General features: G+C 55.4%; 63 protein-coding genes and 2 pseudogenes (1 of these 65 cut by a window edge). 43 read left to right on the top strand and 22 right to left on the bottom strand.

What is annotated here, in order from left to right; all coding sequences use genetic code 11:
* The 5 genes in view from fliR to ACK5JN_RS10640 are tightly spaced (at most 6 nt apart) and all read right to left on the bottom strand, a layout consistent with a single transcriptional unit that may run on beyond the window.
* On the bottom strand, positions 1-276 hold the start of the coding sequence (gene fliR, locus ACK5JN_RS10660; protein WP_416870155.1) for a flagellar biosynthetic protein FliR. It extends 498 nt beyond the left edge of the window; 276 of the gene's 774 nt are visible here — the first part of the coding sequence; its start codon is at positions 274-276; its stop codon lies beyond the left edge, outside the window.
* A 6-nt stretch (positions 277-282) separates the two neighbouring features.
* A complete protein-coding gene (gene fliQ / locus ACK5JN_RS10655) occupies positions 283-555 on the bottom strand; it encodes a flagellar biosynthesis protein FliQ (protein ID WP_167574731.1) in 273 nt (90 codons plus the stop codon).
* A 2-nt stretch (positions 556-557) separates the two neighbouring features.
* Positions 558-1,313, bottom strand: a complete 756-nt coding sequence (fliP, locus tag ACK5JN_RS10650) for a flagellar type III secretion system pore protein FliP (RefSeq protein ID WP_416870154.1) — start codon at positions 1,311-1,313, stop codon at positions 558-560.
* Positions 1,310-1,708, bottom strand: a complete 399-nt coding sequence (gene fliN, locus ACK5JN_RS10645; RefSeq protein ID WP_416870153.1) for a flagellar motor switch protein FliN — start codon at positions 1,706-1,708, stop codon at positions 1,310-1,312. The genes fliP and fliN overlap by 4 nt, the downstream gene beginning before the upstream one ends.
* Positions 1,701-2,585, bottom strand: coding sequence for a FliM/FliN family flagellar motor switch protein (locus ACK5JN_RS10640; RefSeq protein ID WP_416870152.1), 885 nt, complete (start codon positions 2,583-2,585; stop codon positions 1,701-1,703). The genes fliN and ACK5JN_RS10640 overlap by 8 nt, the downstream gene beginning before the upstream one ends.
* 517 nt (positions 2,586-3,102) lie before the next feature.
* On the opposite strand from ACK5JN_RS10640, the gene ACK5JN_RS10635 reads away from it, so the two are divergent.
* The 10 genes from ACK5JN_RS10635 to ACK5JN_RS10590 are packed head-to-tail and all read left to right on the top strand — an operon-like array spanning position 3,103 to position 12,537.
* Positions 3,103-4,134 carry a sigma-54 interaction domain-containing protein gene (locus ACK5JN_RS10635; protein ID WP_416870151.1) on the top strand — a complete coding sequence of 344 codons (1,032 nt, stop codon included), beginning with the start codon at positions 3,103-3,105 and terminating at the stop codon, positions 4,132-4,134.
* A 19-nt stretch (positions 4,135-4,153) separates the two neighbouring features.
* Positions 4,154-4,522 carry a flagellar hook-basal body complex protein FliE gene (gene fliE / locus ACK5JN_RS10630; RefSeq protein WP_416870150.1) on the top strand — a complete coding sequence of 123 codons (369 nt, stop codon included), beginning with the start codon at positions 4,154-4,156 and terminating at the stop codon, positions 4,520-4,522.
* 10 nt (positions 4,523-4,532) lie between these two features.
* Positions 4,533-6,212: a flagellar basal-body MS-ring/collar protein FliF gene (gene fliF, locus ACK5JN_RS10625; protein WP_416870149.1), complete on the top strand. Its 1,680-nt coding sequence runs from the start codon at positions 4,533-4,535 to the stop codon at positions 6,210-6,212.
* The gene (locus tag ACK5JN_RS10620) at positions 6,184-7,209 is read left to right on the top strand and encodes a flagellar motor switch protein FliG (RefSeq protein ID WP_416870148.1); all 1,026 of its coding nucleotides are present in this window, start codon (positions 6,184-6,186) and stop codon (positions 7,207-7,209) included. The genes fliF and ACK5JN_RS10620 overlap by 29 nt, the downstream gene beginning before the upstream one ends.
* 3 nt (positions 7,210-7,212) lie before the next feature.
* Entirely contained in the window at positions 7,213-7,962 is a 750-nt protein-coding gene (fliH, locus tag ACK5JN_RS10615) for a flagellar assembly protein FliH (RefSeq protein WP_416870147.1), read from the top strand.
* Positions 7,949-9,268, top strand: a complete 1,320-nt coding sequence (gene fliI, locus ACK5JN_RS10610) for a flagellar protein export ATPase FliI (protein WP_416870146.1) — start codon at positions 7,949-7,951, stop codon at positions 9,266-9,268. The genes fliH and fliI overlap by 14 nt, the downstream gene beginning before the upstream one ends.
* Positions 9,269-9,274: 6 nt before the next feature.
* Positions 9,275-9,721, top strand: a complete 447-nt coding sequence (gene fliJ, locus ACK5JN_RS10605; protein ID WP_416870145.1) for a flagellar export protein FliJ — start codon at positions 9,275-9,277, stop codon at positions 9,719-9,721.
* A gap of 5 nt (positions 9,722-9,726) precedes the next feature.
* On the top strand, positions 9,727-11,178 hold the full coding sequence (locus ACK5JN_RS10600) for a glycosyltransferase family 2 protein (RefSeq protein WP_416870144.1): 1,452 nt from the start codon (positions 9,727-9,729) through the stop codon (positions 11,176-11,178).
* Positions 11,165-12,106, top strand: a complete 942-nt coding sequence (locus ACK5JN_RS10595; RefSeq protein WP_416870143.1) for a hypothetical protein — start codon at positions 11,165-11,167, stop codon at positions 12,104-12,106. Before ACK5JN_RS10600 ends, ACK5JN_RS10595 begins: the two co-directional genes overlap by 14 nt.
* Before the next feature lie 38 nt (positions 12,107-12,144).
* Positions 12,145-12,537, top strand: coding sequence for an adenylyltransferase/cytidyltransferase family protein (locus ACK5JN_RS10590; protein ID WP_416870142.1), 393 nt, complete (start codon positions 12,145-12,147; stop codon positions 12,535-12,537).
* A gap of 35 nt (positions 12,538-12,572) precedes the next feature.
* Here ACK5JN_RS10590 and ACK5JN_RS10585 read toward each other — a convergent pair whose 3' ends face one another.
* The 5 genes from ACK5JN_RS10585 to flgA all read right to left on the bottom strand — a co-directional run bounded on the left by ACK5JN_RS10585 (position 12,573) and on the right by flgA (position 16,139).
* The gene (locus ACK5JN_RS10585; RefSeq protein ID WP_416870141.1) at positions 12,573-13,598 is read right to left on the bottom strand and encodes a CDP-glycerol glycerophosphotransferase family protein; all 1,026 of its coding nucleotides are present in this window, start codon (positions 13,596-13,598) and stop codon (positions 12,573-12,575) included.
* 52 nt (positions 13,599-13,650) lie between these two features.
* Complete coding sequence (locus tag ACK5JN_RS10580) at positions 13,651-14,481, bottom strand: hypothetical protein (RefSeq protein ID WP_416870140.1); 831 nt, start codon at positions 14,479-14,481, stop codon at positions 13,651-13,653.
* Positions 14,482-14,505: 24 nt separating this feature from the next.
* Complete coding sequence (locus ACK5JN_RS10575) at positions 14,506-14,943, bottom strand: flagellar protein FlgN (RefSeq protein ID WP_416870139.1); 438 nt, start codon at positions 14,941-14,943, stop codon at positions 14,506-14,508.
* A gap of 3 nt (positions 14,944-14,946) precedes the next feature.
* Positions 14,947-15,219 carry a flagellar biosynthesis anti-sigma factor FlgM gene (gene flgM, locus ACK5JN_RS10570; protein WP_167574748.1) on the bottom strand — a complete coding sequence of 91 codons (273 nt, stop codon included), beginning with the start codon at positions 15,217-15,219 and terminating at the stop codon, positions 14,947-14,949.
* Between the two features lie 131 nt (positions 15,220-15,350).
* Positions 15,351-16,139 (bottom strand): flagellar basal body P-ring formation chaperone FlgA, encoded by a 789-nt coding sequence (flgA, locus tag ACK5JN_RS10565; RefSeq protein WP_416870138.1) that lies wholly within the window; start codon positions 16,137-16,139, stop codon positions 15,351-15,353.
* Between the two features lie 78 nt (positions 16,140-16,217).
* On the opposite strand from flgA, the gene flgB reads away from it, so the two are divergent.
* From flgB to ACK5JN_RS10505, 12 genes are read left to right on the top strand one after another with little or no spacing between them, the layout of a single operon-like run.
* A complete protein-coding gene (flgB, locus tag ACK5JN_RS10560; RefSeq protein WP_416870137.1) occupies positions 16,218-16,568 on the top strand; it encodes a flagellar basal body rod protein FlgB in 351 nt (116 codons plus the stop codon).
* Positions 16,569-16,591: 23 nt separating this feature from the next.
* Entirely contained in the window at positions 16,592-17,017 is a 426-nt protein-coding gene (flgC, locus tag ACK5JN_RS10555) for a flagellar basal body rod protein FlgC (protein ID WP_416870136.1), read from the top strand.
* A 2-nt stretch (positions 17,018-17,019) separates the two neighbouring features.
* Positions 17,020-17,709, top strand: coding sequence for a flagellar hook assembly protein FlgD (gene flgD / locus ACK5JN_RS10550; protein WP_416870135.1), 690 nt, complete (start codon positions 17,020-17,022; stop codon positions 17,707-17,709).
* A gap of 34 nt (positions 17,710-17,743) precedes the next feature.
* Complete coding sequence (gene flgE / locus ACK5JN_RS10545) at positions 17,744-18,946, top strand: flagellar hook protein FlgE (RefSeq protein ID WP_416870134.1); 1,203 nt, start codon at positions 17,744-17,746, stop codon at positions 18,944-18,946.
* 3 nt (positions 18,947-18,949) lie between these two features.
* Complete coding sequence (locus tag ACK5JN_RS10540) at positions 18,950-19,681, top strand: flagellar basal body rod protein FlgF (RefSeq protein WP_416870133.1); 732 nt, start codon at positions 18,950-18,952, stop codon at positions 19,679-19,681.
* A gap of 21 nt (positions 19,682-19,702) precedes the next feature.
* A complete protein-coding gene (flgG, locus tag ACK5JN_RS10535) occupies positions 19,703-20,488 on the top strand; it encodes a flagellar basal-body rod protein FlgG (protein ID WP_416870132.1) in 786 nt (261 codons plus the stop codon).
* A gap of 24 nt (positions 20,489-20,512) precedes the next feature.
* On the top strand, positions 20,513-21,178 hold the full coding sequence (gene flgH / locus ACK5JN_RS10530) for a flagellar basal body L-ring protein FlgH (RefSeq protein ID WP_416870131.1): 666 nt from the start codon (positions 20,513-20,515) through the stop codon (positions 21,176-21,178).
* Positions 21,179-21,189: 11 nt separating this feature from the next.
* Positions 21,190-22,281, top strand: a complete 1,092-nt coding sequence (locus ACK5JN_RS10525; protein WP_416870130.1) for a flagellar basal body P-ring protein FlgI — start codon at positions 21,190-21,192, stop codon at positions 22,279-22,281.
* Positions 22,281-22,688, top strand: coding sequence for a rod-binding protein (locus ACK5JN_RS10520; protein ID WP_416870129.1), 408 nt, complete (start codon positions 22,281-22,283; stop codon positions 22,686-22,688). The genes ACK5JN_RS10525 and ACK5JN_RS10520 overlap by 1 nt, the downstream gene beginning before the upstream one ends.
* Positions 22,675-24,042 carry a flagellar hook-associated protein FlgK gene (gene flgK / locus ACK5JN_RS10515; RefSeq protein ID WP_416870128.1) on the top strand — a complete coding sequence of 456 codons (1,368 nt, stop codon included), beginning with the start codon at positions 22,675-22,677 and terminating at the stop codon, positions 24,040-24,042. Before ACK5JN_RS10520 ends, flgK begins: the two co-directional genes overlap by 14 nt.
* A 22-nt stretch (positions 24,043-24,064) precedes the next feature.
* On the top strand, positions 24,065-24,976 hold the full coding sequence (flgL, locus tag ACK5JN_RS10510) for a flagellar hook-associated protein FlgL (protein ID WP_416870127.1): 912 nt from the start codon (positions 24,065-24,067) through the stop codon (positions 24,974-24,976).
* A gap of 6 nt (positions 24,977-24,982) precedes the next feature.
* Entirely contained in the window at positions 24,983-25,993 is a 1,011-nt protein-coding gene (locus tag ACK5JN_RS10505) for a hypothetical protein (RefSeq protein WP_416870126.1), read from the top strand.
* A 25-nt stretch (positions 25,994-26,018) separates the two neighbouring features.
* Here ACK5JN_RS10505 and ACK5JN_RS10500 read toward each other — a convergent pair whose 3' ends face one another.
* Together ACK5JN_RS10500 and ACK5JN_RS10495 are read right to left on the bottom strand one after the other, a co-directional pair.
* Positions 26,019-26,495 (bottom strand): hypothetical protein, encoded by a 477-nt coding sequence (locus tag ACK5JN_RS10500; protein ID WP_416870125.1) that lies wholly within the window; start codon positions 26,493-26,495, stop codon positions 26,019-26,021.
* Positions 26,467-27,405, bottom strand: coding sequence for a winged helix-turn-helix domain-containing protein (locus tag ACK5JN_RS10495; RefSeq protein WP_416870124.1), 939 nt, complete (start codon positions 27,403-27,405; stop codon positions 26,467-26,469). The genes ACK5JN_RS10500 and ACK5JN_RS10495 overlap by 29 nt, the downstream gene beginning before the upstream one ends.
* 867 nt (positions 27,406-28,272) lie before the next feature.
* On the opposite strand from ACK5JN_RS10495, the gene ACK5JN_RS10490 reads away from it, so the two are divergent.
* From ACK5JN_RS10490 to ACK5JN_RS10400, 19 genes are all read left to right on the top strand, one after another.
* Positions 28,273-29,106 carry a flagellin gene (locus tag ACK5JN_RS10490; protein WP_416870123.1) on the top strand — a complete coding sequence of 278 codons (834 nt, stop codon included), beginning with the start codon at positions 28,273-28,275 and terminating at the stop codon, positions 29,104-29,106.
* Positions 29,107-29,310: 204 nt separating this feature from the next.
* Entirely contained in the window at positions 29,311-30,639 is a 1,329-nt protein-coding gene (gene fliD, locus ACK5JN_RS10485; protein WP_416870122.1) for a flagellar filament capping protein FliD, read from the top strand.
* A 23-nt stretch (positions 30,640-30,662) separates the two neighbouring features.
* Complete coding sequence (gene fliS, locus ACK5JN_RS10480; protein ID WP_416870121.1) at positions 30,663-31,055, top strand: flagellar export chaperone FliS; 393 nt, start codon at positions 30,663-30,665, stop codon at positions 31,053-31,055.
* On the top strand, positions 31,052-31,357 hold the full coding sequence (locus tag ACK5JN_RS10475) for a hypothetical protein (RefSeq protein WP_416870120.1): 306 nt from the start codon (positions 31,052-31,054) through the stop codon (positions 31,355-31,357). Before fliS ends, ACK5JN_RS10475 begins: the two co-directional genes overlap by 4 nt.
* Positions 31,357-32,400, top strand: coding sequence for a flagellar hook-length control protein FliK (locus ACK5JN_RS10470; RefSeq protein WP_416870119.1), 1,044 nt, complete (start codon positions 31,357-31,359; stop codon positions 32,398-32,400). The genes ACK5JN_RS10475 and ACK5JN_RS10470 overlap by 1 nt, the downstream gene beginning before the upstream one ends.
* A gap of 13 nt (positions 32,401-32,413) precedes the next feature.
* Positions 32,414-32,677: a hypothetical protein gene (locus ACK5JN_RS10465; RefSeq protein WP_416870118.1), complete on the top strand. Its 264-nt coding sequence runs from the start codon at positions 32,414-32,416 to the stop codon at positions 32,675-32,677.
* The gene (locus ACK5JN_RS10460; RefSeq protein WP_416870174.1) at positions 32,628-32,873 is read left to right on the top strand and encodes a flagellar basal body-associated FliL family protein; all 246 of its coding nucleotides are present in this window, start codon (positions 32,628-32,630) and stop codon (positions 32,871-32,873) included. Before ACK5JN_RS10465 ends, ACK5JN_RS10460 begins: the two co-directional genes overlap by 50 nt.
* Before the next feature lie 12 nt (positions 32,874-32,885).
* Complete coding sequence (locus tag ACK5JN_RS10455) at positions 32,886-33,587, top strand: FliA/WhiG family RNA polymerase sigma factor (RefSeq protein ID WP_416870117.1); 702 nt, start codon at positions 32,886-32,888, stop codon at positions 33,585-33,587.
* Positions 33,588-33,594: 7 nt separating this feature from the next.
* Entirely contained in the window at positions 33,595-34,458 is an 864-nt protein-coding gene (motA, locus tag ACK5JN_RS10450) for a flagellar motor stator protein MotA (RefSeq protein WP_416870116.1), read from the top strand.
* Positions 34,458-35,387, top strand: a complete 930-nt coding sequence (lafU, locus tag ACK5JN_RS10445) for a putative lateral flagellar export/assembly protein LafU (RefSeq protein ID WP_416870115.1) — start codon at positions 34,458-34,460, stop codon at positions 35,385-35,387. Before motA ends, lafU begins: the two co-directional genes overlap by 1 nt.
* Positions 35,388-35,401: 14 nt before the next feature.
* Positions 35,402-36,199: a C40 family peptidase gene (locus ACK5JN_RS10440; RefSeq protein WP_416870114.1), complete on the top strand. Its 798-nt coding sequence runs from the start codon at positions 35,402-35,404 to the stop codon at positions 36,197-36,199.
* A 55-nt stretch (positions 36,200-36,254) separates the two neighbouring features.
* The gene (gene parM / locus ACK5JN_RS10435) at positions 36,255-37,289 is read left to right on the top strand and encodes a plasmid segregation protein ParM domain-containing protein (protein WP_416870173.1); all 1,035 of its coding nucleotides are present in this window, start codon (positions 36,255-36,257) and stop codon (positions 37,287-37,289) included.
* A complete protein-coding gene (locus ACK5JN_RS10430; RefSeq protein WP_416870113.1) occupies positions 37,282-37,947 on the top strand; it encodes a hypothetical protein in 666 nt (221 codons plus the stop codon). The genes parM and ACK5JN_RS10430 overlap by 8 nt, the downstream gene beginning before the upstream one ends.
* 84 nt (positions 37,948-38,031) lie before the next feature.
* Complete coding sequence (locus ACK5JN_RS10425; RefSeq protein WP_416870112.1) at positions 38,032-39,570, top strand: sensor domain-containing diguanylate cyclase; 1,539 nt, start codon at positions 38,032-38,034, stop codon at positions 39,568-39,570.
* 96 nt (positions 39,571-39,666) lie between these two features.
* Positions 39,667-40,458, top strand: coding sequence for an EAL domain-containing protein (locus ACK5JN_RS10420; RefSeq protein ID WP_416870111.1), 792 nt, complete (start codon positions 39,667-39,669; stop codon positions 40,456-40,458).
* Positions 40,459-40,489: 31 nt separating this feature from the next.
* A complete protein-coding gene (locus ACK5JN_RS10415) occupies positions 40,490-42,073 on the top strand; it encodes an EAL domain-containing protein (protein WP_416870110.1) in 1,584 nt (527 codons plus the stop codon).
* A 43-nt stretch (positions 42,074-42,116) separates the two neighbouring features.
* Entirely contained in the window at positions 42,117-42,635 is a 519-nt protein-coding gene (locus ACK5JN_RS10410) for a protein disulfide oxidoreductase (RefSeq protein WP_416870109.1), read from the top strand.
* A 132-nt stretch (positions 42,636-42,767) separates the two neighbouring features.
* Positions 42,768-42,980: a DUF1471 domain-containing protein gene (locus tag ACK5JN_RS10405; protein ID WP_416870108.1), complete on the top strand. Its 213-nt coding sequence runs from the start codon at positions 42,768-42,770 to the stop codon at positions 42,978-42,980.
* Between the two features lie 15 nt (positions 42,981-42,995).
* Positions 42,996-44,096 (top strand): alkene reductase, encoded by a 1,101-nt coding sequence (locus ACK5JN_RS10400; protein WP_416870107.1) that lies wholly within the window; start codon positions 42,996-42,998, stop codon positions 44,094-44,096.
* A 4-nt stretch (positions 44,097-44,100) separates the two neighbouring features.
* Here the strand turns inward: ACK5JN_RS10400 and ACK5JN_RS10395 are convergent, their stop codons facing one another.
* The 5 genes from ACK5JN_RS10395 to ACK5JN_RS10375 all read right to left on the bottom strand — a co-directional run bounded on the left by ACK5JN_RS10395 (position 44,101) and on the right by ACK5JN_RS10375 (position 49,375).
* A complete protein-coding gene (locus tag ACK5JN_RS10395) occupies positions 44,101-45,048 on the bottom strand; it encodes a spore coat U domain-containing protein (RefSeq protein WP_416870106.1) in 948 nt (315 codons plus the stop codon).
* 11 nt (positions 45,049-45,059) lie between these two features.
* A complete protein-coding gene (locus tag ACK5JN_RS10390) occupies positions 45,060-47,333 on the bottom strand; it encodes a fimbria/pilus outer membrane usher protein (RefSeq protein ID WP_416870105.1) in 2,274 nt (757 codons plus the stop codon).
* A 70-nt stretch (positions 47,334-47,403) separates the two neighbouring features.
* Positions 47,404-48,090 carry a molecular chaperone gene (locus tag ACK5JN_RS10385; protein ID WP_416870104.1) on the bottom strand — a complete coding sequence of 229 codons (687 nt, stop codon included), beginning with the start codon at positions 48,088-48,090 and terminating at the stop codon, positions 47,404-47,406.
* Between the two features lie 14 nt (positions 48,091-48,104).
* Positions 48,105-48,602 carry a spore coat U domain-containing protein gene (locus tag ACK5JN_RS10380; RefSeq protein ID WP_416870103.1) on the bottom strand — a complete coding sequence of 166 codons (498 nt, stop codon included), beginning with the start codon at positions 48,600-48,602 and terminating at the stop codon, positions 48,105-48,107.
* A gap of 482 nt (positions 48,603-49,084) precedes the next feature.
* Positions 49,085-49,375, bottom strand: coding sequence for a SymE family type I addiction module toxin (locus ACK5JN_RS10375; RefSeq protein ID WP_416870102.1), 291 nt, complete (start codon positions 49,373-49,375; stop codon positions 49,085-49,087).
* Between the two features lie 136 nt (positions 49,376-49,511).
* On the opposite strand from ACK5JN_RS10375, the gene ACK5JN_RS10370 reads away from it, so the two are divergent.
* Together ACK5JN_RS10370 and ACK5JN_RS10365 are read left to right on the top strand one after the other, a co-directional pair.
* Complete coding sequence (locus ACK5JN_RS10370; protein WP_416870101.1) at positions 49,512-49,691, top strand: toxin-antitoxin system HicB family antitoxin; 180 nt, start codon at positions 49,512-49,514, stop codon at positions 49,689-49,691.
* A gap of 16 nt (positions 49,692-49,707) precedes the next feature.
* Positions 49,708-51,699: an AAA family ATPase gene (locus tag ACK5JN_RS10365; protein WP_416870100.1), complete on the top strand. Its 1,992-nt coding sequence runs from the start codon at positions 49,708-49,710 to the stop codon at positions 51,697-51,699.
* A gap of 325 nt (positions 51,700-52,024) precedes the next feature.
* Here the strand turns inward: ACK5JN_RS10365 and ACK5JN_RS10360 are convergent, their stop codons facing one another.
* The 5 genes and pseudogenes from ACK5JN_RS10360 to ACK5JN_RS10340 form a co-directional block, all read right to left on the bottom strand.
* Positions 52,025-54,358: a primase-helicase zinc-binding domain-containing protein gene (locus ACK5JN_RS10360; protein ID WP_416870099.1), complete on the bottom strand. Its 2,334-nt coding sequence runs from the start codon at positions 54,356-54,358 to the stop codon at positions 52,025-52,027.
* Positions 54,359-54,372: 14 nt separating this feature from the next.
* Complete coding sequence (locus ACK5JN_RS10355; RefSeq protein ID WP_000743149.1) at positions 54,373-54,693, bottom strand: DUF5375 domain-containing protein; 321 nt, start codon at positions 54,691-54,693, stop codon at positions 54,373-54,375.
* Entirely contained in the window at positions 54,690-54,917 is a 228-nt protein-coding gene (locus ACK5JN_RS10350) for a hypothetical protein (RefSeq protein ID WP_001216597.1), read from the bottom strand. Before ACK5JN_RS10350 ends, ACK5JN_RS10355 begins: the two co-directional genes overlap by 4 nt.
* Positions 54,914-55,108 (bottom strand): annotated as a pseudogene (locus ACK5JN_RS10345) (host cell division inhibitor Icd-like protein). Before ACK5JN_RS10345 ends, ACK5JN_RS10350 begins: the two are co-directional and overlap by 4 nt.
* Before the next feature lie 30 nt (positions 55,109-55,138).
* Positions 55,139-55,372: pseudogene (locus ACK5JN_RS10340) on the bottom strand (ash family protein); the annotation flags it as partial.
* Between the last annotated feature and the right edge of the window lie 21 nt (positions 55,373-55,393).

Raw genomic sequence — 55,393 nt, 5'->3', positions numbered from 1 at the left:
CACCAGCTGTAACGCCATGCCGAAGAAGAATCCCCACAGCAGCTGCTCACCAATCAGCAGAATGGCGCGCAGCGAGAACAGCTCGTTGATCACCACGTTATTGGGCAGCATCGGAGTAATGATGATGGTCAGCGCCAGCGCGGTGCCGATTTTGATCCGGCGCGAAAACACGCGGTTATCGAGCACCGGGGCAAACTGCAAAAAAGCGAAGATGCGAAAGAAGGGCAGCACCAGGGCTATCATTGGCGTCCACAGCGCCTGAATATCGATTCCCATGTTGGCTTAACCGACCAGCGCCGCCGCCTGATGAAATATCTGGACGGTAAAATCAACCAGCTGCGTCAGCATCCACTTTCCGGCGAAAATCAGCACCCCCAGCGTCACCACCAGACGCGGCAGGAAGCTCAGCGTCTGTTCGTTGATCTGGGTGGTGGCCTGGAAAATACTCACGCACAGGCCGACCAGCAGGCTGGGGACAATCGCCACGGCGGAAATCAGCAGGACGAGGTGAATGCCGGAGGCCATGATATCGCCGGCGGTGTCCATGTTCATCATCGCTACATTCCTTGTACGCTGGCGGTCAGGGTGCCGACAATCAGCGTCCAGCCGTCGCACAGTACGAACAGCATCAGCTTAAACGGCAGCGAGACGATCAGCGGCGACAGCATCATCATCCCCATCGCCATCAGAACGCTGGCCACAATCAGGTCGATAACCAGGAACGGGATGTAAATCATAAAGCCGATCTGGAAGGCGGTTTTCAGCTCGCTCAGCAGGTAGGCCGGGGTCACGATGGTCAGATCCTGCTCGCGGGCGTCGCCTTCAATACCGGCGATGGTCATGATTTGCGCCATCGCTTTATTGTTGGTCTGCGCCAGCATGTACTTCTTCAGCGGCGCTTCGGCGTTGACCAGCGCTTGCTTGAGGGTGATCTGGTCATTCTGGAACGGCTCAATCGCGTCGGCATAAATGGTGGTCCACACCGGGCGCATCACCAGCAGCGTCAGCGCCAGCGCGATGCCGGTGAGGATCTTGTTGGGCGGACTCTGCTGTAACCCGAGCGCCTGGCGCAGAATCGCCAGCACGATAATAAAGCGGGTGAAAGAGGTCATCATCAGCACCATGATCGGCAGCAGGCCGAGCAGGGTCATCAGGATCAGGATTTCAATTTTAACGCTGTAATCCTGGCCCGCACCGTTAGCGGTGGCGCTAAACAGCGTGATATCGCCGTTCGCCGCCAGCGCGGGCTGGGCAAACAGCAGGCCGATGAGCAGCAGCAGCGGGATGCCGCCGCGGTATAACGCGCGGTTCATCGGGTTAGCTCACCCAGCTCTTTGGCGTTGAATTCGATGATGCGCAGGCCGTATTTATCGTTCAGCACGACCACTTCCGCTTTACCGAACGCAATGCCGTTGACCTTGATATCCAGCGGCTCGCCGGCCATTTTATCCAGCTCAATCACGGAATCGCTGTTCACCGCCATCAGTTCGGCCAGCGAGATATTCACCGAGGAGACTTCCAGCGTTAGCGTTACCGGAATGCGGCTGAACAGCGCCATGCGGCGCACGTCGGTCAGCGGCGCGTTGCGCGTTTCCAGCTGTAAATCGAGACGGATGTTGCCTTCAACGGTCTCTTCCTGGGTCATGTCGCTGAGGTTCAGGTCGTCCAGATCCAGGGACTGGCTCAGCTCTTGTTGTAAATCACTCATAAGGCTTCTCGGTTGTCTTGTCGTGGATATCGCATAAAAAAAGCTTGCTGCGATCTTCGGCAATAGTGGCTTCAAAAATCTGTTCTTTACCGATAAACACCGGTAAAGGGTCATTAATGGCGATAGGGATGATGTCGCCCGGCTTGATGTCGGCGATCTGCGCGACGGTCAGGTTCAGGCTGGCGAGGCGGCCATCCAGCTTCAGCGGCAGGCTATCGAACAGGCGTTCGATCTGCGCCGGACTCAGGCTGACGCTTTTCTCCACGCCGCGGTTTTTTTGATCGGGAGCACGCATCTGCGCCAGCATCTGGTCAACGTGCGGGTTGTCGAGCAGCACGGTAAAGCTGCCGTTGCTATAGCCTTCAAGCTTGAAGGTTATGCACCAGGCCCACTGATTAATCACCGTGGAATAATCGACTTTAATCTCCAGATCTTCGCCGAAGGTTTCTTTGCAAATGACCAGCGAGGTTAATTCCTGGCCCAGTTTGCTTTTCAGGCGCTCTTCCGTTTTGGTGATCGGCAGTGATTCATCCGGTTCAATATGGCTGCTGTCTTTGCTCAGGCCATAATAATCATGGAGGATGTTTAGTAATAATATACGATCAATCACAAAGGCCATATTCCCATACGGCGTTGAGAATATTTGCGCATTTTTGTAATTCTGGTCGATCGCGAAGGTCATGGATTCTAACGCAGCGTTAACACGTAGCTTCTTCAGAAAATAAATACTCAGGCGCGCGTCAAGAATGTCAAAGCTATCGTTCATTAACTTAGGTAGCTTATGCCATGGACGACCGAGTTTGCTGACATCCAGTTTTACCAGCTCAGGAAGATTATCCTGCTGATGGATTCTGATTCGCTGTGAAGCAGGGTACATGATTATTCCGGTTTGATAACGTGTCCTGGTGAGACAATAAGGCGCCGTTAACGGTTATCGATAACGGTCGCGAAAAATTTTCATCGACGCATTTGAGTTTTGAAAATGGTGTGACGCTTTAGGTCAACATCGAAGGTTCGCCGTGAGGCGATGACTCAACTGCCTTTTATTCAGAGTGCGAATTAGACCTTTCTGCTCCATTTATTGCAAGTGGCTAGCGGTTATTAATCCATTATTTTTCCGCATTCTCATTGATTAATAACTTCTGTAACGTCATGAAAAATATGTATTAATGTTTTAATATCCATTAAAAATGAGACAATTCCTAGTCGATGCGTATACTAGGCAACATATTTTCACGGAAGGAGTTTTTCCCCGTGATAATACCGCAGTCTTTAATCTTTATTAACATTATAAAAACGCTTTTAATCTTCTATGTAGCAAGGTGATTGCAGCGCGCGTTTAATAAAGGTTTAGCGCATTATCCTTATTTGTTCTTTTTTACTGGTACTCCAAAATGAGCATTATCATTGAACGTGAAGACCGTCATGGGGAAGGCTTTGTGGCCGTTTCTCCTGCCAGCGTGGGCGTAATCTCATTAGCTCGACGCGTTGCTAAATATAATGTGTCGGTCCTGGTGACAGGTGAGACAGGAACGGGCAAGGAATGTGTCGCTAAATATATTCACGAGCATGCCTGCGGCAGTGAAGCCCCGTACGTCGGGGTTAACTGCGCCGCTATTCCGGAAAGTATGCTGGAAGCGGTTTTATTTGGTTATGAGAAAGGCGCATTCACCGGCGCGGTTGCTAGCGTGGCCGGTAAATTCGAACAGGCGAACGGCGGTACGCTGCTGTTGGATGAAATTGGCGATATGCCTCTGCCATTACAAGCGAAGCTATTGCGGGTATTACAGGAGCAGGAAGTTGAGCGCCTGGGTAGCCATAAACGTATTCCGCTGGATATTCGTCTGATTGCTTCTACGAATAAAGACTTACAGCTGGAAATTGCCGAAGGGCGTTTCCGTCAGGATCTATTTTACCGTATTTCCGTGGTGCCTATTCACATCACGCCGCTGCGCGAGCGCAAGCAGGACATCCTGCCGCTGGTGCAGCGTTTTATCGCCAAATACCGCGCGTTCCATAAGGGCGACGTCCGCCTGAGCGACGATGCGCGCAACGCGCTGCTGGGCTACGACTGGCCGGGCAACGTGCGCGAGCTGGAGAACGTGATCCAGCGCGGCATGATTCTGGGTAACGGCGATGAAATTAAAGCCGCCGACTTTGGCCTTGTGGCGCGCGTGCCGCTGCCGGAAACCCCGTCGGTGGGCGTGATGCCTGCCTACCGCGAGCAGGATAACGGCAGCTCCGCCATCCGCGATGTCAAGCTGCACGGGCGCCTGGCGGAGTACCAGTACATCATCGATCTGCTCAAACGCCATAAAGGCAATAAATCCAAAACCGCGGAGTTTTTAGGCATTACGCCGCGCGCTCTGCGTTACCGCCTTGCGTCAATGCGTGACGAAGGCATTGATATTGAATGTTATTCCTGAGGCCAGGAAGGAAGAAATAATGGACAAGATTGCCGCCGCAGGTATTAACACCGCGCACCAGGCGCTGCTGGACCGCATGCAGCAAACGGCCATGCTGGCTTCCGCTGGCTCGGTCAACGCCGCACAGACGATTGCCCCGGCGAACGGCGCGTTTGCCAGCACCGACTCGGTTTCCTTCTCGCGCGCGTTAAACAACGCCATCGACAACGTCGATGCGCTGCAGCACAGCGCTAGCGCCAAACAGACCGCAATTGATATGGGTCAGAGCGACGACTTAGCCGGCGCGATGATTGAGAGCCAGAAAGCCAGCGTGGCCTTCTCGGCGATGATGCAGGTGCGCAACAAGCTCAACAGCGCGCTCGACGAAGTGATGAATATTTCGCTGTAAGGTCTGTACCGTGTTAAACAAAATCAAAGATCGCCTCCCTGCCATCTCCCTGCCTGCGGGCGTCAACAATCCTAAGCTGCTGGTGATTGCCGGCGGCGTGGTGCTGGCGCTCGCCATCGTTGCGTCGCTTTGGAACCGTAACCAGGGCTACGTGGCGCTGTACGGTGCGCAGGAGCAGGTCCCGGTCGCCCAGGTGGTGGAAGTGCTGGGGGCGGAAAACATTGCCTACCGCATTAACCCGGATAACGGCCAGGTGCTGGTCACCGAAAATAAACTGTCGCAGGCGCGCATGGCGCTGGCGGCTAAAGGCATCAGCGCGGCAACGCCGGACGGCTACGAGCTGATGGATAAAGAAGAGATGCTCGGTAGCAGCCAGTTTATCCAGAACGTGCGCTACAAGCGCAGTCTGGAAGGCGAGCTGGCGAAAAGCATTATGGCGCTGGACCCGGTAGAAACCGCGCGCGTTCATCTTGGGCTGAGCGAATCCAGTTCATTCGTCCTCACCAATAAGCCCAACAGCAGCGCGTCCGTGGTGGTGCAGTTGCGCTACGGCCGACAGCTGGATGAACAGCAGGTCGCTTCGATCGTCCAGCTGGTGTCTGGTTCCGTACCGGGAATGCCGGCGGAAAGCGTTCGCGTGGTCGATCAGGCCGGCAACCTGCTGTCTGACGGCGTGGCCGGGCCGGACGGCAGCATGGCCGGTAAACGCCTCGGCGACGATGTCATGCAGCGTATTCGCGAAGATACCACCAAAAATATCTCCAGCCTGCTGACCTCCCTGGTTGGTGCGGGCAACTACCGTATCAGCGTTGCGCCGACCGTGGACTTAAGCCGCGTGGAAGAAACCCAGGAGCGGCTGGGCAAAGATCCGCGCGTCAGCGATGAACAGCTGAGCCAGGAGAACACCACCAACGAAATGGCGTTTGGTATTCCCGGCTCGCTGAGCAACCGCCCGGTGAACCAGAATCCGCAGGCCGCCGCCGCGCAGGCCGCGGGTGACGAGGCACCGGCTGCGGCCGCCAACAATACCAGCGACCCGCGTGCCCTCAGCAGTCGTAGCCAGCAGCAGCGTAAATACGCCTTCGATCGCGATATCCGCCATATCCGTCATCCGGGCTATAAGCTGGAGAAGTTGAGCGTGGCCGTGGCGCTAAACCAGACCGCTCCGGCGCTGGCCAACATGGCGCCTGAACAGCTGACGTCGATTACCCGTCTGGTGGAGAGCGCCGCCGGTATTGATAAAGAGCGTGGCGATGCGCTGACGCTGGACGTGCTGGCCTTCACCGCGCCGGCGACCGACACCCTGCTGAGCGACAAGTGGTGGAAAGATCCGGATATGCAGTACTGGGGGCAAAACGGTGGTATTGGTCTGCTGGCCCTGCTTACGCTGCTGTTCGGCGTTCGTCCGCTGGCTCAGCGTCTGGGACGCCGCGAACGTCTGGTGAACGAGGTTGAACAAGGTGGGCAGGAACTGCTGACCGACGAATCGGAAACCTCGCAGGACAGCCTGACCGCGCTGCCGAGCACCGCCTTCAATAACAACGACGATCTGCTGCCGCCGCAAAGCTCCGGCCTGGAAACCAAAGTGGAGTACCTCCAGGTTCTGGCCCAGAGCGAAACGGAGCGCGTAGCGGAAGTTCTGAAACAATGGATTAACAGCAATGACCGAAGCAACAGCAAGTCGGAATAATAGTTCGGGCAACCGTAGCCGCCTCGAGCAGGCGGCCATCCTGCTGATGAGCGTGGGTGAAGAGGCGGCGGCGCAGGTGATGCAGAAGCTGAACCGTGAAGAGGTCATGCTGCTGAGTGAAACCATGGCGCGTCTGCATGACGTGAAGGTAAACCAGGCACGCCAGGCGATGAATAACTTCTTCTCCGACTATCGCGAGCAGAGCGGCATCAACGGCGCATCGCGCTATTACCTGCGCAGTATTCTGGAAAAAGCGCTGGGCGGCGAAATTGCCCGCAGCGTGATTAACGGCATTTACGGCGATGAAATTCGCTATCGCATGGCGCGCCTGCAGTGGGTTGATATCCCGCAGCTGGCAGCGCTGATTGAGCAGGAGCACCTGCAGTTACAGGCGGTGTTCCTCGCCTTCCTGCCGCCGGACATCGCCGCCAGCGTGCTCAGCGTGCTGCCGAGCGAGCGCCAGGATGAAATCATCTACCGCGTGGCGCGTCTCGATGACGTGAATCGTGACGTGATTGACGAACTGGACCGCCTGATCGATCGCGGCATCGCGGTTCTCTCCGAGCATGGTTCGAAGGTGGCGGGCATCAAGCACGCTGCCAACATCGTCAACCGTATTCCAAGCAATCAGCAGGAGCTGCTGGAGCAGCTGCGCGAGCGCGATGAGAGCGTGGTCGACGATCTGCAGGATGAAATGTACGAATTCTTCATCCTCAGCCGCCAGACGCCGATGACCCTGCAACGTCTGATGGACGAAGTGCCGATCGACGAATGGGCCGTGGCGCTGAAAGGCACCGAGCCGGTACTGCGTCAGGCCATCTTCAACGTGATGCCGAAGCGCCAGGTCACGCTGCTGCAAAGCACCACCACGCGTCTGGGGCCGGTACCGGTCAGCCGTATCGAGCAGGTGCGCAAAGAGATTATGCAGACCCTGCGCCAGCTGGTGGAAGAGGGCGAGATTCAGGTCCAGCTGTTTGCCGAACAGACGGTGGAATAAGCCATGTTCAAAAAACGCAGCTTACCGCTGACCGCCAGCCGCCCGCCCACCGCGAAACCGCGGTTGCACCAGTTCCCGCCGCTGCGTAAACGCTGGGCGACGCCCAACGTGCCGATGGAAGATGACTCCGTCGCCGCGCCGGACCCGGCGGCGTATCAGCAGCAGCTGGAAGAAGGCTTCCGTGAAGGCGTCAACCAGGGCTTTGCGCAGGGGCTGGAAGAGGGCAAAGAGGAAGGCTATCAGGAAGGCGCGCGTCTGGGTTTTGAGGACGGAATGCGTAAAGGGCTGGCCGAAGGCAAACAGCAGGCCCGCCAGCAGTTTCTGGAAGCCGCCGCGCCGTTTGAGCACGTCACCGCCAACGTTCAGCGTTTCCTTGACGGCTATGAACAGCGCCGCCGCGAAGAGCTGCTACAGCTGGTGGAGAAAGTCACCCGTCAGGTGATTCGCTGCGAGCTGGCGCTGCACCCGACGCAGCTGCTGGCGTTGGTGGAAGAAGCGGTGACCAGCCTGCCGCAGCCGCCGGAGCAGATCCGCGTGCTGCTGAACGCCGAAGAGTTTCGTCGTATCAGCGAAGCCGAACCTGAAAAGGCCCGTGAATGGGGCCTGGCCGCCGACCCGACGCTGGAGCTGGGCGAATGCCGCGTCGTCACCGACACCACCGAGATGGACGTTGGCTGCCAGCACCGCCTCGACCAGTGCGTCTCGGTGCTGAAAGACACCCTGCTGCCGGAAGCCGCGCATGAGCAGCCTTGATTTCGAACAGGCGTTGCGCTCGATTGAACAGATCGATCTGGCGCGCGTCGCCGGGCGTCTGGTGCGGGTCAACGGCATTCTGCTGGAGTGCGTGGGCTGCCGTCTGGCGATTGGCCAGCTATGCCACGTGGAAAGCATCGAACACGAGATGATGGAAGCGCAGGTGGTGGGCTTTGACCGTGAAGTCACCTACCTGATGCCGTTCAAGCAGCCTTCCGGCCTGATTGCCGGCGCGCGCGTGTTTCCCGCCGGGAAAAGCGAAGGCGTGATGATTGGCGATCAGTGGCTGGGGCGCGTGGTTAACGGCCTTGGCGAACCGCTGGACGACAAAGGCAAGCTCGGCGGCGACACGCTGCTGCCGCAGCAGCTCCCTCAGGTTCACCCCCTCAAACGCCAGCCGGTGGAAGCGCCGCTGGACGTCGGCGTGCGGGCGATTAACGGCCTGCTGACCATCGGCAAGGGCCAGCGCGTGGGGCTGATGGCGGGCAGCGGCGTCGGCAAAAGCGTACTGCTGGGCATGATCACCCGCTATACCCAGGCTGAAGTGGTGGTAGTGGGCCTGATCGGCGAACGCGGCCGTGAAGTGAAAGAGTTTATCGAGAACTCGCTGCAGGCCGAAGGGCTGGCGAAGTCGGTGATCGTCGCCGCGCCGGCGGACGAGTCGCCGCTGATGCGTATCAAGGCCACCGAGCTGTGCCACACCATTGCCAGCTACTACCGCGATAAAGGCAAAGATGTGCTGCTGCTGGTCGACTCGTTGACCCGCTACGCCATGGCGCAGCGTGAGATCGCGCTGTCGCTCGGTGAACCGCCCGCCACCAAAGGCTATCCGCCGTCGGCGTTCAGCATGATCCCTCGTCTGGTGGAGAGCGCGGGCAACAGCGAGAGCTGCGGATCGATGACCGCGATCTACACCGTGCTGGCCGAGGGCGACGATCAGCAGGATCCGATTGTCGACTGCGCGCGCGCGGTGCTCGACGGCCACATCGTGCTGTCGCGGCATCTGGCGGAAGCGGGGCACTATCCGGCCATCGATATCGGCCAGTCAATCAGCCGCTGTATGAGCCAGGTGACCGCCCGCGAGCACCAGCTCGCCGCGCGCACGCTCAAGCAGCTGTATGCCGAATACCAGAGTATTAAGCCGTTGATTCCGCTGGGAGGCTACGTGGCCGGGGCCGACCCGCTGGCCGACAAAGCCGTCCGCCTGTCACCGGCTATCACCCAGTTCTTACAACAGGAAGTTCAGGACGCGGCGTTAATTGATGCCACCATTAACGATCTGCGTACGCTGGCGCAAGCAGGGTAATGCACGATGAGCAAACTGATTTCAACGCTGGAACAGCTTCACCTGATGCGCACGCGCGCCGTCGACGATCTCAGCGCGAAGCTGGCCTCACAAAAGCAGGTCTGCCAGCGCTTTGAGAAGAATATTGATGCGCTGAGCTCGCTGGCCTCCGGGCTGGCGACGCAGAGCGCCAACAGCGCCGCGATGATGATCAATCAGTCGAAATATAAGCACAATATTCAACGTGTTATCGACTGGCAGAAGCAGGAGCAGGCGCTGGCAAACCTCGAAGCGAAAAAACTTCAGGGCAACCTGCTGGCCGAGGCCAAGCGTGAGAAAAGCCTCGAGCTGGTGCTGGATGCCAAACGTAGCGACCGGCGGATGGAATTAAACCGTCGTGAGCAAAAAATGACCGACGCTGTCTCTGCCCAATGCTGGCTGCGTCAGCAACTGGCCGCTGCACGCCAACGATAATTGCGATGAAAACCACCCATACACCGAACCTGATGTCCGCGCTGCTCGCTCGCCAGCAGCGCCCGCAGCCGCAGACAACGCCGTTTGTCAGCGTCGTCTGCCCGACCTATAACCGCCGCGAGTTTCTGCCCTATCTGCTCTATATCTGGCAGTACCAGGACTACCCGGCGGACCAGCGCGAGCTGATTATTCTCGACGATTCCCCAACCAGCAACGCCGATCTGATCGAAATGATGAGCGACCCGGCGACGCCGAACGTGCGCTATATCCATAGCCCGGAGCGGCTGGCGCTGGGCAATAAACGCAACCGGCTTAACGCGCTGGCGAAGGGCGAGTACATCCTCTGTTTTGATGATGATGACTACTATCCGCCGAATAAAATTTCCCATCAGGTGACGCAGATGCAGCGCCATCACGCGCTGTTTTCCGGCTGCGACCAGATCTATATCTGGTACAGCCACCTGGACAAAATCTACCTGACGCACCCTTTCGGCGCGCACCATGCGCTGAACGGTACTTTTGGCTATCACCGTAATCTGCTGAAGAAAAACCGTTATGACGATGAGGCTACCCGGGCAGAAGAGTATGCCTTCCTGAACCGTTTTACGACGCCGGTGCAGCAGATTGACCCGAAGCAGAGCATTCTGTGCATTTCGCACAGCAGTAATACCTTCGATAAAGACTACATCATGGACAGCTCAACAGCGGTCGATCTGACGCTGGAAGATTTCGTCCACGACCCCAACCTGCTGGCGCACTACCGTCGCCTGAGCAACGCGCCGCTGAACACGCTGGTGAACTGGTCGGTGTTTGAGAAGGTTGCCGTGGTTTACGAATCGCAGCAGGAGGCGATGCTTCCCGAACGCTGTGAGGCGCTGCTGGCGCTTGGCGTACAGGCCGATCAACTCTGGCCGGTGGCGAAAGTGCAGGCCGAGTCGAGCGATGCCGCCGCGCGGCTGACCCACTACCAGATTGTGGCGCACGCTAAACAGCAGGGCTGGAAGAACGTGGTGCTGCTGGATGCCGAACTGCGGTTTGTGAAAAAAGAAAACGCGGTGAACAACATCAACAAACTGCTCAACGGCCTGGCACTGCTGGATTGGCAGGTGCTGCTGCTGGGCGGGCGCTATGAACGCTTCGTGCCCACTCAGACCATGCAGGGCGTAGCGCGGATCTACAACGCGGGCTGCGCGTGCGCCTATGCGGTAAATGCCAACTATTACGACACGATGCTGGAAGCCTACCGCGAGGCGGAAGAACACAATGTAAATATTGACCGCAGCTGGACCGCTTTAATGAAACAAGAGTCCTTATGGTTAGGGTTTAGTCCCAGCTTCGCTTTCTTAATGCGCTACCCGGATCCCAAAACCGGCAAGCCAATCGACTGTACGCACTGGTTTTTCCGTAAACATCGTGAAGCCGAGACGACCAAAGAGAACACACATGGAACTGATTGAACATTACCAACCTGAATTCGTTGCACGCTTCGATGCGCGGGAGACGTCGTGCACCTGTCCGGCGTGCCAGAATGCCGAGCAGGCGTGGCCGCACGTCAGCGTAAAGCTGAAAAACCAGCAGCGTGAAACGCTGGATATTGGCTGTGAATCGGCGGCCAAAGAGATGCTGTTCAACCCGGAGGCCTTCGTGCTGCATACCGCAAAGGCCGCGCCGCAGAGTGAAGCGTTACTTTCGGCGTGGAGCGAAGCGCTTAACCAGCAGTGTATCAACCTGGCGGTGCATCCGGCGCTGATGCTGGAAGAGAGCCTGTACGCCATTGGCATACTGCTTAGCAAAGCGCAGCAGCATCTGGATAACGGCGAAAGCGACCCGGCACTGCTGGCTGACATGGGCGCGCAGCTGGCTACGCTGGCGGAGCAGGGCGTGCTGGCACAGCAGTTTGCCATGTTGCCGCCGATCGTTGAGAACCGCGCGGCGGAGCTTAAGGAGATGGGCGCGATGCGCCTGAACCTGAATCTGCCGATGGTAGAGAAAATGGGGATGTCGCTGAAGCTGAGCGAGCTGGCGATTATGCAGCCTGCCCGTCTGGCAGAGCGTCAGCAGGCGCTGGATGCCGCATGGCCCACCATCGCGCTGTTCGAGGAGCAGCCACATATGCTGCGCAATATCCTCATTTATCAGCTGTATAGCGATATTTTCCCCGGCGTAGACTGCACCAACTACGGCGAAGCGCTGCTGGGCCTCGCGCGCCAGTTCTTCCACCTCAAAACGCTGTGCGCCATTCGCGCCGAGCAGAAGGAACTGACCCAGGACGATGTCGCGCTGCTGGTGAGCGCGCTGCGCGGCTGGCAGCAGCAACATCCGTCGGTGGGGGAGCCGGGGAGTACGTCGGACTTTAGCTTGCTGTGCGGGCTGTCGCTGCTGTAGATCGTGACTCAATATATTAAAAATCATGGGGCCACAGAGTGAGAACAGTCATTACTTTCGGTACATTTGATGTTTTCCATGTTGGCCACTTAAATATTCTTCAGCGCGCTAAATCTCTGGGCGATCGCTTGATCGTCGGTGTTTCTTCTGATGCCTTGAATTTCAGGAAAAAAAATCGTTATCCAGTGTATACGCAGCAGGAACGGTTATCGATTATTCAGGGTATTAAGCATGTCGATGCTGTTTTTATCGAAGAATCTCTGGAGCAGAAAGCAGAGTATATTAAAATGTACTCGGCGGATGTACTGGTGATGGGTAACGACTGGCAGGGAAAATTTGATTATCTTTCTCCACTGGTCAATGTTGTTTATCTGGAGAGAACACCCTCTATCTCAACAACCTCGGTGATTGAAGTCATTAAGCGAACTTGAAGTGACGCCGGATATGTCCGGCGTCGTTGTTAGCTTTATAGGGCATGAGAAAGCGTATTGATAATCACCTGAGCCGCCCTTTTCCCTGCCTGTCCGTCATTGAAGGCATCACAATATTCTGTTCTGATGTGCTGGAGCTGGCGGGCATGCTGTTGCCAGGCATAATCATCTGCAAGATATTTTCGAATATCTACCATATCGCGAGCGGTAGGCATAAAATTTCTTACCAGTTGATCTGGACTATTGGCTGAGGTGAATGATTTATTATTATCCAGTAATGAGGTCATTTCTGGCCAATCCAGTAGAATTATTTTTTTATCGGCATTAATAGCATCAAAAATAAACCCGCTATTATCTGTAATGATGTAGTCAGCCCGTTTAAGCAGGGCGAGTGTGACATTGCTATCAGAAATAATGTTTTTGAAATGACGCTTGGCTATTTTTAGTGCATTAGCTTCAGACTCTCTATACAGCGTGCCATGGTGTAGTTTGGTAATAATATTATATTCGTGGCTTAAACGAGCCAGTTTTTCGGCCCAAGGGATAATTGAGCTTAATTCTCCGTATGTTGGTGCATAGAGAATGGTTTTCTTTTCAGGAGAAAGTTTAAGTTCTGTCGGCAGTTCAGTGTTATAGTTGTTTTTGTGCCAATCATCAAATCGAGGATTACCCACAATATGGGTTATGCTGTCCATTGCCAGTGACTTTTTAGTGTAATGGCTGTAGCATAATATTGCATTGTAAGATTTATTCCATGCCGCATGATTCCAATGGTTTTTGGCTAACCCATATAGTGTACGAATGTGGATGTCCGATATGCTGGCAAGATGTTTAACATAATAAGGGGTAACCAGACAGCTGTATTTTAGTGAGTTTTTCAAGACAACTGAAATTAAGTTGCAGTCAAGGCCGGGAACATTCAGTTTCCCCAGTGATGCCATCATCTCATCAATGAATTTTTTTTCAGTAAGATCGTTAACGACTAACTCGCAGCGGATTTTTTGCTTTAGAAGTTCGGCGATAATATTACGGTAGACTTCATAGTGAAATGAGGTTTCCATATAGAAACCAATACAATAATCGTTATTTTTGGCGGATATATTCATATGGGTTCTATTGGCTTAGTGATTGTTGAGTTGACTCTTGACGCACATTTTCAGGATTCATTTTATCTATGTCTACATGCCATTGGCTACCGTTTCTAATGTGTCCCCATTTTGGTGCTATACCCTCTTCAAATTGATAGATTAGAGACAATATGAGATTAAGGTTATAGGATGTTACCTGGGTATGTTGGGTCACCAACGGTGAGCATGTTTCAATGAGATTGAAATCAGAGTATTTCTCAAAGAGAGGTAGGTGCGGCTTCACTTCATCCAAAAATTGTTTATCTTGTGGAGAGGTGAATAAATAAATGTGACGCTCAGACACCCGATCTTGTTTTATTATGCTGGAAAGGTAGCGATCGAGGATGAATATATTATTTGGGCTGGCTACTCCCATCATTGCCTTGCCAACATGCTCCCAGTACCCGCTAGCGACATAACTACCAAGGCGAAATTGTGGTACACAGGATATAATGCTTTTTATTTTGTGTTTTATGCCGTAATAAAGTGATGCGCTTCCACCCTTAGATGCACCTAATATTGAGTGATATTTAGGTTTTAGTACGCTAATAGTTGCATCAATGAGCATGCTAACGCCTTGCTCTATATCAAAATTCATATTATTGCAAAGATAATATGCAGGCAAACCGTTAAAATCATCTTTGATCCACAAAATCGCAGACCGGCAATGTGTTAACATATTGAAATCATAAATTGTCGGGTCGGGAATGTTAAACCCTGACATCACGATAAGTAAATGCTGGCAGTCATATTTTGGGGGTTGTATCCTGTAATGAATATTAAGGCCAGGCTTGGCCTTAAAAATACGTTCTTCCATTATATCCACATTATTTTGTCAACGTTAACCCTGCTGATACAACCAATTCTCCGGCTCGCTGGTATTCAGCAAATTGCCCAGAATATCCTGCTGCATGCTCATCAGCGCGCCGTTGTAGTCGTTGGCGACCTGGCAGTCGGCGGCCAGCTGCTGTAATCCTTGCCAGAGTGCGGTGACGGAAGGCTGGTGGGCGGCGGGCAGGCGGGCGATTAGCGTTTTCAGGCCTTCGGTCGTTGGGTCGATGCCCAGCTGGCCAAGCAGCTGGTAGCGGCGCTGGCTGCTTTGCGACAGCTGCTGGTACAGCGCCATAATTTGCTCGTTGATGACGTCGAGCGACGCGGCGTCGCGGGCAACAATGTGGTGGCGCTGCTTTTCAAGTAGTGCGGTCAGGGCATGATAGCGTTTACGGTCTTCGGTCATGTCCTGAATCAGGGCTTTAACGCGTTGGGCTGCGTTAGTCATAAATTACCTCTGGAAATACTTCTGCATGGCATCCGTCAGCGAATCAATATTGACGCTGATTTTGCCGCTGCTGATGGCTTCTTTCATTTCGGCGACGCGCGCCATGTCAACTTCCGGCAGCGTGCTCAGCTGCGTCTGCGCATCGCCCAGTACCGGGTCGATGGCGGCACTGCGGGTGACGCTGGTACCTTCCTGGGCAACGGTGCGAGTCTGCTCGGCGCTGCTGGCTTTATTAATAGCGGTGGTCAGGTTGTACTGTGGTGCGGTTACTTTCATCGCTGCGCCCTCGTTTTCATTGTTTGTTGTGGTTGCGTATGAACCTTGCCCTGCGGAAGTCAGACTTCCTATGCCGTTGTGAGTAAAGAGCGGCCGTTCAGGGAGGGAACTTAAACGTCACGGTAAGTTTTTTACCGCCCGCTGGCGTACACCATGTTCACCACGCCGATATCGGCGACGATGGCGCTGACCACGCGGCCGCTGCTCTCGTTTTTCACCTTGATAATCTCGCCCTTACGCCCCTTTTTCATGGCTTCGCCCATAGTGCGCGCCTCAACGCCGTTTTGTTCGGCCACCATCATCACCCGCTGCCCGCGTTCAACCAGCAGCGGGGATTCCAACTGGCTCAGCATGATCGGCTGACGGTCGCGCACGCGGCGCTTCACGGTCAGACCGATGACCTCTGCCGGATCGGTCAGGTAGTCGCTACGCGTGTTGCTGATGTTGAGTTTTTTAATAGTGATGTTGTCGGCGGAAATCTGCTGGCCGCGTTCGAGGGTGCTGCCAGCCACGACGACCGGCAGATAGATATCCGGTTTGACGGTGACCGCAATATCCCAGCCGTTTGCGTCCATGCAACGCACGTCAAAACGCAGGCGGTTGAGATCGAGGCGGTCGCCGTTGGCGATCGACACGGCGGGCTCTTTGCTACAGGTCGCGTACTGAGAGGACTCAGATGGGATGAACAGGTTCATCTTCGCCTGATATTCCGGCCAGCGACGACGTTTGGCTTCCTGGCGAATGATGTCCGCCGCGTGAAGCTGGACGGTGACGTAAATCTGCTTACGGGCGCTGGTTGGGTGTTCCGCGGCCGCGGCCGGGATCGCGGCGAAAAGCGCGGGCAGGAAAAAACCGATGAGGAAGCGGAAATCCCGTTTCACTCTTACGCTAAAAAAATAAACAAAAACATTATAAATCATGTAATTAAAACCTTGGCATGAATATTGCTATACGAGAAAGCAGATCATGCAGGTTTTAGCATCACGAGGGTGTGAATTGTGAGTATTACTTTTGACAAAGCATTGGGCGTTCATCCACAGGCTGTAGCACTTCGACTTTCCCGAGCAGAGTTGCTGTCAGCCAATCTGGCAAACGTCGATACCCCCAACTTCCAGGCTAAAGATATTGATTTTGCCTCTGAGATGCAACGCTCACGGTCGAGTTTTTCCATGCAGACGTCAGCGCAGGAGATGTACCGCGTGCCGTATCAACCTTCTTCGGACGGTAACACCGTGTCGTTGAACGTTGAGCAGGCCGAGTTTGCGAAAAACACCCAGGACTACCAGATGAGCCTGGCTTTTTTAAACATGAAGTTCACTGGCCTTAAGCAGGCCATTGAAGGCAAGTAATTCAACGCAGGTAACCACGGAATATGGCTTTTTCGGATATCTATCGCGTGTCGGGATCGGCGATGACGGCGCAAACCGTTCGTCTTAACACCATCGCCAGTAACCTCGCCAACGCGGAAACCGCCTCCGCCACCGAAGCCGGCACCTATAAGGCGCGTCGCCCGGTGTTTGCTGCGGTTTATAAAAATGACGAGTTGATGAACAGCCGCGCGCTGACCGGCGCGCGCGTGCAGGTGATGGACGTGATCGAAACCGGCAATGCGGTGCAGCGCTACGAGCCGCACAACCCGATGGCCAGCGACGACGGCTACGTCTACTACCCGGACGTGAACGTGGTGGAAGAGATGGCCGACATGATGTCTGCGTCGCGCGGTTTTGAAACCAACGTCGACGTTCTTAACAGCGTAAAAAGCATGCAGCAAAGCCTGCTGCGACTCGGAGAAGCATAAGCATGAGCAGCATGACCAGCGTAGACAATACCGCCTACAGCAGCAGCCGGGGCACCAGCAGCACTGACGGTATTACCAGCAGCAGCACCGCTTCCGGCATGAACACCATGTTTATGCAGCTGTTGGTGGCGCAGATCCAAAACCAGGATCCGCTCAACCCGACCGACGGTACCGAGTACGTCAGCCAGCTGGCGCAGCTGACGCAGGTGCAGTCGATGGAAACCATGTCGCAGCTGATGGCTAACAGCTCCGTGCTGATGGACAACCTGCAAACCCTGACCACCGGCAACCTGGTCGGCCAGCACGTGATGGTGCAAACCAGCGCCATCGAGAGCGACGGTGAAACCGTGCTCGATGGCCGTCTGACGCTGGAGCACGCCGCCAACGTGGTAACGGTGATTGTCAAAGACTCTGCGGGCGTCGAGCACAAGATTGAGCTGGGCAAACAGGAAGCGGGCCAGGTGGACTTCAGCATCGACCCGGAAGAGCTGGGCCTGAGCGAAGGGTCATACACCCTCAGCGTGGTGACCGATACCGGCGAAGAGAATGTGCCGGTGGAGATTGGCGGCGTGGTGAACAACGTGCGCATCCCGCTCGACGGCAGCTCAACCGTGCTGAACATCAGTGGTCTGGGCGAAGTGGCCTACAACAATATTACCCAGTTTGGCACCACCTCTAAAAACAAAGCCTGAAGTGAATCAGGCCGTTAATTAAACAGGAACGATTATGAGCTTTAGTATTGCAACTTCCGGTCTGAATGCCGTTACTGAACAGCTGAACGCTATCTCGAACAACATTGCCAACTCCGGCACCGTGGGCTTTAAGTCCGGGCGCGCCGAGTTCTCCGCGCTGTACGCGGAAAGCCAGCCGCTGGGCGTCGGCGTGTCGGCGGTGACCCAGAGCATCACCAAAGGGGGAAGCATCTCTTCCACCGGTACCGCGCTGGATCTGGCGATTAACGGCAACGGTTTCTTTATGGTTCGCGACAGCGCCGGCACCACCGCCTATACCCGTGCGGGCTACTTCGGCACCGACAGCAGCGGTAACCTGGTCAATAACCTGGGCATGTACCTGCAGGGTTATCCGGTTGATGCCAACGGCGTGTTGCAGGTCGGTACCATCAGCAATCTGACCATCAGCAGCGGTTCGATTCCGGCGAAAGCGACCGAGAGCATCGACTTTACGGCGAACCTGGATGCGCGTGCGGAAGTCCCGGCAACCTCGCCGTTCGATCCGAAAGACAATACCTCTTACAACAACTCCTACACCACTCAGGTTTATGACTCGCTGGGCCGTGAGCACACGATGAACCAGTACTTCGTCAAAACGGGCGACAATAGCTGGGAAGTGCACTACTACATGGACGATAAGCCAGTGACCAGTAACGGTCAGGAGCAGGTGCAGACTCTCACCTTTAATACCCAGGGTATTCTCACCGATCCAAGCGGCGCGATTGAGTTGAATGCGGATATTGACGGTGCGGACCCACTTAAGCTCAATCTGAGCTATAGCGGCACCTCCCAGTACGGCTCCGACTTCTCGGTCAGCAAAAACAAAGGCGACGGCTACGCCTCCGGTGAGCGTACCGGCCAGGCGATCGACGAAGACGGCAGCGTTTACGCGACCTTCTCCAACGGTGAGCGCCTGCTGCAGGGCCAGCTGGTGCTGGCGAACTTCACCAACCCGAACGGCCTGCAATCGCAGGATGGCACCACCTGGGCGCAGACCGCCAGCTCCGGCGCGCCGCTGACCGGTACGCCGGGTTCCGGCCTGCTGGGCTCTATCGTTTCCGGCGCGCTGGAGTCCTCCAACGTCGATCTGACCTCCGAGCTGGTGGGCCTGATGACCGCGCAGCGTAACTACCAGGCGAACACCAAAGTCATCAGCACCAACGACAGCATGATGAGCGCGCTGTTCCAGGCGGTGTAATCGATGGATCGCTTACTTTTCACCGCGGTGAGCGGCGCATCGCGCAGCCTGTCACAGCAGGAAATCCACGCGAACAACCTGGCGAACGTCAACACCCAGGGATTTCGTAGCGATCTCGATAATGCGCTGACCCAGCAGGTGAGCGGCGAGGGTTATGCCTCCCGCTACCTGGCGCAGCCAACCCAGGGCGGCGTGGATCTCGCGCCGGGCGCGGTACGGGAAACCGGCCGCGATCTGGACATCGCCGTGAAGGGCGATGGGCTGATTACCCTGCGCAGCGGCGCCCGCGAGGTCTATACCCGCAACGGCCAGATTGATATCAACGCCGAAGGCGAGCTGTCGATCGACGGCCTGCCGCTGGAAGGAGATAACGGCCCGATTGTCCTGCCGCCGTACGCGTCCGTTTCTATCGGCGAAGACGGGATTATCACCATCGTCCCGGACGACGGTGATATCGCCGCGCCGATGGACATCGACCGCGTGAAGCTGGTGAACATTCCGGCCAGCGAGCTGAGCAAAAACGAGGCGGGCTTCCTGGTGAGCAACGCGGCGTTTACCCCGCGCGATGAAGACGTGACGGTCGCCGCCGGGCATCTGGAATCGGCCAACGTGTCGGCCATCGGCGAGATGGTCTCCAGCATTGCGCTCAACCGTCAGTTCGAAGCGCAGATCAAGATGATGAAGGCCGCAGAAGATCTGGCGACCGCAGGCAACCGCCTGATCCGTGGCACTTAAGAAGACGATTAAGGAATACCGATGAATCCCGCTTTATGGATTAGTAAAACCGGTTTAGCGGCGCAAGACGCCAAAATGACCACCATTTCGAACAACCTGGCGAACGTGAACACCACCGGTTTTAAGCGCGATCGCGCGATGTTTGCCGATCTGTTCTATCAGAATCAGCGCACGCCGGGCGGTCAGCTTGACCAGAACAACGTTTCGCCGACCGGCATCCAGTACGGCACCGGCGTCAAGATTGTCGGCACCCAGAAAGAGTTCACCGTCGGCAGCATTCAAAACACCGGGCAGAGCCTGGATGTGGCGATCTCCGGGCAGGGCTTCTTCCAGGTGGAAACCGCCAACGGCGATATCGCCTATACCCGTGCGGGCAATCTGCAAAAAACGCCGGAAGGCCTGCTGACGAACGCGCAGGGCCTGCCGCTGATCCCGCAGATTGAGCTGCCGGAAAACGTTAAAGACCTGCAGATCGGTAAAGACGGCACCATCACCGCGACCGTCGCGGGCGAGGCCGATCCGGTTGAGCTGGGACAGCTGACGCTGGTGAACTTTGTCAATCCAGCCGGTCTGGAAGCCATTGGCGGCAACCTGTACCTCGAAACCGCCGCCAGCGGTGAAGCGGTAGAAGGCGTGCCGGGCGAAGAGGCGTTTGGTCAGCTGGAGCAGGGGTCGCTGGAAGGCTCTAACGTACAGGTCGTTGAGGAGATGGTCGATATGATCACCGTGCAGCGCGCCTATGAAATGAACGCCAAAATGGTCTCTGCCGCCGACGACATGCTGAAGTTTGTCACGCAGTCGATGTAACGGTAGGGCAGTGAAGTGAAAGAGATGAAAAAGCAGGTAGCCGTCGTTTTGCTGGCGCTGATGCTGTCGGGCTGTGAAAGCCCGGCGCTGCTGGTGCAAAAAGACGATGCGGCGTACGCGCCGCCAGAAGATTTTGCCATGCCGGAAACCAAAGTACGCAGCGGCGGCGTGTACAACAGCGGCTATAACTGGTCGCTGATCCAGGATCGCCGCGCCTACCGCGTGGGCGATATTCTGACCGTCAAGCTGGATGAATCCACGCAGGCGAGCAAGCAGGCGCGGACCAATTTCGGCAAGAAAAACGATGTCTCGTTGGGGATCCCCGAAGCCTTCGGCCATTCTGTCGATAAGCTGTCCGGCTCGGTTGACGGCAGCCGTAACTTCAACGGCAGCGCCACCTCGCAACAGCAAAACAGCCTGCGCGGGGCGATTACCGTGGCGGTCTATAAGGTGCTGCCCAACGGCGTGCTGGCGATTCGCGGCGAGAAGTGGCTGACCCTCAACCAGGGCGATGAGTATATGCGCGTGACCGGACTGGTGCGCGCCGATGATATCGAGCGCGATAACTCCGTGTCGTCACAGCGCATCGCCAACGCCCGCATCTCCTACGCCGGGCGCGGCGCGCTCAGCGATTCGAACGCGGCGGGCTGGCTGGTTCGCTTCTTTAACCACCCGCTGTTCCCGATGTAATGGAGCCGAAGATGCTTAAACGGATTCTCTTTTTCCTGTGCCTTTTCAGCGCGTCCGCCGTGGCCCAGCCGCTGCGCGACGTGGTGGATATTCAGGGGGGGCGTGGCAACCAGCTGATTGGCTACAGCCTGGTGGTTGGCCTTGACGGGACCGGCGATAAAAACCAGGTGAAGTTCACCAGCCAATCGGTCACCAATATGCTGCGCCAGTTTGGCGTGCAGTTGCCGGCCAAAATCGACCCGAAGGTCAAGAACGTGGCGGCGGTGGCGATCAGCGCCACGCTGCCGCCGGGCTACTCCCTTGGGCAAAGCATTGACGTCACCGTTTCGTCGATTGGTGACGCCAAAAGCCTGCGCGGCGGTACGCTGCTGCTGACTCAACTACGCGGCGCCGACGGTGAAGTTTACGCCCTGGCGCAGGGCAACGTAGTGGTTGGCGGCGTGAAGGCCGAAGGCAACAGCGGCTCAAGCGTGACCATCAACACGCCAACCGTCGGCCGTGTGCCGAACGGCGGCTCCGTCGAGCGTGAAATCGCTAGCGATTTCCAGCAGGAACCGATGGTGATGCTCAACCTCAAACGCCCCAGTTTCAAAACCGCCAACACCGTTGCCGTGGCGCTGAACAACGCCTTTGGCGCGGGAACGGCCACGGCGCAGAGCGCGACCAACGTGGCGGTACGTGCGCCGATGGGCGCAGGCGCGCGCGTGGCCTTTATGTCGGCGCTGGAAGACGTGCAGATTAACGCCGGTAAACAGCCGCCGCGCGTGGTGTTTAACGCCCGCACCGGTACGGTGGTGATTGGCGACGGCGTGATTGTTCGCGCTGCGGCGGTTTCCCACGGCAACCTGACCGTCACCATCCGCGAGTCGTCGAACGTCAGCCAGCCGAACGCCTTCGGCCAGGGCCAGACGGTGGTGACGCCGGAGAGCAGCGTCAACGTCGACCGCGGTCGCGGCCAGATGGTGACCATCGCCGCCGGCACCAGCCTGCGCAGCATTGTGAATACCTTAAACAGCCTGGGCGCCGCGCCGGATGACACCATGGCGATTCTGCAGGCGCTGCACGAAGCAGGCGCGCTGGATGCTGAACTGGTGGTGATGTAATGCTGAACGCGATTAACCGACAAACGACCGTACTGCCCGGCGATATTACCGGGCAAGTCAAGGCGCAGAACCTGGAGCAGGCCGCCGAGCAGTTTGAGGCGCTGATGCTGAAATCGATGCTGTCGCAGATGCGTAAAGCGTCGGATGTGCTGGGGGAAGATAACCCGTTCAACAGCAAACAGCAGCGCATGATGCGTGATTTTTATGATGATCGGATGGCCTCCGAGCTGGCGTCGCAGCGCAGCACCGGCATCGCGCAGATGATCATCAACCAGCTGTCACCTCAGACGGCGGCGCCACTTAAGAATGAAGCGGAAGCGGCCGCTTTAAATGGACAACCGCAAGAACTTAAAACGCCCGTCGTTCCCGTGACCCGAAGGGCAGGAGTAAGCCATGAGTATGATTAATATCGCCTTCAGCGGTCTGCAGGCGGCCCAGCTGGGCATGAACGTAACGTCGATGAATACGGCCAACTACCTGACCTCCGGCTACAGCCGTCAGGGCATCATCCAGAGCGCTATCGGCCCGATGGGTGAAGCCGGGATTTCGCCGGGCAGCGGCGTGCAGGTAGATAGCATCCGCCGTATCTCCAGTCAGTATCTGGTGAATCAGGTGTGGCAGACCAACACCAAGTCCAATTACTACAGCATGGGCAACCAGTACATCAGCGCGCTGGAGAAGGTGATCGGTACCGACTCAACCAGCATCGGTACCGGGCTTGATGATTTTGTCAGCGCCTTAAGCGAGTTGACTCAGGAGCCCGAGTCGCAGGCGCGGCGTCAGCAGCTGTTGAACCAGGCGAAGACGCTGGCAACCCGCTTCAACAGCATGAACAACTTTGTCACCAGCCAGAAAGACTCCATTACCACTCAGCGCGGGGCGATGGTCGATCAGATCAACACCCTGAGTGGCGGTATTGCCGACTACAACAAGAAAATTGTTGAGATGGACGCCACCGGTGGCAACAGCAGCACGCTCCGCGACGCGCGCGACGAGCTGGTGAAGCAGCTCAGTTCGCTGGCGGAGGTTAAGGTTAGCGATGACAGCAGCGGTTATACCGTTTCGCTGAGCAACGGCCAGCCGTTAGTCAGCGGTAAAACTGCCGGGCAGTTGAGCGTAGGTACCGACGGCAACGGCAACTCGACGCTGACTCTGAAGTTCTCAACCAGCGAGTTTTCCCTTAATCCGTCCGCCGGCGGTCAGCTGGGCGCGCTGTACGATTATGAAGTGGGGACGCTCAAGCAGATGGGCGACGCTATTCAGGGGATGGCGCAGGCGGTAGCGGACATGTTCAACGGTCAGCTGGCGAAAGGCTATGACCTGAACGGCGATGAAGGGAAACCGCTCTTCACCTTCGATCTGTCCAACCCGGCGGGCATGCTGCAGGTTAACGATCTCGCGCCGGAAGAGCTGGCCTTGTCCGGCGATCCTGACGAACCGGGCAACGGCGATAACCTGAACCTGCTGATCGAGCTGAAAAACCAGAAAACCGACATTCCTGGTCTGGGCAATATGAGCCTGAACGAAGGGGCCGCGGCGATTATCTCCACGATTGGTATTGCCAGTAAGCAGAGTAAAACGGAAATGGACGCGGCGGTCTCCGTCAGCGAGCAGGCGCAGGAGCAGCGGGATAACCTGAGCGCGGTTAACCAGGACGAAGAGGCGATTAACCTGCAAATTTACATGCAGTCCTACCAGGCGAACATGAAAGTGATTGCTGCCGGAAACCAGGTCTTCAGCGATTTGCTGGGCATTTTTTAAGCGTCACCAGGAGTATTAAGCGATGCGTATTAGTGGTCTTCATAACTCAAACGCGATGCTGGCGCAGCTTGGCGCCAACAGCAGCCGCGTCTCCAAGCTGATGGAACAGCTGTCGACGCAAAAGCGGGTTAACGTACCGTCGGACGATCCGGTCACGGCCAGCCGCCTGGTGCAGCTGAACCGTGAACAGTCGGCAATTAAACAGTACCAAAGCAACATCACCAGCCTGAGCGGCAAGCTGTCGGTGCAGGAGTCGCATATTACGGCGATGAGTAACCAGGTGCTGGCGGTGAGCGATAAGCTCAAGCTGGCCAACAACAGCACCCTGAGCCAGAAAGATTTAGCGGGCTACGGCGCGGAGTTGGGGTCGATGCTGGACTCGCTGGTGGCATCGATGAACAGCAAGAATGAGAGCGGTAGTTACCTGTTCTCCGGTACCAAAACCGATAGTAAAGCGGTGGAATGGGACGGTAGCCAGTACGTGTTTGGCGGCAACACCAACTCGCGTGAAACTATTGTGGCAAACGGCGTGGCGATAACCGAGAATACCAACGTAGTGCAGGCATTCTCCGGTTCAGGGGACGATCTTGAGATGCTGAACAAGCTGAAAGAACTCAGCGAGAAGATGCAGGATCCGAATCTGAACTATGCGGATTATCAGGACGACATCTCCGCGATGATCGACATGACCCAGACCACCAGCGATAGCTTAGGTGCGCTGTTTACCGATCTCGGTGGCCGTCAGAATCGCCTGACGTTGCTGGACGACGCGCACACCGATGTGAGCCTGTCGAACTCGCTGGTTGAAACCGACCTCAACTCGGCAGACTCCGCGACCACCACCATCAATTTACAGCTGTACATGACCTCGATGCAGATCACCAATAAGGCCTACAGCATGGTCAGTCAGCTTAATCTCTTCAGTATGTTGTAATTTGTTATGCAAGTTGGTTTAAAAACAGCCTCGTTAACCACCTCCGCCCCGGCCAGCGCCGGGCGCGGTACCATTGGCGCACCGCAGAGCGTCGGGCGGGTTAACGCCCCTGACGCCGTCTCGAACCGCAGCGCGTTCCCGGAAGCGGCGCTGCTTTCGCGTCGCCCGATGCGCTATAACGTGCAGCTGAATCAGCAGCTGACCGCAGTGCAGCAGGCCGACAGCTATCTGGCGAAAACCGAAACCCAGCTGCTTCAGCTGCGCCAGTCCTCGGTTCGCGGCGGTGACGCCAGCGCGCAAACCCAGGCGCTGCAAAAGCACCTCGCGCGCCGTACGCAGCTTTCCGGCGGTACGGTCGACCGTCATCTGACGGCGTCGCTCGAGCAGAAAAGTACGGTGAATTTTACCCTGCCGGGCAGCGAGAAATTGCTGAGCCAACCGGGCGGTGAAACGCTGGTCTTCTCGCTCGGCGGCCGCCAGCGTGAGATGGTCGCCGTGGCGCTGCCGGAAGAGGCAACGCCGCGCCAGACGCTCACTAAACTGAACGTAGGATTAGGCCGGTTGGGGATTCACGCGGTGCAGGCGGGCAGCGGGCAGCTGACCTTCAGCGTGGATGAAAGCCGCTGGGAGCGCGTGAGCCAGCAGCTGACCGTGCGCGGTGAGGGGAAACATTATCCCGCTGATGCTTTTACGCTACTGGCCCCGCAGGCGGAGAATGCCAGCAGCGATGAGGTGCTGGCGCTGTCGACGCGTCGGGAGCGTGAAGGGCAGATAAAGCTGCAAACCACCCTCGACCACATTACCAGCCAGCGTAGCCGGCTGCGTCAGCAGCAGGAGCGGGTCAGCTCGCGCATCAACGACATGGCGACGGTCTACAGCCCGCAGCAGGCGCTGGAGACCGCGCGCGGTCTGGGCGACGCGCTGGCGCGCAGCGGCAAGAGCTACAGCACGCTGTCGCAGGCGCTGGGTACGCAGGCCAACGTGCATCTGGCCACGGTGAAAAATTTACTGGGATAAGCGCAGCGCCATCAGGTAGATGGCGCTATTTCGGCATCGGGTACAGGAAAATCGAACCATTTTGCCCCACAACCAGCGAATGGTTGCTTAATGAGATCGGCTCCATCCAGTAGTTTGAGTACATCAGCTGATCGACAAGCCCTTCAATCATCAACCCTTTTTGCTCCGAACTGTAGAAAATCGGCGTCAGGTTAAAGTAAACCCGCCCCTGCTTTGTCTGTGTGGGGGTAAACTTCCCTTTCAGCACAAAACGGTTGTCATCCGGGTTGGTGATGTTCGCCATCAGGACGTTGCGTACGGTTTGCAGATTGACGTCGTAAATCTCTTTCCGCTGCGACATCAGATCGTAAAAGCCCATCTGGAAGCCGCCGGTCACCGGGCCTTTGGGCAGCGCAGAAGAGGCCGAGGGTATCAGCTTGAAGGCCGCCAGCCCGCCCAGCGCCGACAGCACGAATATCAGCACCAGCAGCAGATTAATTTGCTTTGCATGTCGCCAATTCATTGAGCTTTCTCCGGGTCTCTCGCAGGATAAGGTTATTCAGCTGCACCGTATCGGTACGCCAGTGGTAAATCGCCATCGATAGCTGCTTTTTGTCGCACTTGTTGCTCAGCATAAAGCTGTAGTTCATCGATGAGTTATTGCTGTGGAAGTACACGTTCATCGTGGTGGACTGCATTTTGATCTGCTGGTTTAACGAGTACAGCGAGTCTTTCAGTTTGCCGTAGAGGTTGGCGGACATATAGGCCGGATCCCCCGTTGCTTCTACCGCGTAGATATGAATATTGCTATACACGCCGGGCTGGATTTCACGCGCCACCAGGCGTTCTGCGCATCCGCCAAACAGCTGCCAGCAGATGCCCGCCGTCGCGCCGACGGTAAGCAGCATCACCAGGATAAACGCGAGCGGGGTAAAGCGGCGCTTCTTTGGCGCAGCGGCGGTGGGAAGGGGCTCCGCAACAGGCGCATCGTCAACCGCTTTGCCGGCAACGTCCGGCACAACCTCAGTTTCTTCCGACCCCGGCAGGCTCTCTTCCTGTTCGGCAAGCACCTCTTCCGGGTCGTTAACCTCGTCTTCGTCTTTCTCTACCACGCAGCAGTATTCGGCCTCAAGCAGGTAGCCTTTGCGTGGAATGGTTTTAATGATTCGCTGCTTTTTGCCGTCATCTTCCAGCGCGGTACGCAGCGCGTGGATGGCGTTCGGCAGGCTGTTATTGCCGATGACCCGACGTTCCCAGACCAGGTTGGTTAACTCTTCACGGGTGAAGATTTTCCCTGCGTCTTGCACCAGGATATCCAGCAGCTTGAGCTGGTACTCCCCCAGGCGTTTTCGTTCTCCGGTGGTTAAATGGAGAATCGAACCTGAGGCGACGTCAACCAGCCAGTTGTTTACGGAGCAATAGCGTCTATTCATTTATACGTTATGGATTCAACCACCCCAGTAATATCGTGATAAGCGTGCGGGTACCTGAAGACCTCAGCGATTATCTGATTGAGTTGATAACTCCATTTAGAATTCTTAATGAATGCCGCGTGCCTGCGGGAGAATAAAAAAGTGGATGTCCTGTTCTTCCGTTGAGGTAGAAATGTCATGCGATAACGGAAACGTTTTTGTCTGTAATACGCCTCAACGGGAAGGAATCATTCTTTCCTGCGCTCTTTTTACGCGATAAAACTGTGATGCGCAACAGGCTTTTTAGCAATAGTGGTGGCATAGATGAGGCTGATTTTGCAAGAAGTTAACAGTCATCGTTAAATAAAACTTATGTTAATTTAGTGATCGCTCGGTGAATTAGGTGTGTTATTGATGTGATCTAAATGATGATGTGTATTATTTCCGGGGCGTAAGATAAAAAACATGTAATTTGATTTAATTTTTCTTTATTTCGCGTCGCTTTAAATCAGATTTTATTTTATATATCGAAGATACGAGATATGGTTTAGTAATAATAGGGTAAGAATTAATGTTACTAATTAAATAATCAGAATGTAAAGAATAGTCAGCCGTAAAAATAAAATAGAAATTTCCTGAAATTGTGCTAGCCCTGTACAAAAAAAGAGCATTTATATCTCTTCTCTATGCCGTTTGCGCAACACCTGAGCCGTTATTGGAAAAATAATTCGACGATTAAAAAATTAAAACTACATAAAAATCATTATGTTAATCGTTATTCTGGCTAAAATAACGGGAATTTTTTACTTAGCGATTTAATGTTTGTTCCTGTCGTGTCGTCTTGATTTATTACAACATCTGAATCACCAGACGAAAAAAGGAATCACTATGTCTCTCTCTATCTTTACCAGCGCTTCTTCCATGGCATCCACCAATGCTCTGAACAAATCCAACAACCTGCTGTCCACCGCGATGGAACGTCTGGGTACCGGTAAGCGTATTAACTCTGCGGCTGACGATGCGGCAGGTCTGCAGATTGCTACCCGTCTGCAGGGCCAGACCAACGGTATGACCGTTGCACAGCGTAACATCTCTGACGCAACTGCGATGCTGCAGACCGCGGAAGGCGCGTTCGATGAAGTCAGCAACATCATGTACCGCATGAAAGACCTGGCAACCCAGGCAGCGAACGACACCAACAGCGCTGACGATCGTACGGCGATCGGTGCGGAAATGACTGAGCTGAAAAGCGAACTCAACAACATTATGGACAACACCAAATATGCGGGCGACAACCTGTTTGGTGATTCCGGCAAACTGGCTGACAAAATGAACTTCCAGATCGGTTCTTCCACCGATGAGAAACTGACGGTCGACGTTTCCGGCCAGCTGTCTAAAATCGACGTATCTGGCGGCCTGTCGATTGACGTAAGCGATTTCGATAAATCCCAGGCAACCATCTCTGGTCTGGAAGCAGCTATCGCCAACGTCGGTTCTATGCGTTCCGCTCTGGGTGCGAACATCAACCGTCTGGGCCACACCGCGGCTAACCTGGCGAACATGAAGGACAACACTGACCTGGCGCTGAGCAACATCCAGGATGCTGATTACGCGACCGAAGCGTCTTCCATGACCCGTAACCAGCTGCTGGTACAGACCAGCATGTCCATGCTGAAAACCTCCAACAGCATGTCCAGCATGGTGACCTCTCTGCTGGGTTAATCCTTCACGGATTATTGCAGGAAAAAAACACCGCTGTATGGCGGTGTTTTTGTATCCGGCCCCTCCTTCCCCCTGCCGGAAAATGCGGAAATACCTGTTCCTGCCATTATTTAATTCATTGATAAATAACAATTTAAAAGTTGGCGCGATAGTTGCTAAATCAATTACATATCGATCGTGGCTTGCGTGCCTGGAGAACCTACTATGTCTGATTTTGACCCGAATACACTGGCCACCCAGCTGGCAGGCTATGACATTCTTGCGCTGCAAAACTCAATCACCAAGCAGACGTCTACCTTACAGTCACAGACTAAAGCGCTGGATTCACTGCGCACGGCGTTAACCACCTTCCGCACCTCCATCACGGCGTTGAACTCCAGTTCCGCCAGCGTGTTGAAGAACGTCGCGACCATGAACCAGGAAGGTATCGCCACCATCACCGCCAGCGCCAGCGCGCGTAAAGGGACCTACAGCCTGAACGTCACCCAGCTGGCGACCGCCCAGCAGAAGTCGTTTGAAGGGCTGACTGACGAATCGGTGAAGAACGCCACCGGTACGCTGAAAATTACCCTCGACGGCGAAGAGATTGAGATCGAGATGGACGATCTCAACAGCATTTCCGACTTTGCGGCGGCGGTAAACAAAACGGATTTCCCGAGCGCCTCTAGCTCGACCACCGCCACCACCGGGCAGAACGGCATCACCGCCTCGATGATGCGCGTCAACGGTGAAGTGACGCTGATTTTTAACAGCGATCAGAGCGGCGCGAAGTATGACATCCAGATGGATACCAGCGGGATGACCGGCGGGGCGGAGATGTTCGACAAGCCGGAAAATATTACCGAAGGTAAGGACGCCATCTTTACCCTGGGTGACTCCGATACAAAATATTACAGCAGCTCCAACAACCTTGATGACCTGGTCGACGGCGTCTCCATTAAGCTGACCAGCACCACTGAAGCGGGTAAACCGCTGGTTATCTCTATTGATACCGACGTTACCGAGACCAAGAACCAGGTCCAGGCGTTCCTCGATGCCTACAACACGCTGCGCGACACCATCTCTGGCCTGACGGCGACCGGCAGTTCCAGCACCGACCGCGGCGCTTTTGCCGGCGATGCCAGTATTTCGACATTAGGCACCGAACTCAGCAGCATGCTGCGCGGTACCTTCGGCGATCAGAACATGAGCAAGTTCGGCATCACCGCCGACAAAGACGGCAAATTCTCCTTCGACGCCGACAAGCTGGAAGAGCAGTTGAAAAACGACCCGCAGACCGTGGCGCAGTTCTTTAACGGCAACGACGGCCTGATTAAAGCGATGGATAAAACGCTGGATAAATACCTCAGCTCCACCACCGGCCTGCTGAAAGGGCGTCAGGATACCCTCGACCGCCAGCAGACCGATATCGACAACAAAACCGCCAAAATGGAAACGCGCTATGAGTCTTCGTACAACCGCTACCTCAAGCAGTTTACGCAGTTGCAGTCGCTCATGACGCAGATGAATAACACCACGAGTTTGTTTAGCTAATTTTCTAAGGGAACCCATCTCCAATGTACGGTAATGAGCAGGAAGGCTACGGCCTGTATCAACAATCCGATCTGGCGATTCAGGCGGCGGCGGCCAACCCGCACCAGCTGGTGCTGATGCTGTTTCGCGGCATGATGGATGAACTGGTACGCGCCAAAAGCCACATTGCGGCGCGTCGTTACGAGCGTAAGGCGCAGAGCATCAACAAGTGCATCGACATCCTCAATGCGCTGACCAGCTCGCTCGATTTTGATAAGGGCGGCGAACTGGCGCTGAGCCTGGCGAATCTCTATGACTACTGCGTTTACCGTCTGTACGACGCCAGCAATAACCTCTCCATTGAGCAGATCGAAGAAGTGGAAACGATCCTCGGCAACCTGCAGGACGGCTGGGAAAAAATGGGTCAGGCGGCATGAGTGTGCAACACGCGATGCAAACGCTGACTCAGGCGCTACGTCAGGCGACGGAAGATCACAACTGGCCTTCCGTCGTTAACGTCGACGCGAAAATCGCCGAACTGCTGACCGCCATCCAGGGCAAAAAGCTGGATGCTGCGGAACGCCAGGCGCTGGATGCGCTGAAAAAGGTGCACCAGCAGGCGCGCGATTACTGCCAGGGGCAGAGCGATATGCTGGCCGCCAAAATGAACCTCGCCGCGCGCAACCGCGAAGGGGCAATGGCCTACGCCCAGTTTATGGACGATGAGGGGATGCGCTGATGGATATTCTGAACCTTTCACAGGGTGCGCTGAGCGGGTTCGGCCTGCCGATGCAGGCCGAATCTATCGCCGGGCCGGTGGGCGAGAACGGCGCGGCGCAGACGCCTACCGCCTTCAGCGATGCGCTGTTGAACGTGATTGATTCGATGATGGCCGGGCAGACGCTCCCGAGCGACCTGGCCGTCAGCGCCCAGCCGGTTTCCGTGGACGACGACGATGATGACGCTGATAGCCAGCAGCTGAGCGGGGCGTTGTTGAAAGACGACTCGCAGCAACAGCTGCTGGAAACGCTGCTGATGACCAGCCAGATGCCGGTGCAAACCGCCAGCTACGGCAACATCGCGCAGCAGCCCGTCGATGACGCGCTGATGGCTAATGCTCAGCCGCTGATGGCCACACAGGCGCTGTCGATGAATCTTGCGCCGTCACTACAGCAGCAGACGGTCGCGATGCCGAGCGTCGCCGCTGCGGAAACCCCGGTCAGCACTCAGCCGGTCGCGCCAACCCTGACGGCGGCGCTGGCACCCGTCACGCCGGTGGCTATGTCAATGCAGGACAGCAGTCACAGCGTTTCCTCAACGACAACCGCCACCGCCGCGCCGGTCACCACCACGCTGAAGATGGACCCGGAACCTTCCCGCTGGAGCGAGCAGCTGCAAAGCGCGCTCGGCGACCGCCTGCAGGTTCAGGTGAAGCAGCAGATTCAGCACGCCACTATCCGACTCGATCCGCCGGATATGGGCAAAATCGATATCTCGATGCAGGTCGACAACGGCCGCGTGCAGGTGCAGATCAACGCCAGCAACGCCGAGGTTTATCGCACCTTGCAGCAAACCAGCAACGATCTCCGCCAGAGCCTGACCGAGCAGAATTTTGTTCAGGTCAACGTGCAGGTGTCTTCCCAGTCCGGGGGGCAGCAGCAGGGCAGAGGACAACCTTTCGCCGAGCAGCATAACGCCATTCAGGCGGGCGCGGAGCTGGCGGCCGAGGCATCGGCTACCCAGGACTCCCGCCGCGATAACTCGGTACTACTGACGGTTTAAGACAAAGAACATTATGAACGCAAAAACTCTCTCTTTCGGCCTCATTATCGCGCTCGTGACCGCCATGCTGGCGGCCGGGATGACGGTGGTGGGGACCCATCTGCTGCGCATGGATGAAGCCACCGGCAGCAGCTTCTTATCGGGGATGTTCTCCAGTTCTTCCAAAGACTCCGTGGAGTTTGTGGAGATCAAGAACGTGGTGATCACGCTGAAGGGCAAAGCGTTACCTGCTGCTGGAGCTGAACCTGGCGACCAATGGCCCGGAAAACACCCGTAAAGCGCAGGAGATGATCCCGGCGGTGCGCGGTGCGACGGTCAGCCTGCTCTCTGACCTCGATTATGACGAAGTGCGCGGTATGAGCGTCAACGTGATGCACGACAAGCTACAGGCCGCCTACGCCGAGCGCTTCAGCAGCCTGAAGATGAGCGTCCCGTTTGAGGACGTCATCATCAGCAAAATGGTCTTCCAGTAATAGATACGCGCAATGGAAATGATGGACTTTATTGCGAGTGACACCCTGACCCCGGCGGACGAGGCGCGCTACGTTAGCGCGTATCTGCCGTTGGTTAACCGGGTGGTGAAACAGCTCTCGTACCAGACCAGCAGCGTCATCGACCGGGAAGATATGGAGCAGATCGCCTTGATGGGCCTGCTGACGTCGCTGCGCCGCTATGGCCACCCGGACGAACAGTTCGCCGCCTATGCCGTGCAGCGCATACGCGGTGCGGTGCTGGATGAACTGCGCCTGCTGGACTGGCGTCCTCGCCGCCTGCGCCAGAAGACGCACAAAATGAACGACGGTATCCGCGAAATTGCGCGTCAACTCGGGCGGACGCCCAGCTTCGAGGATATTAACCGCCACCTGTCGATCTCGGCGGAAGAGTACCAGGAATATTTATTGCTGGATTGCGCCAAAACGATAGAGAGCCTGGATGAGCTGTTAGGGAATGACGTTCACGCCGGCGCGCTGGATAGCCGACCGCTGGAGGACGAAGTCGTCGTCAGCCGGACGCTACGCAGCGCGCTGGCAGCGCTTGATGAGCGTGAACAGCTGATCCTGACGCTTTATTACCAGCATGAGATGAGCCTGAAAGAGATTGCTCTGGTCCTCGATTTAACCGAAGCCAGGGTCTGTCAGCTCAATAAAAAAATCGCCCAAAAAATTCAGTCTTTTTTCCAGAAGTGAAAGGTTTATGCAGAAATTCTTCGGTATCGTAATCATCATGGGGTGCGTAGTTGGCGGCTTTATTATGTCCGGCGGCCAGCTCTCCTCTTTCTGGCAGCCGGGTGAAATTATCATCATTCTGGGCGCCGGGCTTGGGGCGATGGTGCTCGCCAACCCCCGCGCCGTGCTGGCGGAAATGTACCGCCAGTTTCGCGGCATTATGCGCAAAAATGAATACACCAACGAGTACCAGCGCCAGCTGCTGATGCTGCTGTACGAACTGCTGGAGCTGGTGCAGGACGGCGGCCTGAAGGTGCTGGACGAGCACATTGAAGCGCCGGAAAACAGCCCGCTGTTCCAGAAATATCCGCTGATGCTGCGCGACAAAGCGCTGGTGACGTTTATCTCCGATAACTTCCGCCTGATGGCGATGGGCAAGATCAACGAACACGAGCTGGAAGGCATCCTCGAGCAGGAGCTGGTGGCGATGGAAGAGAACCTGCTGCAGCCGTCCCGCTCGCTGCAGCGTACCGCAGAGGCGATGCCGGGCTTCGGGATCTGCGCGGCGGTACTGGGGATCATCATCACCATGCAGTCGATCGATGGCTCAATCGCGGTGATCGGCGTGAAGGTTGCTGCCGCGCTGGTCGGCACCTTCCTCGGCGTTTTCTTCTGCTACTGCTTAATGGATCCGGTGGCGAACGCCATGGAACAGCGCACCAAAAAACAGCTGGCGGTGCTGGAGTGCGTACGTACCGTGCTGGTGAACCACGTGGCCGGCAAGCCGACTCTGCTGGCGGTGGATGCGGGCCGTAAAATGCTGCCGATGGACACCAAGCCGACCTTCGCCACGCTCGACGGTTGGGTTAACCAGATGATCGGTGAAGCCTGATGCGCGGGCGCAACAAAGAACATACCACCATCATTAAACGTTCCTCGCGCAAAAGTCATGATGCCTTTCATGGCGGCGCGTGGAAGGTGGCCTTTGCCGACTTTACGCTGGCGATGATGGCGCTGTTTATGGTGCTGTGGATTATGGGCGCGGTCACGGAAGAAGAGCGTAAAGAGATCGTCTCGCTGCTCAACGGCGAGTCGATTTTTGAAGGCAACGGCATCTCGCCGGTGAACCAGGACGGGGGAAAAAACGGGCAGATCGCGCTGCTGGATACCCGTCATGCGAAGCACAAAGATCAGCTCAAAGAGCAGGCGCAGAAAGACGCCGCGCTGGCGAAGCAGATGAAAGGCGCTGAGAGCCTGGGCGACGTGAATTCCCGCTCGAAAAGCGAAATTGAAGATCTGGCGCGCACGATCATGAAGATCACCTCGGCGTATGACGCGCAGGCCAACCTGAAAATGGAAATTGTGCCGCAGGGGCTGCGTATTCTGATTACTGACGATCAGAAGCGTGAGATGTTCCAGCGCAGCAGCGCCATTCTGACGCCGTTCTTCAAACGTCTGCTGACGGAATTCGCCCCGGAGCTGAACAAGATCGACAACAAAGTCATTATCACCGGGCATACCGACGCCACGCGCTTTCGTGACCAGGTGCTGTACAACAACTGGAACCTCTCCGGCGAGCGTGCCATGCAGGCGCGTTCGGTGCTGACCCGCAGCGGGCTGGATGGCAGCAAAATACTGCAGGTGAGCGGCATGGCCGACCAGATGCTGCTGGACCCGGAGCACCCGCTCAGCTCGGCCAACCGACGTATCGAAATTATGGTCCTGACCCATTCGGCCAGTGAATCGCTGTACCAGTTCTTTGGTCAGCACGGCGAGAAGGTGATTAAACCGCTGGCCGATAAGCTCAGCAATAACCCTTAGTCTGATGTAACGCTGTGAAAAGTTTCCCGTTTACCATCCCTTTTGTACCTGTTCGGTCGGCCTTTGTCCGACAGGTACAACTTTTTTTCCTCTTTTTGCTGTTGCTGACGCTGCCTGGCTACGTCAGCGCAAAGCCGCAGCCGGTGAAAGCGCCGGAGGCTAAAACCGTTAGTGAAGCGCAAAAGCGCAAGCAAAACCGCGAACGTCTGTTGGCGAAGGCCAGAAAACGCGATGCCGTGGTGCCGCCAACCCCGGAGCAAAAGCGCCGGGAGATCGTCAAGCAGCAGGCAGAGCGCGCTAAGAATCGCGAGACGCTGGCGATGCACGCGCGCTGGAAGCCGGGCAGCCTCGGCGGCTCGGAAGCGCTGTGGGATGAAGTGCAGGACGATACCGTCAGCGTCGCAAAGCGCCGGGCGCCGAAAACCAACGCCCGACTGCGCACGGTTATCCATCGCCTCGAAAGCCAGCTCGGCAAACCCTACCTGTGGGGCGGCAACAGCCCGACCGACGGCTTCGACTGTAGCGGCCTGGTGTTCTACGCCTTCAACCACGTGCTGGAACGCAAACTGCCGCGCACCGCCAACGGCATGTACTGGGATAACGGCTTGAAATCGGTTCGCCAGAGCAGCCTGAAAAAAGGCGACCTGGTCTTTTTCAACATTAACCAGCGTCCCGGTGCGGATCACGTTGGCGTGTATCTCGGCGACGGACGCTTTATTGAAGCGCCGCGTACCGGGTTAAAAATTCGTATTAGCCAGCTGTCTGATGACTTCTGGCAATCACATTACCTTGGCGCACGCCGCGTTCTGTAAGACGCCGTGACGCCGTTAAAACACCTTTTGAAGTGAGGCCGTGACCATGACCCGTATGAAATTCGCCATTGATGATGGCTCTACCAACGTAAAAATTAGCTGGATTGAGAACGGCACGCTGAAGACCGTGGTCTCGCCGAACTCCTTCCGTAAAGACTGGAAGAGCGCGGCGCTGCTGCGCGGCCAGTCGGTGTACAACTACACCATCGGTACCACCAAATACACCTACGACGCCACTTCCGATAAAGCGTTATCCACCACGCACATCGACTACCAGTATGACGACCTGAACCTGCTGGCGGTGCACCACGCCCTGCTGCTGACCGGAATGACGCCGTGCGACGTGGAAGTGATTGTGACGCTGCCGATTACCCAGTACTACAACCCGGACGACTGCCAGCGCAACGAAAGCCGCATCGAAGCCAAGCGCCGCAACCTGATGCGCGACATCACCCTCAACAAAGGCGAGCTGTTCCGCATTGTTGACGTTCAGGTGATGCCGGAAAGCCTGCCGGCGGCGCTGTCGCACCTGCTGAACTCCAACGTCACCGAATTCACCAAATCGCTGGTGGTCGACTGCGGCGGCACCACGCTGGATATGGGGGTGATCGTCGGTGAATTTGACGATGTTTCCGCCATTTACGGCAATAACGAAATTGGCGTGGCGATGGTGACCGACGCCACCCGTAAGCTGCTGGCCGCCGCCGACAGCGACTCCAGCTACCTGGTCGCCAACGAGCTGATCAAGCGTCGCCACGATATGGAGTTTGTGAAGAGCGTGATTAACGACGAATCGCGCATTGCCGACATCCTCGAACGCGTGGAGATTAAAATTCAGGAGCTGGGCGACCAGGTGGCCTATGAAGCGAAGAAATTCGCCAAGAACCCGAACCGCGTTTACCTGGTCGGTGGCGGCGCGCACCTGATTGAGAAAGCGGTACGTGAAACCTACGCCACCCTGGGCGACCGCGTGATCACCATTGATAACCCGCAGAGCGCGCTGTCGCGTGAGATCTGCCTGTATCACGCGGACTCCAGCGTTGAGACCGTCGCCGCACCGCACATGGCTGAGGTGGGTGACGATGAGTAACAGGCACATTCGCCGCGTTAATCTCTCGCTGCATTTGTCGCCGGAACACTCGCGCGCGGACCTGCGCGCGATGCTGCAACTGAAGAAGTGGCATCAGGAGCTGAACCAGGCGGGCAGCAACCCTGGCGATGCCAATATGGAAATGCGTCGCTTCCACCGCAACGTCTACCTGGCCGGGTTGCAGCTGCAGCTGCTGAACCCGCAGCTGTGTAGCCACGTTGCGGAATCGATGGGCCGGGAAAAGCTGACGCTGGATGAGCTGTGCGGCGAGTTGTCCGCCGCTTCGCTGCTGCCGATATCAGCCAGCCCGACCGCCGCGCCTGCGGTGGAGCAGGCCGCGCCGAGCGCCGACTTCAGCAAGCAGCAGCTGCGACAGATGCGCGCGCTGATGTCTGAAGCGCTCCAGCGCCAGCCCGCGCCCGCCGCGCCGGATGAGGGGGCGCGTGAGGAGCTGAGCCAGCTGCGTAGCGAAGTCGCACAGCTGAAAACCCTGCTTAATCAGCAAAACCTGCTGCTCCAGCAGCTGCGGATGTCCGGCCGCGCGGCCGCGCCCGCCGCCGAGAGCAGCAAAAACGGCATGGCGGAAGAGGTGGATCTGAGCACCCTTGGCGCCCCGGCGCAAAAAATGCAGCAGATTCGCCAGAAAGGCATTTTTTAAGCGGTGAGGCTGGCGGCGGTCAACGCTGCCGCAACCGCGTCCTGTCCTCTGATGATGCCCTATCGAGTGTTTTTAGTTAGAAAAATGAAAAAAAATTCGCCGCACCACATGCTGTATTTGCTGGTTCTCGTTCTGATCTTGCCGTTCCTGCTGATGAGCGTTTACGTCTATAGCTACATTCAGGAACGCGCTGAAACGGACTTTTATCATGAAATGAGCCGGGTGACCGATAACGTGGCGATTGCCGTTGTCAGCCAACCGATCAGTGAAATCAAGAAATTATTTCGTTCGCTGTCCAATCAGCTGGATGCGAAGAGTATTGCGTCCTATATCGACCCTGGCTACGTTGAGCTGAACACCATTATTCCCACCATCGTTAACTCGACCGTCTTTTTCTCCTCGGTGGTGGTCTCTGATGACAGAGATCGGCAGCGCGGCTATCCGGAGGTGGTACCGGCGGACTTCCGTATTCGCGAAAGCGCGTGGTTCCCGATTAACGGTCTGAAGGACGAGATTCATTTTTCACTGCCATACGATCTGCACGCCATCGCCGATAAACCGGCGCTCGACAGGTTTGATAAGGCGGTGGTGGTCAGCATGAATTTGTTCGATCTGCACTCCCGCTATATTGGCAATATCGCGTTCTCGCTGAACCTGGAAGCGATGAGCAACCCTCTGAAAGGGCTGCGCATTCCCTATAAAGGTCGCTTCTACGTAACGGCAAAAGACGGTTCAGTGATCCTGTATCAGAATTCCGATGAGATCTTTGAGACCACGCTGCCGCCGGCATGGCTCGATAAAGCCGTCGACGGTAGGGGCTATTTTTACGACCGTGAGCGCGGCACCTTTGTGTTCTATAAACGCTACGACAACCCGAACTGGGTGGCCTTCACGCTGGTTAATAAAACGGATTACCTCGCCGTCGTAGCGCCGGACTACCGGTTCTTCTATTTCGTTTTCAGCGTGTGCACCGTGCTGTATCTGGCGATGGTGATGCTGATTAAGCTTTATTTCGGCCAGACGATAACCCGCCTGTACATGCGGATGAACGGCCTCAGCTTTGAGGTAGATAAAAAGGGCATCGATACCATTTACCGCGAGCTAAAAGCGAAAAATGCGCGCCTCAAAGCGGCAAGCCTTGAGGCCACCATGGATGGTCTGCTGAAAATCTATAACCGCAATAAATTTGATAACGACCTGGAGGCGCTTATCCACCGCGCCCAGCCGTTCCACCTGGCGTTTATCGATGTTGATAATTTCAAAGCGATTAATGACACCTACGGCCACGACGTGGGCGATGAGGTGCTGAAATTCATCAGCAAAACCGGCAAGCGCTTGCTGGGCGAAGGAAATACGGTTTATCGCTTTGGCGGCGAGGAACTGGTGGCTGTTTTTACCCAGACGAGCTTTGACGACAGCATTGAGGTGCTGAACGGCTGGCGACAGCTGGTGTTCCAGCGCGAGTGGCGGGAGACGGGACTACGGGTCTCCTTCAGCGCCGGGATGACCTCCTGGCGGCCGGGCGCGAGCGCCGCTGACGTCGTGAAACAGGCGGATGCTCACCTGTACGCCGCCAAGCAATCGGGTAAAAACCGCGTGGTGTTTACGTCGAACGGCGTGTGATTCACAGGTGATGAATTCTGCTTTATTCCCGGTGAGGCTTAAGTTATTTGGCTTACGCGTCGCTTTTTCTGGAAATCAATGTTGTATGAGGCCGGTATGGACAAGAGTGCGCATTATGTCGTGCGTTGCGTAGAAAATGCCAAATTCGATGTAGGTATCGATTTTGTGATTCAGCCTATTTTTGATTTATCTCGCTTTGCCTGCATCGGCGGCGAAGTGCTGGTGCGCGGCACGCATCGCCGTAACGTTGTACCACCGGTCGAATTTATTCAGCATCTTGAAGCGAACGGCACCATCGTTGATATGGGCTACTACGTGATGGAAAAAGCGCTGTCGTTTATTGCGCAAAAGCGGGCCGACGATCGCGAAGAGTTCATGTACACGCTGAACATTTCAGCCGTACAGCTTAACGACCCTGAGTTTGCCGACCATGCGCTGGGGATTGTGGAAACGCGGCATCTGCGCACGGCGCAGCTGGTGTTTGAAATTACCCCCGGCCAGGTTGCGCTAACCGAGGTCGCCCGCCAGAACCTGCTGAACTTACAAACGGAAGGGATCAACATCGCCTGGGACGGTATCGGCACGGTAGCGGCGCTGCAGGAGCGGCTGGCCTACTGGGAACCGGATTACATCAAGCTCGATCGTAGCTGCCTGGCCTGTAGCAAGCAGGGTGAAACCGAGCAGATCCTCCAGCTGATTGCCGAGCACGATATCGACGTCATTATTGAAGGCGTTGAAAACTATACCCAAATTTCCAGCATGTTGAAGCAGGGCGTCAAGTTCGGCCAGGGCTATCTGTTTTCCCGCCCGCTCAGTAAAGAGAGCTTCCAGCGCGAATATATGCAGCATCAACAGGCGCAAACGCGAGCCTTTCACGCGCAGCGGTAAGCGTGAACCCTCCAGATGGGATGAATGAGCCATGTACAAAAAATATGCCGGTAAAGCCGACCGCAAAAACTATGCGCTGGTCGGGCTGGTCTTTTTAGGCTCGGTCGCGCTGGCGCTCTGGCTGACGTTCTGCATTGCCCAGCGGCAGCTCAACGTGCAGATTGCGCATCAGGCGTTGCCCATTCGCGGCGCGGTGGAAAACCTGCTGGAAGAGACGCGCAGCGTCGCCGCCGAAGCGCAGGGCTGGGTTGGCAAAACCTGTAACCGCCAGCTGGAAAGCCGCCTCAACGCGCTGCCGACGCGTGAAATGCGTATGCTGGTGATTAATCTGCTGGAGGGCAACCGCATTACCTGCTCTTCATTGCTGGCAAACCAGGGAGCGCGGGTCGATCTGAGCGGCTTCAGCGCGCAGGGGGTGAAAATTGATGACTCCGTCGCTTCGGCGGGCATTCCGGTCTTCTCGCTCTATCAGCGCCTGGGCAACGGCGGCATCGTGGTTTCGGCTGACCTGCGCTACCTGTGGGGAATTATGGGCAACAGCAATCGCGACGAACGTTTCGCGCTGCTGGTGAATGAGAAGCTGCTAACCAACAGCGGAATTCTGCAAGGCGAGGCGGCAACGCTCGGCGCCAAAGCGTATCAGCAGCGCCAGCCGGGCGAGCTGTTTACCCTGGCGTGGCGCTCGCCGAGCGCCCTTGATATCTGGCATGAAATTCTGGGCTCCTGGTACTATCTCCTGATTATTATCGCCCCGCCGCTGCTGCTGACCGCGCTGGTCTGGTCGCTGCTGACGCGGCGTCGTTCGCTGTATCAGTATCTGGTCAACGCGGTGCATGAAGACCGGATCACGCCGTACTATCAGCCGATTATCTGCGCCCACAGTAACCGCGTTATCGGCGCGGAAATTCTTGCCCGCTGGAACCATCCGGAGATAGGCTTTGTCCCGCCGGATATTTTTATCCCGGTAGCGGAAAAGACCCAGACCATTGGACTGATGACCGAGAATTTGCTCAAGCGGGTGCTTGCCGACTGCCAGCGCCCCGAAAGCGTTTTGCCGGACGGCTTTATTTTCAACGTCAACATCAGCCACGCGCACCTGGCGGCGGAGGATTTCAATGCCTTTACCAGCGAATTCGCCGCCCGTTTTAAACGCCTGCATCAGCGCCTGACCTTTGAGTTTACCGAAAACGAGCAGATCAACTTTAATGTCGATATTCTCAATAAAATTAAAGTGATTCGCGATAACGGCATCGCCATCTCGCTGGATGATTTTGGTACCGGCTTCTCTAACCTGTCATGGATAGCCAGCCTGAACCCGGACAGCATCAAGATTGACCGGATGTTTATCAACCAGATTTCACCGGATGCCTCGACGCCGCTGATTAACTGCGTTATCGACATGGCCAGGCAGATGGGAATTCAGACAGTGGCCGAAGGCGTCGAACACGATTATCAGGTGGCGTGGCTGCGGGAAAACGATATCGACTGCTTCCAGGGCTATTTCTACTCTAAACCGCTCACGTTCGGCGCTTTTGTCGACTACTTTCGTCACGATGTCATGACGCAGCACCTGAGAATGCCCACTTTTCCGGAAGACACTTCTTTACAGCACTAGCTCAGGCACCCCGCTAAGATAACCCGCGTACTTTGACGAGGTGATGATGAGCAAATTTTTCCAACGCCGCCGCGTATACCGCTGGCTGCGTGAGATTGCGGTGCTGCTGGTGCTGGCCGCGGTGCTGATGTGGGGCGTTGACCGCTTCCGCAGCCCGACGCTGCCTGACACCTTCTCCGGCATGGCCGTGCAAACCATTGACGGCCAGCGCCTCGATTTAGCCGCCCTGAGCGACAAACGCCCGCTGCTGGTTTACGTCTGGGCGACCTGGTGCAGCGTGTGCCGTTACACCACGCCGGCGGTGGAAAAACTGGCCGGGCAGGGGGAAAACGTGGTGAGCATCGCGCTGCGCTCCGGTGATGATGCCCGCCTGGCCCAGTGGATGCACAAAAAGCAGCTCACCGTGCCGGTGGTCAACGACGCGCGCGGCGAGCTGGCGCAGCGCTGGCAGGTGGGCGTGACGCCGACGATCATCATCATCTCTCAAGGCCGCCCGGTCTCGGTCACCACCGGCTGGACCAGCTACTGGGGCATGAAGGCGCGCCTGTGGGCCAGCCGCTAAGCGCGCGGCTATTATTGCTTTTTAAGTAATAGTCTATTGCGATTTATACCATTTATGTAATGAGTCTACGGTCGTATCCTTCTTCGCATCACGTTACCGAGCGTAACGCCCTAAACCGAACAGGATACGACCATGAAAACTCTTACCGCGATTTTTGCTGCTTCCCTTCTCTCCGTTGCCGCTTTTAATGCCTCGGCACAAAGCGTCACGGCCACCGGTTCGACGCTGGACACCGCCGAAGCGGCGATTGCCCAGAAAGCCAAAAAGATGAACGCCTCTGACTACAAAATCACCAGCGCACGCATGGGCAACACCGTGACCATGAGCGCTGAACTGTACAAATAAGAGGGGGAAAACAGGATGTTATTTGATAAATACACTCTGAACGGGCTGCCGCTGACCAACCGTATCGTGATGCCGCCGATGACCCGCTCTCGCGCCGGTGCTGGCGATGTCGCCACCGACATGATGGCCGATTACTACGCGCAGCGCGCCAGCGCCGGGCTTATCATCAGCGAAGGCACCCAGATCAGCCAGCAGGGGCAAGGCTACGCCTGGACGCCCGGCATGTACTCCGAGGCGCAGATTGCGGGCTGGAAAAAGGTGACCTCGGCGGTGCATCAGGCGGGCGGTAAAATTTTCGCCCAGCTGTGGCACGTGGGCCGCGTTTCCCACACCGTATTGCAGCCGAACGGCGCGCAGCCGGTCTCCTCTTCCGCCATTCAGGCCGAAGGCGTGAAGGTGTTTGTGGACGTCGAGGGCCGTGGCCCGGAAAGTGGCGTTGGCGCAATGGTGCAGCATGATATGCCGCGCGCGCTGCGCACCGATGAGATCCCGGCTATCGTCAACGACTATGCACAAGCCGCACGTAACGCGATTGCCGCCGGTTTCGACGGCATTGAGCTGCATGGCGCCAACGGCTATCTGATCAACCAGTTTATTGATTCTCAGGCCAACCTGCGCGACGACGAGTATGGCGGCTCGCTGCAAAATCGTCTGCGTTTTATGAAAGAGGTGGTGGCCGCAGTATCCGAGGCGATTGGTAAAGAGCGGGTGGGGATTCGCCTGGCGCCACTGACTACGCTGATGGGCTCGCGTGACGACACGCCGGAGGCCACCTATCTGGCCGCCGCCAGCGTGCTGAGCGAGATGGGCATCGCCTATATTCATATCGCCGAAGCCGACTGGGAAGACGCGCCGGTGATGCCTGCGGCCTTTAAAGAGGCGTTGCGGATTATCTTCCACGGCACGCTGATTTACTCCGGTAAATACACCAAAGCGCGCGCCGAAGAGGCGCTGGCGAAAGGCTGGGCGGATTTGATTGGCTTTGGCCGACCGTTTATCGCCAACCCGGATTTGCCGTACCGTCTGGAACAGGATTTACCGCTCAACGCGCCGGTCAAAGAGCAGTTCTTTGGCGGCGGCAAGGCGGGGTATGTGGATTATCCGACGGCGGGGTGACCTATCAGTAGGTGACGTTGATCGTCACCGTGTCGTTATACGTCGCCGGGCGATAATTCGCGCTGGGAACCACGACATAGACGTACCGGTTGACCGCCAGGCCGGTGCCGGTGCCCGCCACCGTATTGGCGGTTAAATTTCCCCACGGCGTGCCGCCCACGCCCACGGTTGAATTCAGCTGGTAGGGCACCTGATCGGGGCTGGTGGCGCTTTTCATCACCCCGCTGCCGGCGCTGTTGCCGTTGGACGGCGAAAGCCCGACGGTGTACGGCGTGGTGTTGGTGCAGGTCATCGTAAAGAAGTTATTGCCGGTGATATTGGTGCGCGTGTGGGGCACCGAATCGAGGGTAATATTATTGGCGGCGCTGATATTGCACTGTTTGTTGACGCTGGCCGTGACGTTGAACGTCAGGTTGCCCACCACCGTTGTCCCGCAGGAAGAGTCTGAGGCGAGCGGATTGGAGTTCGCCGTAATGGTGGTATTCGTCGTGGTGAAGGTATCCAGATAGCTCCCGGGGGCGGTCGTCGGCTGTCCTGAAGGTACGGCGGCGTAGAACGGAATCGTATGCGCCACGCCGAGATCAAGTAACCCCAACGAGTACTTCAGCACCGAACTGCTCGAAACGCCCTGATTACCCCATACGCTTGTCCGCCCTGAGTCCGTATACAGCTGATAGCCAAGCCGGTTGCTCCCTGAGGCCATTTTACGTGCATCAATGGGGGCTCCCGTGCTGGTGGGATAAAGGTTAAAACAGACGGTGGCGGCGTTGAGTAGCTCCGTCAGACCTTTAGTGCAGGTAAAGCGCAGCGAGCCGCTGGTGGTACTTGCGCCGGCAAAGGGATCGACCGTACCGAACGCTACGGTGGTGACCGTCGCCGTGCAGCTCAGCGCATGGCTTTTCATCGGGAAAAGACACAGCCCGGCAAGCAGGATCATCACTTTTAACCACATGGTTTGGCTCCTTATCGGCAGGTGATAGGCCCGATTTGTGGGATATCCCGCGCCGCTGGCGGGTAGTCGAATTGGGCTTCGCACGCGCCTGTGCGGGTAGAAACGCGCAGCGTATTGCGATCGCCCAGCGTGTCGAAATAGACCATGCCGTCAAAGCCCACTATCGCGCTCTGCCTGCGGTTGCCGTTCAGCACCGCCGATGACCCCTCTGGGATCACGTTTCCCTGGCTATCTTTCAGCACGATAAGCGCCGCGCGAACGGGTTTAACGGTAAAGTTCACCAGCGTGCCGGAACGATCGGCAGGGATCGCCACGGCGTTGACCGGATCGACCCGCATGTTGGCGGGCAGATCCAGCGGATTAATGCTGATCTCATTTTTCTGATAGCTATTGAGGTTGGTTACCAGCAGCCTGCCGTGCCCGTCGCTGGTACCGATAGGGTTATTTTGCAGAATAATCGGCACGTCCGGGATGCCGTCGGTGGAGACCACCGCGAAGCCATTGCTGATGGTCTGCGCGGCAAACAACCCGCCGCCCATCAGCACCAGCGAGCCGTCGGCGCCGGCATACGCGGATTGCTGACCGGACAGCCGACTGTAGCCGCCATAAACGTTGCCATAGCGCCCCAGATAGCCCAGCTCGCCCTGCGCATTTTGCTGGGAATCCAGCCGGTTAAGCGCCAGGTTCCAGCCCCAGCCGCCGTCCGATGGCTGGGTCTGGCTGGCGTTGAGCGTATAGCTCATCTGGTCGTTGCTGCGCTGGACGGTGCTGCTGGCGCTGATATTGTTTTCAAACGACACGCTGAGCATCAGATACAGGCTGCGATCGCGGCTGTTATCGATATTCTGGTTGAGCCCGGCGTTAAGATAAACCCGTTCGGTCAATGACTTATACCAGTTGGCGTTGGTATAGCGCTGGGTTGATTCGCCGGGTGAGCGGAACTGCAAATAGCCGAGGCTAAAGTTACCCAGCGTATCGGTGTTATAGCCCACCACGGTGCTCTGGTTCAGCGAAGGCGGCGCTTCGCCGTAGCGGGTGGCGACGTCGTGATAGTCATTTGCCGTTGCGATGGTGGTGGTGCTGAAGCTAAAACGTTCGTTGTTCCAGCGGTAGCCGATGCTGTAGAGAAACCCCTGCTTCCCTGCGTCGGCGCTGACCGCCAGCGCGGTGGAAAGGGTGCCGCCGCGGCCGCCGGGGATCCAGTCGCTGCTGAACCCGACGTTGACCAGGCTTTCCGTGGCCTCGCCGTGCGCGCCGGCGGTAAAGCTGTTGCTAAAGCCGCGTCGCCAGGTGCTGCTAAACGCCGGAGTGCTGGCGTAGTCGAATGAGGTATAGCCGTAATTGTTGCGCACCACGCCCACTTCCGCCGACCATTCGGTCAGCCCGCTACGCAGCAGCGACTGATCGTTATAGAACGAGAAGCTCTGCACCGTGGTTTTGCCCAGCGCGTCGGTCATCGTGACCTGGGCGTTGCCCGCACCGTTGATGGTCGGCAGGGTGTTGATCTCAAAGTTGCCCGACGGCACTTCCCCGTTGTAGTACTTCACGCCGTTCATATACAGCTCGACGCTGGAAGGCAGCGTCGCGGAGCCAAAAAAAGACGGCAGCGGGGTGGTTGGCGTGTAGGGCTGAAGGTTGTAATCGGTACCAATCTGGAGCCCGGCGATGCGGGTTGGGCGCGACCAGTTCAGCGAGCTGGTCAGCGTATCGCCAACGGTCACCGCCAGCACCTTTTCCGGAAACGATGAACGCCAGCTGGTGTCCAGCCGGGTGATTCCATTATTCAGGCTATAGCCGCTGTTATCGCTGATATAGCGCGCTATTTGCGTGGAGCTGAGTACGCCCAGCCCGCTGAAGGCGCGCAGTTCGGTATAGGCGCTGGCGTTGTTGTTTGACTCCTGGGAGGCATAAAGATCGTAGTTCAGCAGCAGCCCGCGCGCGGTGGTCGCCGTTGGGTTGGTGGCGTTTTGCTGGTTAAGCTGGGTAGTGTTCCTATCGAGCAGCGCGAGCGGGGCCGTCAGCGTCAGGCTTTGCAGCGCGGCGTTGTAGTGAACCTCCAGCTGTGGGATATCGTTCAGGCTGATCGGATCCGGCGTTTGCGGTGGCAGACGAATCCCGATTCTGCGCAGGCTATCGGCGCTGGCGTAGAGCTTATTGTGGTCATAGCCAAAGCGCGCCAGGCCAATCGGATTCTGGTTCAGGGTGACATCCAGATACAGCTCGATCCCGGCCAGCGGTTTGTCATCGGCAATGACGTCGTCCTGCGGGGAATTGGGGTCTTTCATTTCCGCAGAGGCACTCCTTGCTATAAATAACACATTGAAAAATATTAAAATTAATACACGGAGTGGCACGCTATAGCGTCTGTACCGTTTTTTTGCCATTGACCATGACTTCTAGCTTTTCTCCCTGACTCGCCCCCGCAGGCAGCGGCCAGCGCATGGTGGCCCCGGGTAAAACGTAACCTAATAGCCCTGGGGTAATATTTTTGCGGCTGCCCGTTGCCGTAATCAGGCTCACTTCCGACAGCTGGGCGTGGCCGTCGCCCTGGTTATTGACCTCCAGCCACGTCCGGCCATCGCTATGCTGGATTTGCCATTGCAGTCTGGCGTAGGTTTCATCGACGCCGGACGGCTGAATAAAGACCGGCACGGAGTAGTGGAGCACGAACTGCAGGTTATTTTTTTTCGCCGCCGTCTGCGGCAGCTCGTTGATTGACAGCCGATACGCATCTTCCGTCTTCGCGGGCGAACCGGTGCGGATCACGCGTATAAGCTGCTTGCCGCCGGGCGGAATGGTGAGCATTGGCGGGCTGATCACCAGCCCCTGCGAGGCGGCAAGCTGGTCGCTGTAGCCGCTCTGGCTCCAGCGGAACACGCGAACCTGGGCGTTAATTGGGCTATCGCCCGAGTTGCTTAGCCAGATGCCTTCCGCACGCTGGCTCTGCTCGAGCGTCAGGCTAATTGGCGTAACCTGCAATCCGCTGGCCGCGGCGTAGCCGCTGAAAAAAAGACAGGCGAGGGCGCATTGTTTCCAGTTCATACGTCATCCTTGAATTAATAGGTGACGGTCACGGTGACCGTGTCGCTATACACATCCGGGGTAAAGTTGGCGTTAGAGACAATGGCATAGACCGTGAAAGGCTGAGCGGCACCGTTGCCGGATCCCGAGACGACGTTGCTGGTCCCGCCGCTGGTGACGTTGCCCCAGATAGCGCCCGCGGTATCTTTCGCCAGCTGATACGGCACTTTGTCGGTATTACCGCTAGCGGTACCGGACATCAGCCCGGCGCCGAGCGTGTTGCTGTTCGACGGCGCAAGGCCGACGGTATACGGCGTTAACTGCGAGCAGTTAACGGAAATCGTGGTATTCCTCGTCACGCTGGGCGAACTGGCCGCTACGGAGCCAAAGTTAATTGGCGAACCGGACGTCACGCTGCACGATTTGGTAATTGTAATCTGTACCTGAAAAGTACTGGTGGCGGTCTCAGCATGCGCACTCGAAATAAATGCCGATGCCAGACTGAATAAAATGAACTTAATTGGCGTGTTCATAGTATTGACCTCTACGCAGGTATTATTTTTCCTTAGTAAAACAATGACGTATGAAGATTTAATCCCTGATATAACTTTAGGATAGGTAGCGAAATTCTGCCAATTTACCTTAAGACTATTTTATTAAAAATAGATCGCGCATCACCTTATTCGGTGAAAAAAGAGGAATGTAATATATATGATATATTTAAACGCTAAGTGATTATTGGAAATGGAATAAAAAATATCAACGCAGAAAATAAGATGACGTTTGTTTATTAAAGATAAAATTAGGTTTAGCATTAATTAAATATAATGCTGAAATCAACCCGCAATTTTTCGGATCTTTCCCCAAAAATAGTAGGGCTCGTGTGCCACTCTATTGCCGGGTGGCGCGCTGCTTACCCGGCCTACAACGGGCACCGTGCCCGTAGGCCCGATAAGCGTAGCGCCATCGGGCGGTGCCCGTCATGAGCACGGCACGGATATTCCTGAGAGCCTTACTAATGCACCGCCGATACCGCAGCTTCAATCCCTTTCAACTTCAGCTGGGTCTCCTTCAATTCTGCCAGCAGCTTCTGCTCCTGTTCGCCATAGGCCATCAGGACGATGCAGCCGTCCATCACCTTTACGCTAACCTGCTGCCCGGTTTCGAACCCAGCCTCGCGCAGCCACTTCCCGGAAAGGGTGAGGCTTGGGGTATTTTTGTTTGCACCCTGCGGGCGATATCCCACAATTAACGTGCGCTCGGTTTTTGCTGCGGGTAAGTCTGGGGTAGAATGCGGGGTAGCCATAATCAACTCCTTGATAGTTGGTGAGGTTAGCTCTCGCCGAGTACTGCGAATACTGGGCGGGGGCGTTTAAATATCAGGTCACTCATTTTAAAGGTACGTACCTGATTGGTGATAGATTGCTCTTGTAGGTACGTACATGTCAACGACGAAACGAGACCCAAACCCATCAAAGTCCGGAAAAGCACCCACTTTTCAGATCCGTATTACGCCGGAGTTGAAGGCGCAGTTTGAGGCTGCGGCTAGGGAATCTGGTATGAGTCTTGGTAACTGGCTAAAATCGCTGGGAAGAAGTGAGCTTGAACGTTTAAGAAAATAATACAAAAAGGACTTATATGATTGTTGGTCTCTTTATCCGAAATTATAAAATTTATAAAAATATGAATTTCATCCCATTTATTTCTTCTTCAAATGATCGAATGACTATTTTTGCTGGAGATAATGGTGCCGGGAAGTCTGCTATTCTTGAGAGTATGCATTGTCTTATGAATGGCGTTGATAGCAAAGAATGGGCATATACAGTAGGTCAGAAGAAAGATAGTGCGCATATTTTTCCCTTGTTTTTGATAGATAAAAAGATGTGGGGGGAAGAAGAACAGCAGATATCTAGGATTTCACATTACTTTTGGGAGCATGATTTTAATGAAATGCCTTCTAATGAAGTTGTTAAAAACTTCATAAAATATCGAAATAAATTAAAAGAGTGGTATGATTCAAAAGATTATTATTTAATAGCAATTGGTAAAGACTATGAAGGTAATATTTTACTAACAACAACATTCCACAATAAGATTACTAATGCCACAAAGAAAGATGGTGTATCTAAAGAAAAAATAGTAAGCATTTTCAAGAAAATTCTAGAGCGTTACCGTTACATATATCTTCCTGTAGAGAATAAAATAAGCGATATACTTTCACTACAGGCACATGAAATGCAAGGCATGATGGATAAAAGTGTTTCAGATGAAATAAGGCAACTTTTATCCTCCAAAGATCATTCTGTTGCAGTTAAAGAGAATATAGAGGTAAAGCCAGGAAGGCCAAGGCGTAAGGCTATGAAATATAGCGTCATTGATCTCATTAATCAGAAGTTAGAATCATATATTGACTCTTTAAATAATAAAATTCCTGATGGATATAAGTTCGAATATAAAGGTGCTATCAAGCGTCCGATTAAACCTACGGATATTTTAGATTCAATTTTTTTGAAGTGTTTCTCTTTGCGCCCTTTATCTAAAAATTCTAAAAGCATAAATAACTTGAGTTCAGGGGAGCAACGGTTAGCATTAATTGATATTGCAACAACTCTTTTGTCAACTAAAGAAGAGAAAGAAAAAGAGGTGATATTAGCAATTGATGAGCCCGAAGTATCATTAGAATCGGCACATAGGTTTGAACAATTTTGTAGTTTAATCGATTTATCTGAAAGATATGGTAGGCAGATATTTATAACTACTCATTGGTATGGCCTCGTTTTAAGGCCGATCGAGGGAACATTACACTTTATATCTAAGGATGATAGTGTTAACACTAAAATAGAATCTTTCCCACTTAATAATCTTCAGGAAAAAAGACGTTCTTTCCCAAACTCTATTGAGATTAGAAGTTATTTTGATCTCATGGCATCGATGTTGACTTTATTGAAGAAGAAAAAATATAATTGGATTTTTTGTGAGGGAACTGAAGATTATTTATATCTTCGAAGTTATCTTGCAAATAAGATAGAGAATCTATATATACTTCCATTTAATGGTTGTGGTAACATTAAGAAAATATATGATTTTCTACATGTACCTTTCTCGGATATACAAGAGAATAAAGAAATTAAAGGGAAAGTACTATGTCTAATTGATACTGATGGAAAAAATGTAATACGCATTGATGGATATAAGAAAGGTAATTATAAAAACAAATTGGGATTTTTTAGACTGAGTATTGATGGAGATAAAAGTGATTTGATATCAGTTGCATCAACGATTGGTATTAATACCGAGATTGAGGATCTTCTTGAGCCTCTTATTTTTTGGAATGTATTAAACGAGTTAAAAGAAAAAGATAGTCGCCTTAGTGACTTCATGAGTTTTTATGATCTAAACCCAGACGTGAACTATGTCAATTTGAGTTCTGATCTTGCATTCTTAAAACCTAAATCTATTGACGGATATGAAAAGAAAAAAGAATTCTATTCTTATTTGACATCACCTTGGTTAAAATCCTTAATTGCTGATAGTTATATTAAAAATATTGGAGAAACCCAAATTAGACCATGCGATAAGTGGATTAAAGAGATTATTAGGTTTTTTGAAGATGATAATGAGGAAAAGTAAGTAAATTTTGGCGGAAGATCACAGGAGTTCTATATGTAGTTTAAAATCATGTATTTATTGATATTTTAATATTTATATTCTCTTTTTTATACACATCTCTATACACATTTGCTGGACTGACAAACTATCTATTGATAAGTCACCAGTGACAGATCTCATAAAAAAACTTTTTTTTAGAAAAACTGTTCACACTGTTCACTAAGCGTTTTTATTAATAAAAATCATAATGTTATGAGGTGAAGGGTTGGTGAACAGTGAACACTTTACTGTTCACTTTTGCCGTTTTGCAGGTAAAAAAAGACCGGCTATTGCCGGTCAGGGTAGGTTATTTCGCTATGGGGTCATCACATTTCGGCAGCCAGTCGGCGTTGCTTTCCTCTCTTAGCGTGAGATTGGTTTGTATGCCCTGATTTTTTCGGCGCTTCTCATAACTAAGTCCGTACTCTTTCAGCATCGCTGGCAGTCCCTTACCGAACATGGTGAGGCTCAGGGTATTCCTGTAACCGTGGGCCTCCATATACGCCAGATAAGCATGATACAGATACAGGCGCGGCTGGCGCGGAATGATGTTGGCATTGCCAATATACATACCCTCAGGTTCCGGCAGGGCTTCCAGATAGCCGCAAAAATCAAATGTCGGATCGGCATCGCGTTTAATACTGAGCGCCTCGTCGGAGTTCTGCTGTGACTGGAGCAGAGCACGGGCAGTCATCGGGTCGCTGAACTTCTGCATAAGCTGGCGCACAATTACGGCCAGCTCACGGGCGATTTTATTCTTGAGCTGCGGGTCGCGTTCTTCGGGGGCAATCTGTTCCGGGAAATGCAGAATTACCCGGCGACGTGACACACCGCCGCTGCGGTCGGTGAAGCGCATCGGGTTATTGTTCACGGCCAGTATCACCGCCGGAATATGGGTGGAGTATGCATCCTTGTATTTCGGGTCTACTGAGACCGCATCACCGCCGGTGATGGCCTTGAGTCCTGCCCCGTCACCGCTCCACTTTTCCTGGTCAGGCAGGCGTATCAGTGAGAAGCCAATCAGCGCCGCACGTTCGCGCGGTGATTCCAGCGTTTCGATGGTGGCCGACGTGGCGTTATCTTCCCCGGCAAGCATCGTCGCAATTTCGGCCAGAATACTTTTCCCGCTCCCACCCGGCCCGGTCACCTCAATAAAGAGCTGCCAGTCGTAACGGTTTGCCAGCACCATAAACAGCGCGGCCAGAATCACATCGCGTTTTTCCGGTTTGCCACCGGCAGCACGGTCGAGCCAGCGCCAGAAGTCCGGTGCATGGGTTTCCAGCGTTTCACCCGCCACTGGCGGGGTAAAATCGACATCGCAGAGTGTGCGCAGCCAGTATGATTTATGATGCGGGCTGAATGTGCCGGTGGCGGTATCGAGTACGCCATTGCGAAAACCAATCAGACGACGCGCCGGTGCGTCCTGCTGCGGAATAATCAGTTTCAGGGTCTCCACCACCGAGGCAATTTTTCCTGACGAGAACGGGGCGCGCAGACGCTGAAATAACCCGGCCACGTCGCGGGCAAAGTCTGACGGTGGAATGATTTTCCATATCCCGGCCTCATAGCGGGACAGGAGCTGGCCGTTCGCGTCCACGGCCAGCGCTTCGCCGTAATGTTCATGCACCCGCATTGCCTTTTCACTGGTGCTCATGGCGGTAAATTCCGCCTCGCTCATGGTAGTGAAAGGACTGTCAGCCGGTGGCCGGATGGTGTCATAAATGGCTTTCCGCGTGTCCTCCTCGCCGTACTGTATAAACGCATCATTCCAGTCACCGAACACCGGTGGCAGGGCAACAATGCCCTCACAGGCATCTGCGGCCGCAGCGGCTTTACTCTGGCCGTCGCCGTTAAGGTCACGGTCGGCGGCGAGGACAATCTGACAGGCCGGGTATTTGTAACGGGCAAGGCTCGCCAGAGAAAAGAGGTTCACGGACGACAGCGCCACCATGACGCTTTCGCCGGTCAGGTGATGCACAGTGAGCGCGGTCGCATAGCCCTCCGCTATCCACAGACGTTTTCCTGCCTGTTTCTGCCCCTCGATGATATGGCATGTACCTTTTACCGCTCCGCCTTTCAGGGTGCGTTTGAGACCGTCAGAATTAATAAGCTGAAGGTTAATCAGTGCGCCGGTATCGTCATACAGCGGGACAACCACATCCCCGGCGCGGAACGTCACGCAGCCGGTTTTATGCATGACGGTGAGCGTCAGACATTCCAGAGCGGGGAAACCCTTGCGGGTGAGGTAGGCGTTGCCGGTGGCCGGTCGGGTTTTCTCCATGAGCCTGACGGCCAGCGCGGCCGCCGCTTTGCGGTCAGCCACCGTTTCAGCCTCTGCGGCCACAATCACCTCCGGGGCAACCGGCGGCAGGTTGCCGGTGACAGCATTCACCTTTTGGGCGGCCTCTGATGCGGTTACGCCGAACACTTTCTCTACCAGCTTAAGCCCGTCACCCGCGCCGCACTGGTTACAGAACCACGTCCCGCGTCCCTCTTTGTCGTCAAAGCGGAAACGGTCAGAGCCGCCGCACACCGGACAGGACTGATGGCGGTTTTTAATCACCTTCACACCCAGTGCCGGGAGAATGTTCGGCCAGTGGCCGCACGCCTGTTTTACGGTTTCCGTTACATTCATTTTCATTGTTATTTTCTCCCTCAGTGCAGTACCGGTGCGGTGATATGACGGGCGCAGAGTTCATCCATTACGGCGAGCCCAAGAAAGGACAGCGACGGCGCGGCTTTGAGTGGTCCGGCTTCCATTAAATCTTCCAGCAGGGCACAGGCAATCTGGCGGCCTTTTTCCTCGCCGTGCTGGCGCAGGTAGAAGCCCTCCAGCTCGGCGGCAATGGCGCTTTCCAGTGTGTCGAGGGTGAGGTGCGGGTAGCGGTGCTGACGTTCGCACAGGGTCAGCCAGGCACAGGCCACGGCGCGACGATACAGCGCGGCGCGTAATACGGGTGGTAATGGCTTTTTCATACGTTACCCTCCCCGGTCAGCCACTGCTGATTGCAGCGTTCGACAACGCCATCGAGCTGGGCGGTCATGAGGTAAATCACGGAGGTGAGCTGTAAGTGCTGCGCCGGGTCACGACGAACGGTGGCGCAGTCCTGCACCTGCATCAGGTCGCCGACGAGCTGGCCGACATTGCGCATATGCTCCAGACATTCGAGGTCACGGGCGGTAATAGTGGTGTGTCTCATGCGCGCACCTCCGCAACCGGAAGACGGCCAGCAAACGAGAGGACGTAATCGCGAACGAGGGAAAGACGTGCGGCGTGTTCATCACCGGCACCGGTGCGAAGCATTCAGATACGGGGTTTACGGTCTGCGCGACGAACAGCGGCAAACACAAAGACACACTGCGGGTCTGACTGGGTGAGGGTAGTAGCCATGATGGCAGCCTCCTTGAAGTTGTTTGAAAAACTACCACCGGAAACGCCAATTTCACTGGTGGCAGCCCGAACGGTGTTGGCGTAACCGGCCTTCAAGGAAACCGGCCAGCCCGAAGGCTGCCCCGACCGGACTACCTTTATCAGAAAAGGACTCTGGTGCAAGAATAAACACCACAGCCCTGTTAATGGGTGTGCCTGAGCAACGAAATCTAAATACACGCATGGCGCGTTTCGTGTCGCCTTGAAGTTATTCGGAACGCCAATTCCGGCTGCCGATTTTGCGAC

Origin of the sequence: Kluyvera sp. (genome assembly GCF_047971185.1) — a bacterium.
Lineage (GTDB): Bacteria > Pseudomonadota > Gammaproteobacteria > Enterobacterales > Enterobacteriaceae > Kluyvera.
The sequence above is the reverse complement of the archived record's forward strand: the minus strand, read 5'-3'. Positions and strand labels throughout refer to the sequence as shown.

Bases quoted from the DNA above. Each gene is read 5' to 3' on its own strand.
- fliQ (WP_167574731.1), bottom strand. From the start codon at position 555: ATGATGAACATGGACACCGCCGGCGATATCATGGCCTCCGGCATTCAC.
- fliP (WP_416870154.1), bottom strand. From the start codon at position 1,313: ATGAACCGCGCGTTATACCGCGGCGGCATCCCGCTGCTGCTGCTCATC.
- fliN (WP_416870153.1), bottom strand. From the start codon at position 1,708: ATGAGTGATTTACAACAAGAGCTGAGCCAGTCCCTGGATCTGGACGAC.
- ACK5JN_RS10640 (WP_416870152.1), bottom strand. From the start codon at position 2,585: ATGTACCCTGCTTCACAGCGAATCAGAATCCATCAGCAGGATAATCTT.
- ACK5JN_RS10635 (WP_416870151.1), top strand. From the start codon at position 3,103: ATGAGCATTATCATTGAACGTGAAGACCGTCATGGGGAAGGCTTTGTG.
- fliE (WP_416870150.1), top strand. From the start codon at position 4,154: ATGGACAAGATTGCCGCCGCAGGTATTAACACCGCGCACCAGGCGCTG.
- ACK5JN_RS10620 (WP_416870148.1), top strand. From the start codon at position 6,184: ATGACCGAAGCAACAGCAAGTCGGAATAATAGTTCGGGCAACCGTAGC.
- fliH (WP_416870147.1), top strand. From the start codon at position 7,213: ATGTTCAAAAAACGCAGCTTACCGCTGACCGCCAGCCGCCCGCCCACC.
- fliI (WP_416870146.1), top strand. From the start codon at position 7,949: ATGAGCAGCCTTGATTTCGAACAGGCGTTGCGCTCGATTGAACAGATC.
- fliJ (WP_416870145.1), top strand. From the start codon at position 9,275: ATGAGCAAACTGATTTCAACGCTGGAACAGCTTCACCTGATGCGCACG.
- ACK5JN_RS10600 (WP_416870144.1), top strand. From the start codon at position 9,727: ATGAAAACCACCCATACACCGAACCTGATGTCCGCGCTGCTCGCTCGC.
- ACK5JN_RS10595 (WP_416870143.1), top strand. From the start codon at position 11,165: ATGGAACTGATTGAACATTACCAACCTGAATTCGTTGCACGCTTCGAT.
- ACK5JN_RS10585 (WP_416870141.1), bottom strand. From the start codon at position 13,598: ATGGAAACCTCATTTCACTATGAAGTCTACCGTAATATTATCGCCGAA.
- ACK5JN_RS10580 (WP_416870140.1), bottom strand. From the start codon at position 14,481: ATGGAAGAACGTATTTTTAAGGCCAAGCCTGGCCTTAATATTCATTAC.
- ACK5JN_RS10575 (WP_416870139.1), bottom strand. From the start codon at position 14,943: ATGACTAACGCAGCCCAACGCGTTAAAGCCCTGATTCAGGACATGACC.
- flgM (WP_167574748.1), bottom strand. From the start codon at position 15,219: ATGAAAGTAACCGCACCACAGTACAACCTGACCACCGCTATTAATAAA.
- flgA (WP_416870138.1), bottom strand. From the start codon at position 16,139: ATGATTTATAATGTTTTTGTTTATTTTTTTAGCGTAAGAGTGAAACGG.
- flgC (WP_416870136.1), top strand. From the start codon at position 16,592: ATGGCTTTTTCGGATATCTATCGCGTGTCGGGATCGGCGATGACGGCG.
- flgD (WP_416870135.1), top strand. From the start codon at position 17,020: ATGAGCAGCATGACCAGCGTAGACAATACCGCCTACAGCAGCAGCCGG.
- flgE (WP_416870134.1), top strand. From the start codon at position 17,744: ATGAGCTTTAGTATTGCAACTTCCGGTCTGAATGCCGTTACTGAACAG.
- ACK5JN_RS10540 (WP_416870133.1), top strand. From the start codon at position 18,950: ATGGATCGCTTACTTTTCACCGCGGTGAGCGGCGCATCGCGCAGCCTG.
- flgG (WP_416870132.1), top strand. From the start codon at position 19,703: ATGAATCCCGCTTTATGGATTAGTAAAACCGGTTTAGCGGCGCAAGAC.
- flgH (WP_416870131.1), top strand. From the start codon at position 20,513: ATGAAAAAGCAGGTAGCCGTCGTTTTGCTGGCGCTGATGCTGTCGGGC.
- ACK5JN_RS10525 (WP_416870130.1), top strand. From the start codon at position 21,190: ATGCTTAAACGGATTCTCTTTTTCCTGTGCCTTTTCAGCGCGTCCGCC.
- ACK5JN_RS10520 (WP_416870129.1), top strand. From the start codon at position 22,281: ATGCTGAACGCGATTAACCGACAAACGACCGTACTGCCCGGCGATATT.
- flgK (WP_416870128.1), top strand. From the start codon at position 22,675: ATGAGTATGATTAATATCGCCTTCAGCGGTCTGCAGGCGGCCCAGCTG.
- flgL (WP_416870127.1), top strand. From the start codon at position 24,065: ATGCGTATTAGTGGTCTTCATAACTCAAACGCGATGCTGGCGCAGCTT.
- ACK5JN_RS10505 (WP_416870126.1), top strand. From the start codon at position 24,983: ATGCAAGTTGGTTTAAAAACAGCCTCGTTAACCACCTCCGCCCCGGCC.
- ACK5JN_RS10500 (WP_416870125.1), bottom strand. From the start codon at position 26,495: ATGAATTGGCGACATGCAAAGCAAATTAATCTGCTGCTGGTGCTGATA.
- ACK5JN_RS10495 (WP_416870124.1), bottom strand. From the start codon at position 27,405: ATGAATAGACGCTATTGCTCCGTAAACAACTGGCTGGTTGACGTCGCC.
- ACK5JN_RS10490 (WP_416870123.1), top strand. From the start codon at position 28,273: ATGTCTCTCTCTATCTTTACCAGCGCTTCTTCCATGGCATCCACCAAT.
- fliD (WP_416870122.1), top strand. From the start codon at position 29,311: ATGTCTGATTTTGACCCGAATACACTGGCCACCCAGCTGGCAGGCTAT.
- fliS (WP_416870121.1), top strand. From the start codon at position 30,663: ATGTACGGTAATGAGCAGGAAGGCTACGGCCTGTATCAACAATCCGAT.
- ACK5JN_RS10475 (WP_416870120.1), top strand. From the start codon at position 31,052: ATGAGTGTGCAACACGCGATGCAAACGCTGACTCAGGCGCTACGTCAG.
- ACK5JN_RS10470 (WP_416870119.1), top strand. From the start codon at position 31,357: ATGGATATTCTGAACCTTTCACAGGGTGCGCTGAGCGGGTTCGGCCTG.
- ACK5JN_RS10465 (WP_416870118.1), top strand. From the start codon at position 32,414: ATGAACGCAAAAACTCTCTCTTTCGGCCTCATTATCGCGCTCGTGACC.
- ACK5JN_RS10455 (WP_416870117.1), top strand. From the start codon at position 32,886: ATGGAAATGATGGACTTTATTGCGAGTGACACCCTGACCCCGGCGGAC.
- motA (WP_416870116.1), top strand. From the start codon at position 33,595: ATGCAGAAATTCTTCGGTATCGTAATCATCATGGGGTGCGTAGTTGGC.
- lafU (WP_416870115.1), top strand. From the start codon at position 34,458: ATGCGCGGGCGCAACAAAGAACATACCACCATCATTAAACGTTCCTCG.
- parM (WP_416870173.1), top strand. From the start codon at position 36,255: ATGAAATTCGCCATTGATGATGGCTCTACCAACGTAAAAATTAGCTGG.
- ACK5JN_RS10430 (WP_416870113.1), top strand. From the start codon at position 37,282: ATGAGTAACAGGCACATTCGCCGCGTTAATCTCTCGCTGCATTTGTCG.
- ACK5JN_RS10425 (WP_416870112.1), top strand. From the start codon at position 38,032: ATGAAAAAAAATTCGCCGCACCACATGCTGTATTTGCTGGTTCTCGTT.
- ACK5JN_RS10420 (WP_416870111.1), top strand. From the start codon at position 39,667: ATGGACAAGAGTGCGCATTATGTCGTGCGTTGCGTAGAAAATGCCAAA.
- ACK5JN_RS10415 (WP_416870110.1), top strand. From the start codon at position 40,490: ATGTACAAAAAATATGCCGGTAAAGCCGACCGCAAAAACTATGCGCTG.
- ACK5JN_RS10410 (WP_416870109.1), top strand. From the start codon at position 42,117: ATGATGAGCAAATTTTTCCAACGCCGCCGCGTATACCGCTGGCTGCGT.
- ACK5JN_RS10405 (WP_416870108.1), top strand. From the start codon at position 42,768: ATGAAAACTCTTACCGCGATTTTTGCTGCTTCCCTTCTCTCCGTTGCC.
- ACK5JN_RS10400 (WP_416870107.1), top strand. From the start codon at position 42,996: ATGTTATTTGATAAATACACTCTGAACGGGCTGCCGCTGACCAACCGT.
- ACK5JN_RS10395 (WP_416870106.1), bottom strand. From the start codon at position 45,048: ATGTGGTTAAAAGTGATGATCCTGCTTGCCGGGCTGTGTCTTTTCCCG.
- ACK5JN_RS10390 (WP_416870105.1), bottom strand. From the start codon at position 47,333: ATGAAAGACCCCAATTCCCCGCAGGACGACGTCATTGCCGATGACAAA.
- ACK5JN_RS10385 (WP_416870104.1), bottom strand. From the start codon at position 48,090: ATGAACTGGAAACAATGCGCCCTCGCCTGTCTTTTTTTCAGCGGCTAC.
- ACK5JN_RS10380 (WP_416870103.1), bottom strand. From the start codon at position 48,602: ATGAACACGCCAATTAAGTTCATTTTATTCAGTCTGGCATCGGCATTT.
- ACK5JN_RS10375 (WP_416870102.1), bottom strand. From the start codon at position 49,375: ATGGCTACCCCGCATTCTACCCCAGACTTACCCGCAGCAAAAACCGAG.
- ACK5JN_RS10370 (WP_416870101.1), top strand. From the start codon at position 49,512: ATGTCAACGACGAAACGAGACCCAAACCCATCAAAGTCCGGAAAAGCA.
- ACK5JN_RS10365 (WP_416870100.1), top strand. From the start codon at position 49,708: ATGATTGTTGGTCTCTTTATCCGAAATTATAAAATTTATAAAAATATG.
- ACK5JN_RS10360 (WP_416870099.1), bottom strand. From the start codon at position 54,358: ATGAAAATGAATGTAACGGAAACCGTAAAACAGGCGTGCGGCCACTGG.
- ACK5JN_RS10355 (WP_000743149.1), bottom strand. From the start codon at position 54,693: ATGAAAAAGCCATTACCACCCGTATTACGCGCCGCGCTGTATCGTCGC.
- ACK5JN_RS10350 (WP_001216597.1), bottom strand. From the start codon at position 54,917: ATGAGACACACCACTATTACCGCCCGTGACCTCGAATGTCTGGAGCAT.